Source organism: Streptococcus suis, from assembly GCF_029616525.1.
Lineage (GTDB): Bacteria > Bacillota > Bacilli > Lactobacillales > Streptococcaceae > Streptococcus > Streptococcus suis_AF.
The window spans coordinates 1-57,671 of the sequence record NZ_JANFME010000012.1 but is presented as its reverse complement, the minus strand read 5'-3'; the positions used below and the strand labels follow the sequence as shown (position 1 = coordinate 57,671).

Sequence of the window (57,671 nt, the reverse complement as noted above, 5' to 3'; positions counted from 1 at the left end):
ATTCAGATAATTGGCCTTCAGAACCAAGGCTACCTACACGGTCGTATGGTGCCATCATAACGTCTGGAGCTGAACCAGATTGGTTGTCCAATGACAAGTTATCCAAACCAGTCAAAGCATCACCAGTTTTAACTGTAACAGTCACACCATTTTCTTTTTCGAAGTCAGCTTTGACGTCGTTGATATAAGATTCATAACCTTGGTCAACGTAGATAGTCAATTCTTTGCTACCTTCAGCAGACTTAGATGCCTCTGTTGATGAACCTGAGTTTGAGCAAGCAGCTAAAACAGCAGTTGATGCAGCAAGAAGAGCAACGCTCTTAAGGAGATTGTGTTTCATTTTCTTCCCTCCGAAGATAAATAGTTTTGTGTGACGTCTGCATTGCGCAAACGTTTTCCTAAGGTGACTTCATTATACACCAGATTGAATCCGTTTGCAAGCGTTTTTATAAAAAAATTTAAAAATTTTTTTGAGTTTTAAAAAACATAAGAATTTTTTTGTATATATAATGAAGAGAAATATGGAATGGTATAGGAACAAACAGAATTAAAGGAAAATCCCTTGATTTGTTACCGTTTTCAGTATATAATGAAAAAGAGAAAACGTTTGCGTCGTGTAAGCGGATTAGATAGGAGAGCTTATGAAAGTAAGACAGAGTGGTGTGCTGATGCACATTTCATCATTACCAGGAAAATATGGAATTGGTTCCATGGGACAATCGGCCTATGAATTTGTTGATTTTTTGGTAAGAACTAAGCAACGCTATTGGCAAATCTTACCTTTGGGAACAACCAGTTATGGAGATTCTCCTTACCAGTCATTTTCAGCTTTTGCAGGGAATACTCATTTTATTGATTTCGATATATTGATTGATAAAGGCTGGCTGGCAGCAGAGGATTTACACGGTGTTGACTTTGGGCAGAATCCTACAGAGGTAGATTACGCAGCCATTTTTTATGCTCGCCGTCCATTACTGGAGAAGGTAGTTGCCAACATGAAGGCACAAGGCTTGCCAGAAGATTACTGGATGTTCTTAGGGGAGAATGACTTTTGGATTCATACCTTTGCGGAGTATATGGCTATAAAAGAGCATTTTGATCTCAAACCTTGGACAGAGTGGGAAGATCAAGGGGCGCGCTTACGTTACCACGATACCTTGGAATATTATCGTCACTTGTTGGCAGATCGAATTGATTATCACCGCATTACACAATATTTATTCTTTTCACAATGGAAGGCTTTAAAGGCTTATGCCAATGCCAAAGGTGTTGAGTTTGTTGGGGATATGCCGATTTATATCGCGGCTGATTCTGCCGATATGTGGGCTAATCCACATTTCTTTAAAACGGATGAAGAAGGCAAGCCGAGTGTGGTTGCAGGATGCCCACCAGATGCCTTTTCGGAAATTGGTCAGCTTTGGGGCAATCCGATTTATGATTGGGAAGCGATGAAGCATGACGGATTTACTTGGTGGGTTGCTCGTTTACGTGAATCCTTTAAGATATACGATATGGTACGTATCGACCACTTTATCGGCTTTGCTTCCTTCTGGGAAATTCCAGCGGGTGAAGAAACAGCTGTAAATGGCTATCGTGTCGAAGCACCAGGTTTTGAATTATTTGATACAATCAAACGTGAACTCGGAGACTTAAATATCATAGCTGAGGATTTGGGCTCTGTGACAGACAAGGTCATCCAATTACGTGATACAACAGGTTTTCCTGGTATGAAAGTCCTGCAATTTGCTTTTGATCCAGAAGGAGACAGCATTGAAATGCCGCATAACCATCCTAATAATGTGGTGGCATATACGGGAACCCATGACAATGATACGATTCTTGGCTGGTACGAAAATGAAACAACGAAAGAATCGCGTGCATTCTTAGATAAGTACAGCAATCGTCGTGAGGATGAAGGGGTTAGCCATGCCATGTTCCGTCTGCTTTTCGGTTCGCCAGCCTTTATGGCTGTGGCTACCATGCAGGACTTGCTTGGTCTGGATGGTTCAGCTCGTATGAACCTGCCAAATACCCTTGGTGGTAACTGGACTTGGAGAATGACTGCCGACCAGCTCACCCCTGCAATTGAGGCAGACTTGCTTGATTTGACAGTGACCTATCGCCGTGAGAATGCTGTCGTGAAAGCAAAAGAACAAGAAATGACAGAACCATCAGTCTAGGCTGGTGGTTTTTTGTAAAGGCTTGTAAGGTGTGGTATACTGTTTAGGTAAGGATAAATAGGTGCAGTGGGGGGACTGGTATGGATTTGGGACAAAAAATCGAACGCTTACGATTAGAAAAGGGACTGAGCCGTCCAGATTTTTGTGGAGATGAATCCGAGTTGACGGTACGCCAATTAGCTCGGATAGAAAGTGGTCAATCGCAACCTTCTATTCCAAAGCTAGAGTACATTGCCCAGCGTTTAGGCATTCCAGCCTATAGCCTAATGCCAGACTATAAGGAATTGCCACAGGGCTATCTGGAACTCAAGTACAAGTTGTTGCGGGAGCCGATATATAATAAGGTGGAGGTGTTGGATAAAAAGGAGCTACAGTTAGAAGACCTTTATAATCGTTATTACGAAGAGCTACCTTTAGATGAGCAGCGAGTGTATAGCGTTCTGCAAGCAACGATAGATACGACAAGTAGTAGAAATCCAGAATTTGCTAGTGCTATACTAGATGAGTATCTACCGAGCTTGGAAACTAAAACAGTCTATACTATTAATGAAATCTTGTTAATTCGTCTCTTTTTCTTTCAGTTGCTAGAAAGAAAGGACATCTATCAGTATGGACAAAAGATAGATTTATTTATGTTACGGCTTGTTGAGCAGTTTAAAATTACTCGTCAAGAAGATTATTTTATTGTGCGTGATGTACTCTTTTCAGGTCTATGCTGCCTTGAAATGATTGAGCACTATGATTATTTTGATACCTATCTGGAGTGTCTGCAGGATGTTATGGAAGCGACGGAGGATTATCAGAAAAAACCACTTGTATTGATGCTCATTTGGAAGCAACTATTGAGAAAGACACAAGATTTTTCAGCTGCTGAGCCGATGTTTCAATCAGCTAAAACTTTTGCCAAAATCATCGGAAATGACCATCTGGCACAGAAATTGACAGAAGAGTGGCAAGAAGATTTGAAAAAATATTTGTAACTATAATTTATCGGTGACATGAATGTCATCGCTGAAAGACCTAAGAGATATGATTGTTCGTCTTTTAGGTCTTTTTTGATCTCTTGAATGCCTTTTTACGATTTATAGACTATTTTCGATGACATTGTTGTCATTGGTGATTGTAAGAATATGGTTTATAATCTGTGATGTAAAAAGACACTTAAAAAATTTGCACTCATCGCGGGACTTGCAGCAACAATTGGCGGAACGGCAGTGGCTTCAGCGGCTGTACAGTATCCTGGTGGTGGAGTTTGGACATACGGAGCAGCAAATGGTGGTGCCTATTCAAACTATTATCACAGCGGTCGCTACCATAGTTCAACAGTGGTAAGTCGATGGACTGGAGCCTCAAGTAAAGGGTATGCCCAGGCAGGACAGACCTCTCGTGCATGGATTAGTACAAAACTTGGAGAGCAAGCAGCTTTCTATTATAACTATTAACACAGTACACTTTGCTTGGAACTACTCTTGTAGTTCCAAGCAATTCTTTGGAGGAGACGATGAAACGTTTATTTATTCTACTATCAACCTTATTGGTATCGATTTACTTGGGAATTTCCTTGGCAGGTCAGGTCAGTCTTGTGGAGTTTGGTTCCTACAAGGCAGTGGATGTTATCGGGAAAGATACCAATAGACAGACAGCCAATCGTGACCAGGTGACAGAGGTATTGACCGACTTGGCAGATGAACATAAGAGTGTGATTGCTAGACGGATTGTCGAGCCTAATGCTTCTGGGGAAACCAATTTTACCTACGCCATCTATGGTAGCGGACAGGTTCCAGAAGGTTTGACCGTTTCCTCCAAGGAAAGTGCTGAAACCAGCGACTTGGTTAGTTCTTATCTGATTGTTTCAGGAGATTTGGACAACCAAGTCTTGAAAGAAAGTTTGGAATCACTGGGTTACAGTGGCATGGTCCATCATGGCTATTCTCTTTTTAGCATCTTCCTATCCACAGTCGTTTCAGAAGTAGCCATGCTGAGTTTCTTTGTCTTTCTCTTGACCTTCATGGCTCTCACCTTAATCTATCGGATTAAGACCTTACGATTTGCAGGAATTCGTCTGATTTCAGGTGAAAGTTTCTTACAGGTGGTGGCTCGACCTTTATGGGAGGATATTCGTCAGATTGCGATGGCTACATCGGTGGGGGCTATAATCGGACTTCTTATTCTCTATCTTCAAGCTGGATTTTTACTATCCATCTTGCAGGTCTTTTTCCTGGGGCTTTTCCTCTATGCACTGGCTCTTACTAGCATTTCTGTCCTACTTAGCCTAGTGTATTTCCTGGGGTTGAGGCAAAATAGCTTGGTTGATTTGCTCAAGGGAAAACTGCCTCTCAAACGGATGTTGGCTATGATGATGGTTGGGCAACTTCTGGCTATTTTGGTAGTAGGTTTTAGCTCTAGCCGTCTATTGCAGGGCTATCAGGAAATCCGCTTGCTTGAACAGGCACAGGAAGAATGGGCATTGAGAGGTGACTATTACAAATCTGTTTTTAGTTACAGCTCTGCTATGATGTCTGAAGAGGAAGTCGCCCAGCAGAATAAAAAGTGGCGGGAGTTTGCCAAGGGACAGCTAGAAGCTGGGTCGGCTCTATTTGTCAAAAGCAATGTAGACCAGTATCTCTTTGGTAGCGAGGTGGACCCAGAGGGCAATCGCCTGACGGATTATAGTCCTCGTGGCAATGTCCTATATGTAACGCCAGCATATCTGACCGAGCAGAAGGTGGCAGTGGATACCGCATTCTTGGAGAAGATGAATCACTTGACTTTAGGGGAATATGGCTTGATTTTGCCAGAGCGCTTGCGACATCAAGCGAAGCAAGTAGAGGAGATGTTTCAGGCAGAATTAGAAGGATTTTCTCGTGAAAGCTTGGAAATAAGTAGCCAGCAGTTATTTGAAACCAAGGTCAGTCTGGCCTATACAGATAGCGGTCACCAGCGCTTCCTCTATAATGATGGTGAGCGTAGCCAGCTTCAGTATCTGACAGATCCGATTATAGTTGTCTTGACTCCCGAGTCCACAGGTGCAACACCGATTTCAGATATGTTCTGGGGAACCAGTGTTGATGTGGGGATGAAGTTTAAGGATTATCAGGCTACGATTGAAGCCATGAAGGAACAAGGTGTGTATAACTGGGTGTCATATCTGGTCAATCATCGCTTGACTTTTGTCGGTGTCTTGAACACCAAGCGGACAGAGTTTTATTCGCTACTCATTGGCACTGTCTTGACTTTAGCGACGGCTATTTTGCTCTTTGATGCCATGAACTTACTCTATTTTGAGCAATTCAGACGGGAAATCTTTATCAAGCGCTTGGCAGGAATGACCTTCCGTGAGCTTCATGGACAGTATCTCTTGGGACAACTAGGGGTATTCCTAGTAGGCTTGCTTGCATCAGTTTGGTTGATAAGCAATCTTGTTATGAGCAGTTTAGCAGTGGGCTTGCTTGCTGTCAATGCCACGGTGATATTGAAACTGCAAGATAAAAAAGAACAAACTGCCAATGTCGCAGTATTGAAAGGACAATAAGATGATTGAGATTCAGGGATTGAAAAAGAGTTTTGAACAACGGGTGATTTTTTCAGATTTGAATATGAAACTTGAAAAAGGGAAAATATATGCCTTGATTGGTAAAAGTGGTAGTGGCAAGACGACCTTGTTGAATATGCTAGCCAAGCTGGAAGCTACTGATGGTGGGCGGATTATGTATCAGGGACAGGATTTGTCCACCTTATCTTCGCAGGTTTTCTTTCGGCAGGAGATGGGCTATCTGTTTCAACATTTTGGCTTGTTGGAAAATCAGTCCATCAGAGAGAATTTGGACTTGGGATTTGTTGGGCAGAAGCTATCAAAAGCTGAGCGCCTGCAAAGGCAGTTGGTTGCTATGGAACAGGTCAATCTGGGCTATTTAGATATGAATAAACCTGTCTATACTCTATCAGGTGGAGAGGCGCAAAGGGTTGCCCTAGCCAAATTGATTTTAAAAAATCCTCCCTTGATTTTAGCGGATGAACCAACCGCTGCACTTGACCCCAAAAATTCTGAAGAGGTCATGCAGCTCTTGACAGAACTAAAAAATGACAAGCGTGTGATTGTCATTGCGACCCACAATCCTGCTATTTGGGAAAAAGCAGATGTGGTAATTGATATGAAGGAGATTGGACATGGATAAAAAATTTCATTACTATAGAGTTCCAGAATATACGATTGGACGTAGAAAGATGGATATGCTGGTCATTGAAAATTTGACGGATAACTTAATGTTGTATCAAGTTCGGGTAAATGGGTATTTGCTGGACTTTGTCAGTGCAGAGGGGCACGTAATCAGACGTTATAGACTGAAGGATTTGCCCTTGGATGTCGAATTAACCGTGGCAGATGTGGAAGACGATGTAGATTTGACCTTACCAGAAAATCTGACCTACCGCCAATTTGACTTTTTCCAAAATCTTGCCTCTAAATAAAAATTATCTCCTCTAGGTCTAACTTAGAGGAGATTGTTCTTATTTCTTCTGTTTACGGACATAGAGCCAGTAGCTAATCCAGTAGTAGATTGTGTAGGCTAGCATGGCGACTAAAGACCAGGAGCCGATAGTAATTATGATAGCCGCTAAACTAGGAAATAAGAGCTTTGCTAGTAAATAGAAGAGGAGATACAGGAAACAGTATTGCCAGTAGTATTTTTTGAAATGTTTCATCACTTTTCCTCCTTGCTACTTTTCTTTATTATAGCATTTTAATATACATTTATCAACTTGTTCACAAAATCACATTGACAAAGCATGGTTTTTGGAGTAGAATAAGACTAAAATTAGGAGGTATTTATATGAAAAGACCGATTCATTTGTATATTTTTGTTGTACTGTCATCTATTGCGAGCGTATTGCGTGGCTTTAATATATTTTTTGCGAAGTACGATGAGGCGGTTGTGCGTCAATTGTTGCAGAATTTTAATGTTGAGGGGATTGATGAGGCATATTTTACCTATATGAGAGAATCTATCAATTTCCAGACGAATCTTGTCAATAAGGCATTTGCAGTTGTGTTATTACTTGCTGTGATTGCGACGATTGTGTTGCTTTTCCTCAAGAAAAATGAGCAGGCTTCTTATACCTACCTGGGTTATCTTTTTGTAACTCTCCTATTTTCGACCTACGCTTTTATTAGTGAGAAAGGTTTGGGGCAAATTTATACGGATTCAGTTATGCGTCAGTCAGTAGAGGCGCAGGCAATGATGAATTATATTATTCGAGTTGTCCTATTTGCTATCTATTTTGGGGTAACTATTTTCTTCCATCTGCGTAAACCGAAAGAAAAACCGAGCACAGCTATTAATTCGACAGATATTTAATGAAAAAGCACAGTCTAAAAGATTGTGCTTTTAAATATTGTCTTTTTTGTGATTAGGAGATGGCGATGTAGCGTCGAGCACCTGAGTAACTGATATAGCTAATCCATGTGCGACCTTCGGCAGTAATAACTTTATCATAGCGAACGACTGAGCCAGCTCCGTAGAAGGTGATTTCAGGACTGGACAGACTTGGATTGTTGCGGACACTAGAGTAGGACTGGATGGTGTAGCTACCTGATGCTGGTAGGCTATTGTTTGTAGATTGAGTAATGGTAGGCTGGATGGCGATATAGCGCCGAGCTCCAGAATAGCTGATATAGCTAATCCAGCGTTGTCCGTCGGCTTCAAGAACCTTGTCGTAGCGGACGCTTTCGCCAGCATAATAGTAATCGAGGGTAGGGCTAGATAGACTAGCTTGAGATTTGATGGCCAGTTGGCTGTTAAAAGTATAGGTGCCGCTTGGGGCTAAGGCGGGTTGAGAGTTGGTTGTTCCCGCTCCGAGGTCTTTAAAATGAATGTAGCCGCTAACGGCATTTTTGGGGATAACTCGCCTTCCGTAGGTATAGCGAACACCGTAGTTGTATTCCTCAATCTCTACGGTATCTCCATTTACTGCAGAAACCCATGCGACATGCATGGGAGTTTCCCACCAGGCAACGGCTCCGACAGCAGGTGTCATATTAACTTGATAACCTTCTTGTTTGGCACGATGGCCCCAAACATTGGCATTACCATAGGCAGGTGGCAATGTAAAACCGTTAACTGCGCTAAGTCGAAAGGCTACAAAGGAGGTGCACTGGCGTGTGTAGAGTCTCCATGGATCGACTGCATCAACTGCTGTGTAGGGATAGTCATCTCCTCTTGCATTGGCTGAGGCTGAAGGTGGGGATTGTAAATTGATACCGACAATAAAAATGGCGGCTAGAAGCTGACAGGCGATTCCTTTTCTTCTCAAGAATGTTTTCATTATTTCTCCTTGTGTAGTAGATGTAGAGGTATCACGCGTACCTCCCATCTATATATTCGTAATTGAAATGAATCTTTTTGATTTTCATTTGGGATAAGGAGTTGTGGTGATAAGGAATCGGAAACGAGAGTAGGCAATGTGGTAGAAAAAAAGCTTCGGCTGATGGCCGAAGGCTTTGATTACATTTTTTCTGGTGCTTTTACGCCGAGAAGACGCAGAGCTTCTTTGAGGACAAGTCCTGTTGCGTAGGCAAGTGCTAGACGGCTGTCACGCTCTGGGCTTTCATCCAAGATACGAGTGTGTGCGTAGTACTTGTTGAAGGCTTGCGCCAGGTTGATAGCATATTTAGCAATGAGGGATGGGTCAAATTTGTCACCAGCACGTTCAACAACGTTTGAGAAGTTTTGGATGTGCTTGATGATGTCCCAGCTTTCTGCATCAGCCAGTTTGTAGTCATTTTCTGCGCTTGGTACAAAGTTGGCCTTGCGTAGGATAGACTGGATGCGGGCGTATGCGTATTGTACGTAAGGACCTGTTTCACCCTCGAAGGAAACCATAGCTTCCAAGTCGAAGTCGTAGCCGTTGTCACGGTCGGTCTTGAGGTCGTAGAACTTAACAGCACCTACACCAACTGCGTGTGCTACTTCTTCCTTGTTTTCAAGGTCAGGGTTTTTAGCTTCGATTTGAGTAAGGGCGCGTGAAATAGCTTCATCTAGGGTTGGCTCGAGTAGGATGATATTTCCTTTACGAGTGGATAGCTTTTTCTTGTCCTTGGTAACCAGACCGAAGGTGATATGGGTCATATCGTCGCTCCAGTCGAAATCCATTTCTTTCAAGACAGCCTTGAGTTGTTTGAAGTGGTTGATTTGCTCCTGACCAACGACATAGATGCTTTTCACAAAGTCGTAAGTGCGTTTGCGGTACATAGCTGTTGCCATGTCACGTGTGATGTAAAGTGTTGCACCGTCTGTTTTCATGATGAGGGCTGGTGGAAGATTGTAGCTTTCAAGGTCAACGATTCTCGCACCTTTAGATTCTTGAAGAAGTCCTTTTTCTTCTAAGATTTGGATGCCTTCGTCCATCTTATCGTTGTAGAAAGCTTCGCCATTATAGCTGTCGAAAGTTACATCGAGTTTGTCGTAAATGCGGTTGAATTCGACCAAGCTTTCATCACGGAACCATTGCCATAGCTCGTGTGCTTCTGGATCGCCATCTTCCAATTTTTTGAACCATTGACGTGCTTCGTCGTCCAACTCAGGCTTTTCTTCCGCTTCAGCGTTGATACGCACATAGAGTTTGAGGAGTTCTGAAATTGGGTCTGCTTCGACCGCAGCCTTGTCACCCCAAAGTTTGTAGGCAACAATCAACATACCAAATTGTTTACCCCAGTCACCCAAGTGGTTGATGCGGATTGGCTTGTAGCCAAGCTTTTCGTGGATGTTAGCAAGGGCATCACCGATAACGGTTGAGCGCAAATGTCCAACTGAGAATGGTTTAGCAATGTTTGGGCTAGACATGTCGATGGTTACATTGCGTCCTTGACCAATGTTGAGTTTACCGTATTGGTCTTTTTCAGTAATAACATCTGTCAAGACTTGGTGGGAGATAGCAGCCTTATCCAAGAAGAAGTTGACGTAAGGACCGGTAGCTACAACCTTTTCAAAGCCAGTTGTATCGAGTTTTTCAACGATGTCCGCTGCGATAGCCTGTGGAGCCTTGCGTTCCACTTTAGCAAGTGAGAAGGCTGGGAAGGCAATATCGCCCATTTCTGATGATTTTGGTTTTTCTAGCAGATTGTAGATAGCTTCCACTTCCAAACTCGGAAGGATGGCAGCCAATCTTTCTGCAATCACTTGTTTTTGATTCATATAGGATTTCCTCCAAAGTTATTGATTCTATTTTAACACATTTCTAGGCTAATAGCGGGGAAAAGTGTTATAATATTTCTATAAATATACATTTTGAGGTAAAATGATGAATAAAGCAGGACGACATGATTTAATAAAGGCCATGATTCGTCAAGAAAAAATAGGGCGACAAACGGATATTCAGCAAGGTTTAGAGGCTCGAGGGGTAGTGGTAACCCAGACAACCTTGTCTCGTGATTTACGTGAGTTGGGAGTGATAAAAATTCATGAAAATGGGCGTTCATTTTATTCCTTAGCTATTGAAGAAGAGCGCGTGAATTTTATCCAATTATTGGCACAATATGCGTATAAAGTAGATAGGGCTAGTTTTATTCTGGTCCTTCATTCAGAACTGGGAGAAGCGGCCTTGATGGCCAATATCATTGATGCAGAAAAGCCAGAGACTATTTTGGGAACGCTGGCGGGAGCTAATACACTTTTAGTTATTTGTCGAGATGATGTAGCGGCTCAGCAAGTTGAAGCGGAGATTAACTACTATTTGAATTAGAACAGGGAGAGATGATGGCAACAGAAAAAATTTCTCCGGGAATGCAGCAGTATCTGGATATAAAAGCACAGTATCCAGATGCTTTTTTGCTTTTCCGTATGGGAGACTTTTATGAATTATTTTATGAAGATGCGGTAGAAGCGGCGCAGATTTTGGAATTGTCCTTGACCAGTCGGAATAAGAATGCGGAGAATCCGATTCCTATGGCGGGGGTACCGTATCACGCGGCACAACAGTATATCGACACACTTGTTGAATTGGGGCACAAGGTCGCAATTGCCGAGCAGATGGAAGATCCTAAGCAGGCAGTCGGCGTGGTCAAGCGGGAAGTAGTACAGGTCATTACTCCTGGTACGGTAACAGACTCGTCCAAAATGGGAGCAGACAGTAACTATTTGGTTGCGATTGACCGTCAGGGAGTACAGTTCGCACTTTCTTATATGGATGTGTCAACAGGTCAGTTTTTTGTGACTAGTTTGGATGATTTTACTAGTCTTTGCGGTGAGATCCGCAATTTACGGGCACGTGAATTGGTCATCGGCTATGCTTTATCTGAGGAAGAAGAGCAGGTCTTTTCGAACCAGATGAACCTCCTACTCTCTTTTGAGGATGAGGTGACAGAGGATGTCCAATTGATTGATAACTCCTTGACAGACTTGGAAAAGGCTGCGGCAGGTAAACTCCTCAGCTACCTACATCGGACTCAGATGCGAGATCTGAGCCACTTGCAAAAGGTGGTTCACTATGAAATCAAGGACTATCTGCAAATGGACTATGCAACCAAGTCCAGTCTGGACCTGCTTGAAAACGGTCGGACAGGCAAGAAGCATGGTAGTTTGTACTGGTTGCTAGACGAAACCAAGACAGCCATGGGTATGCGACTATTGCGGACATGGATTGATCGTCCCTTGATTGATCTTAAGCGGATTGAGAATCGTCAGGCTGTCGTTCAGGTTTTTCTGGATTACTTCTTTGAACGGAGTGACTTGGTAGAAGCCTTGAAAGGTGTCTATGACATCGAACGCTTGGCCAGCCGGGTGTCTTTTGGAAAAACCATGCCCAAGGATCTCTTGCAGCTCTCCCAGACTTTGGGAAATATCCCAGCAATCAAGAATATCTTGCTACAAATCAATGAGCCTGCTCTAGGCAATCTGGTAGCTGGATTGGACCCAATCCCAGAACTGCACGCTCTCATCAGCTCTGCTATTGCCCCAGAAGCCCAAGGGACCATCACAGATGGAAACATCATTCGTACAGGCTTTGACGAAACGCTGGATCAGTATCGTCTGGTCATGCGTGAGGGAGCGGGTTGGATTGCGGAGATTGAGGCTAAGGAGCGTGAAGCGTCTGGTATCAACAATCTTAAGATTGATTACAATAAAAAAGATGGCTACTATTTCCATGTGACCAATTCCAATCTGGGCAATGTGCCGGACCATTTTTTCCGTAAGGCGACCTTGAAAAACTCGGAGCGCTATGGAACGGAAGAGTTGGCTAAGATTGAAGGGCAGATGTTGGAGGCGCGTGATAAGTCTGCTAATTTGGAGTACGAGATTTTCATGCGGATTCGCCAAGAGGTTGAGAAGTATATCGGTCGCTTGCAGAAGTTGGCTCGGACCATTGCAACCATCGATGTTTTGCAGGCCTTTGCAGTTGTGGCGGAGCAGCAACATTTGGTTTGTCCACGCTTTACAGATCAAAGAGAACTGACCATTGACCGTGGTCGTCATGCGGTGGTGGAGAAGGTCATGGGCAAGCAGACCTACATTCCCAACTCTATTCACTTGAATACCGATACACATATGCAACTAATTACTGGTCCAAACATGAGTGGTAAGTCTACCTATATGCGGCAGTTGGCGGTTATCGTCATCATGGCGCAGATGGGTTCCTATGTACCTGCGGATCAGGCTGAATTACCGATTTTCGATGCTATTTTCACCCGAATTGGGGCGGCAGACGACTTGGTTAGTGGTCAATCGACCTTCATGGTCGAGATGATGGAGGCCAATAAGGCAGTCCGTCTGGCGACAGATCGGTCGCTCATCCTCTTTGATGAGTTGGGACGGGGAACGGCCACCTATGACGGTATGGCTCTGGCTCAGTCTATCATCGAGTACATCCACGACAAGATTGGAGCCAAGACTCTCTTTGCTACCCACTACCATGAGTTGACAGACCTTAGCCAGACCTTGGAACACCTAGAGAATGTCCATGTATCGACCTTGGAGAAGGACGGCCAAGTCACCTTCCTCCACAAGATTGCACAAGGCCCAGCTGACAAGTCCTACGGGATTCATGTCGCTAAGATTGCGGGAATGCCAGAGGAACTATTGCAGCGGGCGGACAGTATTTTGCAGACACTTGAAAATCAAGCCCCTACTGCACCAGCTAACCCAGTTCCGTCAGTAGTGGAAGAGCCGTCTGGTCAAATCGACCTCTTCGCAGACGCGCCTTCTCACCCAGTCCTCGAAGAATTAGAAAAACTGGACATCTACAATATGACCCCTATGGAAGTCATGATGGCGGTGGCGGAGTTGAAGAAAAAATTATAAGAAAATGAAAGTCAGGACAATTGTTCTGGCTTTTTTTCAAATAATACTCATTTAAAATCAAAAATAGCCACCTACCACTCAAAGTGGATATGGAGCGTTTTGATTTTGTTATTTTTTGAGAAGAAAACAGCTACTTGAAATCCACAATCCTCAACTCAAACTTATAAATTAATGTTTCACATGTTATAAGTAGCTTAGACTTGCTATTTTTGATTATTATTGAGTATGAAAAAACTGCTTCCATGGAGAAAAGCAGGGGATATATTAGTCCAAATAGTTCTGTAAACTCTCGATGAGTTCCTGATTGTACTTGACGTACGATTGTTTTTTTTCTATAGTCAGGCCATCGAGTTGGCGAAAGCAGGAAAGTAACTTGTCTTCAAGAATGGCTTGGAGTTTTTGACCATCTTCGGTGAGCTGGACAAGGAGTTGTCGTTTGTCTCCCAGAGGAATGCTTCGCTGGATGTAGCCCTTTTCCTCAAGTCGCTTTAGGAGTGGCGTCAAGGTGTTGCTGGCCAAATCTAGCTTTCCACCGAGTTCCTTGAGTGTCAGTGGAGCTTTTTCCCAGAGGACAACAAGCACGAGGTATTGGGTATAGGTCAAGTCAAATTCTTTGAGATTTTTCATATAAAATTGATTGAAGAGTTTGTTGACTTGGTAGAAAGAATGGCAGAGCTGCTTTGAATAATGATAGTCGGACATGGTCTCTCGCTTTCTAATCGTGCACGATAAAAATATCTTATCAAAATTCTATTATCTTGACAAATCAAATGAATAGGGATAGACTAGACACATATCAAAAAACAATCGCGCGCGATTAAAAATAGGAGGTAGCATGAAGAAAGCACTGATTGTCCTAACCAATATAGAACAATATGGTGAGCATGAACGCCTGACAGGTTTATGGCTCAGCGAGCTGACTCACTTTTATGATGAGTTGGTCAAAGTTGGTTATGAAGCGGATTTTGTCAGCCCAAAAGGTGGCTATGTCCCCCTAGATCCGCATAGTTTGACCATGATGGATGACGTGGATCGCACCTACTACCAAAATGCTGATTTTCGCAATCGAGCTCTCGGTCAGACGCTACGACCAGAAGAGGTTAAGGCGACGGACTATGAGTTGATTTACTATACAGGTGGTCATGGGGTCATGTGGGATTTTCCAGAGTCTGTGGAAATAGCAGAGCTGGCAAGCCAGATTTACCAAAACGGAGGTCTCGTCACAGCAGTTTGTCACGGTGCAGCAGGACTCTTGCCAATCAAAGATGAGGCTGGTCAACCTTTGATTGCAGGAAAAGTTGTCACAGGCTTTACCAATCAAGAAGAGGAGTTAAACGGCACCACAGGCTTGGTACCATTTTTAACGGAGTCAGCCCTTCGTGAAAAAGGGGCTAAGGTTGAAATTGGAACGGCCTTTTCCCCCGTTGTTCGCCAGGATGATCGCATCTTGACAGGTCAAAATCCCAAATCTGCTCGTGCCCTAGGCCAAACTGTTGTTTCTATGTTGACAAATTAAGGAGGAAGAATAATGTATCAATACGATGTTACCTTTATCGGTTCAGGACATGCCAACTGGCATGCTGCAGTTGATTTGGCAAAAGCAGGTAAGAAAGTAGCTATTGTCGAAAAAGATGTCACAGCTGGTACCTGCACAAACTATGGTTGTAATGCCAAGTTTTTACTAGAGAGTCCCTTTGAGTTTATGGATGGTTTGGCACGGTACGAAAAAGCAGGGATTGCCAAAACAGGAGAAATTTCTTGGGAAAAATTGATGGCGTATAAAAAAGAGGAAATTCCAACTTATTCTCCCATGTTAGAAGGCATGTTTGCCAGCCTGTCAATTGACCTGTTAAAAGGACATGGTCAGTTAAAAGACCTTCACACAGTGATGGTTGATGATAAGGAAATTACCACAGACTTTATCGTGATTGGAACAGGTCAACGCCCTGCTCGACTAAATGTCCCTGGGAATGAATGGTTTCAAGACAGCCGTGCCTTTCTTGATATGGACCATATGCCAGAAAGAATTGTCTTTATCGGTGCTGGGATTATCTCGCTGGAGTTTGCGACAATGGCTTCGCTACTGGGTTCAGAAGTTCATATTATCGAATTTGCAGACCGCGCTTTAGCAGCCTATCCTGAACAATTGGTAGCTAGTGTCATTGATAAAATGACCGCCGATGGTGTTAGCTTCCATTTCAATCAAGCGGTTGTTTCAGCTGAAAAAACAGCAGGGGGTCTTCTTGTCAAAACGGCTCAGGGCTTAGAAATCGAGACAGACACCATTATTGACGCCACAGGCCGTGTCTCAAATGTAGAAGGTCTAGGCTTAGAAGAGGTTGGAGTGGATTTTGATCGCACTGGCATCAAGGTGAATGAATTCATGCAGACAAGCCAGCCTACTATCTACGCGTCTGGTGATGTGGTTTCTAAAACGATTCCTCGCTTGACGCCGACTGCTAGCTTTGAGTCTAGCTACATTGCGGAGCATATTTTGGGCAATCCAGCTCCGATTACCTATCCAGTTGTTCCAAATGTCGTTTTCACGCTGCCTCGTCTGGCTCAAGTTGGTGTTACGGTTGCAGAGGCCCAAGCAAATCCTGAACAGTACCAGATTGTAGAGATTCCCTTTGGACAACAATTAAAATTCCAAACTAAGTTGGAGACAGAAGCTCACTTTACACTGATTGTAGGAAGTGACAAGAACTTGAAGGGTGCGGCCTTAATCGGGCATGAAGCAGGAGAGATGATTAATTTGCTGACCTTGATTATCAATCAACAGTTGACAGCAACAGATCTAAATCGCATGATTTTTGCTTTTCCTGCAACAACCTATGCTCTACTTTCCCATGTAAAAACAGCGCTAATGTAAGGAAGATAATCGTGTATGATAACTAATGATTTTAATGAGATCATGTTTGGTCGCAAATCTATCAAAGTATATGATGAGACTGTGACGATTGACCACGAAGAAATGCTTGAAATGCTGAACAAAGCCATTACAGCTCCATCTTCTGTGAACTTGCAGCCTTGGCGTTTTGTGGTTGTGGAAAGCGCAACCGCTAAGACCAAGTTGCGTCCCATGGTACGCTTTAATACTAAGCAAGTCGACACTGCTTCAGCGGTGATTTTAATCTTTGCAGATATCAAGCCCCAGGACCGCACAGAAGTTATCTATGACCGAGCTGTAGCCGAAGGAAAGATGCCACCTGAAGTCCGAGACTATCAGGTTCCTGCGATTAAGAGTATGTATGATAACTTGTCGCCAGCTACGATGAGAGAGGTCGTCAAAATGGACGCTAGTCTAGCTGCTATGCAGTTGATGTTAGTAGCACGTTCTCACGGTTATGATACTAATCCTATGTCAGGTTTTGACCCTGAGGAGATGGCGGCGACTTTTGAATTGGATCCAAACCGTTATATTCCCGTTCTGATGGTTTCAATTGGAAAAGCCAAAGAACCAGGATTTGACTCTGTTCGTATTGAGGCAGAAAAAATTACAGATTTTAAATAAGTCTAGTGGCAAAATACCAAGAGAAAGTAATAAGGAAAGAAAAAGATGAGAGTACATAATCTACAAAAATGGGGAGCCATTGGCTTTATAATAAATGCCAGTATTTACCTAGGAACCGAATTAATCGCTGCCATTGGAACGGGCTATCCACGTAGCTATGTCTATGGTCGGCAGTTTATTTCAGCTCTTGGGGTATACAATGGTCAGCAGGTAGCTGGTGTGCCAGAAAACTTTTCAAATTGGGCGATTGTCATGAATAGTGGCTTTATTCTAACTGCGATTGGCTTTGTCTTTTCTTATGCTCTGCTTATTTTCTCTAAGATAAGGCGAAGACATCCAATTTTGGCAATCCTTATCCTGCTTATAGTCACCCTCTTTGGTCTAGGGAGTCTCTTGGTTGGTTTCTTCCAAGGTGGTGTACCGGGTCAGGACGGTTTGCATGGATTTGGGGCACGTCTGTCCTTTATGATGGGCAATAGCACCTTGCTTTTGACAGGTCTTTTCCTGCCCGATCAAAAAATGGTTTATCGCTCCAGTAGTATTTTTCTCGGATTGTGTGGTTTTGTCGCTGCAGGATTGTTGCAGACTGCTATCTTGGAAAATCAAGTGGCGGTAATGGCCATTTATGAACGCTTAACCGTCTATTCTATCACAGCTTGGCAGATAGTGACGGGGCTAACATTTCTAAAGAATGACTAAGTCAGGACAGCTGTTCTGGCTTTTTTTGCCGTTTAGTGCTGGAAAACGACCACATAGTCAAAAGCCCTTGAAACCAGTAAAGAAATGGTGTTTAATAGGGTCAGAAAGAGAAAGGAGAGAAGATGAAAGTAAAACTAGCTATTTCACCAGAAATTTTGGAAGATTTGGTGACCATTGAGGCTCAAACCATGTCAGAGCAGGTTAGTCATCTGGTATCCTATATTCAAAACTTGGATAAGCAGAGATCCAGTCTAACTGTCAAAAAAGGAGAGCAAGTCTATCTTTTGGAGCATGATGAGATTGTCAGGCTCTACTTGGAAGACAAGGTTTTACAGGTGGAAACGGTGGGAGATTCCTTTACTTCCAACTTACGCTTGTATCAGGTTAAGGAGGAACTGCCTGCTAACTTTTTGCAGATTTCCCAATCAGAAATCATTCACATCAAGCAACTGGACCACCTCAAACTGACTGCCAACGGCCTGGTCAAGCTGGTCATGAAGAATGGGTCGGTCACCTACTCCTCCCGTCGCTATCTAAAAGTTATCAAAGAAAGGTTAGGACTATGAAAAAATACATCTTATCAGCCAGTTTAGGCATTGCCATCGGAACTATTATCTCCATTATCGCATCAGCTGTTTTCGGGCAAGGAATCTATCTCCCTCTCAATCCCTTTTCACCCATGGGTGCTTACTATGTAGAGCATTTTAATCAGCCTGCAGTCATGTTGATTTGTGTAGCCATTTGGGCGGCAATCGGCATCTTATTTCAGCTGGCAGACAAGATTTTTGAACAGGATTGGAGCCTTCTACGAATGATAGCAACGCATTTTTGCATCACAGCTTTAGGCTTCACACCGCTGGGCATTTTGGCTGGCTGGTTTCCCGTGAAACTAGGTGCTCTGCTTCTCTTCTGGCTGATCTTTGTCTTGATATACACTTCTCTCTTTTTCCTAAATTATCGGAAAATGGAGCGGCAAATCAAGGACATCAACGGTCGTTTGTAGTATAATAGCACTATCATTTTGTTGGAGTGTTTTATGAAAATTATTTTGACGATTGTCTATAGCTTGGGAGTGGTGTGGAATATCCTCTTTCTTGCTGTGAATGTTGGCAGAATTCCTGTCATCAACTTGCTTTGGCCTGCTGTGATTTTAGTGGCCTGTGCTATTAACCTGTACTTTTTATGGACTAGAAAACAAGAGTCAGAATAGGCTCTTGTTTTCATTTGTTTTTCAGAAACAAAAACTATATCTAGTGTAAATTTTGAGTTTTTATATTTTTTTACACAAGATATTGATTTTTGTTTTGTGAAGTGCTACACTAATAGAAGTGAAGAATTTTGGAGGTTTGTCAGATGAATGTGCAAGAAAATGTCTTACCGAGTATAGAATTATTAGTTTTGAAACGTGATGGACGGACAGTATCCTTTGACCAGGATAAGATTTTTTCTGCTCTTCGGCGGGCAAACCAAGAATTAGAACATCCTGTTTCAGAAGCAGGTTTGAAAATAGTATTAGAAGCTGTTTTGGCTGAAATTGGTCGCCGATTTGAAAAAGATGTTCAAATTTACGAAATTCAAACGGTCGTTGAACAGGAATTGTTAAAGGCTCATTTATATGATTTGGCGGAGCTTTATATTCAATACCGAACACGCCGTGATTTTCGCCGTCATCAGGCTACCGATATTAATTTTGAGATTCATAAGCTGTTGAGCAAGGACCAGTCTGTGGTCAATGAAAATGCCAATAAGGACGCGGATGTGTTCAATACTCAACGGGACCTGACAGCAGGTATTGTCGGCAAGTCTATCGGTCTCAAATTATTACCAGCTCATGTAGCCAATGCCCATCAAAAGGGAGACATCCATTATCACGACTTGGATTACAGCCCTTATACACCAATGACCAACTGTTGTTTGATTGATTTTAAAGGGATGTTGGCACAGGGCTTCAAGATAGGAAATGCCGATGTAGAAAGTCCAAAATCAATTCAAACAGCTACGGCTCAGATTTCACAAATCATTGCCAATGTGGCCTCTAGTCAATATGGTGGCTGCTCAGCTGACCGTATCGATGAAGTTTTGGCGCCCTATGCGGAACTTAACTACCAAAAGCATTTGAAAGACGCCGAGGATTGGGTGTTAGCAGACAAGCAAGAAGAATATGCGCGTGCTAAAACGCAAAAGGATATTTATGATGCTATGCAGTCTTTGGAATATGAAATCAATACTCTTTTTACTTCCAATGGACAAACACCCTTTACATCACTCGGTTTTGGGCTAGGGACATCGTGGTTTGAACGGGAAATTCAAAAAGCGATTTTGAACATTCGTATCAAGGGTCTGGGTCGGGAAGGTCGCACAGCTATTTTTCCAAAGCTGATTTTTACAGTTAAGCGGGGCTTGAACTTGGAGCCAGATTCTCCAAACTATGACATCAAGCAATTGGCGATTGAATGTGCAACAAAGCGTATGTATCCAGATATGCTTTCTTATGACAAGATTGTTGAGTTGACAGGTTCCTTCAAGGTGCCAATGGGCTGCCGCTCATTCCTTCAAGGTTGGAAGGATGAAAATGGCCAGGATGTGACATCTGGTCGTATGAACCTAGGTGTCGTAACCGTCAATTTGCCACGGATTGCCATGGAGTCTGCAGGAGATATGGATAAGTTCTGGGAAATATTTGCAGAACGCATGGCCATTGCCAAGGATGCCCTGGTCTACCGAGTGGAACGAGTGAAGGAGGCAACCCCGGCCAATGCTCCAATCCTCTATCAATATGGGGCATTCGGCAAACGCTTGGCTAAGACAGACGCAGTAGATGAAGTCTTTAAAAATCGTCGAGCAACCGTATCTTTGGGGTATATTGGTTTGTATGAAGTCGCAACAGTATTTTACGGTGGCGAATGGGAGACCAAGCCAGAGGCAAAAGATTTCACGGTGGATATTATCAAGAAAATGAAAAACTTGGTTGAAGATTGGTCGGATGAATATGGTTATCATTTCTCAGTTTATTCGACACCATCTGAAAGCCTGACAGACCGCTTCTGCCGTATGGATACAGAGAAATTTGGCATTGTTAAGGACATTACGGATAAAGAGTATTACACTAATAGTTTCCACTATGATGTACGCAAAAATCCAACACCGTTTGAAAAACTGGACTTTGAGAAAATTTATCCTGCTGTAGGTGCTAGTGGTGGATTTATCCATTACTGTGAATACCCTGTGCTGCAACAAAATCCAAAGGCCTTGGAAGCTGTTTGGGACTATGCTTATGACCGTGTTGGTTATTTGGGAACCAATACTCCGATTGACCATTGTTACGCTTGTGATTTTGAGGGCGATTTTGAGCCGACGGAGCGTGGCTTCAAGTGTCCAAATTGCGGGAATAGCGATCCTAAGTCGGTGGATGTTGTTAAACGAACTTGCGGTTATCTAGGCAATCCACAGGCCCGTCCGATGGTAAAAGGCCGTCACAAGGAAATTTCGGCGCGTGTGAAACACATGAATGGGTCGAGCTTATAAGTAATAAACAGACTATGTAGAGCTTCCACAGTTCCAGTTAGCTGTGGAAGTTTATTATAAACAAATAAGAGATAAAAAAAGAGGAGAAAACAATGGGAAAATATCAATTAGACGATAAGGGGAAGGCCCTGGTGACACGCTATCATGAGAAGAATTCTAATGTGAAGCAGGATAAAAAAGCGCGTGTGCAGGAATTGCTCAAACAAGCAAAAAATAAGAAAAAATAGTATGGACTATACAGATATTAGTATTCTCCATACCAATGATATGCATTCCTACATGGAGAATTTTCCAAAGAAGGCGCAACTGATTGCGAACATTCGGGAGGGTAATGAGAAAAAGGGGATTCCGACCTTTGTTTTTGATAGTGGGGATTTGTTTTCAGGAAATATTTTCTTCAATATGTACCGAGGAGTCAAGGAAATCGAGCTAATGAATCAAATTGGTTGTCAGGCTATGACCTTGGGCAATCATGAGTTTGACCACGGAGATGAGTTGCTCAGTCGCTTGGATGACTATGCTCAGTTTCCAATTGTGTCCTCCAATCTCAGCTATCAGGATGTGGAGGCGGCTGATGAATTGGTGCCGCTTGAGGATGTCCTTGAATTTGATATGAACGGGAACCCCCTCTATGTCCTCGGTTTGACTACCTTGGAAACCCAGGAGGTTGCGTCACCGTCGGAGAATGTGATTTTTGAAGACCATAAACAAGCTCTGCGGCGATTGGTAGATCAGGTTCTTGCCAAGGATCCACAGGCTCATCTGCTCTTGCTCAGTCATCTGGGATACGATGAGGATGTGCATTTGGCCAAGGATTTCCCTGAGCTTAACGTGATTTTGGGTGGACATACCCATACCATTCTAAAGCAACCTAGTCAGATTGGTGGAGTTAGTATCTGCCAAGCTGGTCAGTATGGTCGCTTTGTCGGTCATCTATCCCTGCGGTGTTTTGCAGATGGACGGCACGAGGTCCTGGCTTATGACTTGATTGAGGTGGAGAAACTGACCCAAGAAGACAGGGCGGTCAAGGCTATTATCGACCAGATGAAATCGGAACGGGACGCAGCTTTTTCCAAACCGATAGCGATTTTACCTCAGGCACTAGACGGAGAGCGAGACGGTATTCGTCAAGGGTTATCAACTCTGGCCCCTGTTATTTGTCAGGCTTTATTTGAACAGGCGAGTCAACTAGGTTTGCAGGCAGATGGAGCGGTCATCAACGGCTTCGGCATTCGGGCTTCCTTGTCGGCGGGACCAATCTTTTATTCGGACTTGGTCAAGGTCTTGCCCTTTTCCAAGCGAGTACTCTTAGTTCGTATCAAGGGCAGCGATTTGGTGGCTAGCCTCAAGACAGGCCTCCACCCTCAGATGTGGGGCATTGTCCCGGGCGGTGAGGGTTTTGTGGTCAATGGCAGAGCAGTCGAGTCAGATAAGGACTATCAGATTGTGACCAATTCTTTTGTTTGGAGCGGTAAGGACAACTATGACGATTTCCACAAGGCAGAAATTGTGCAGGACTTGGGACTGGATATAGACATCATCAGTGAATTTTTCAAGAGACAATATGGAGACTAAAATGGAATTAAGAAGACCGACTATAGCGGATAAGGAAACGATTTTGGAGATGCTGGCAGAATTTGAAAAAGCAGGCTCAGCTATGGACGGAGGCTTTATCTCCAAAGATGTGGACTTTGAAGAATGGATTTTTAGAAACAAAGACTATGAGGCAGGTCTCAATCTGCCAGACGGTTTTGTTCCTTCCATTCAATATGTGTCATTTGACCAGACTGGTCGAGCCCTTGGTTTTCTCAGTCTACGCCTACGGCTCAACGATTTCCTGCTCAATAAAGGCGGTCATATCGGATATTCCATTCGCCCAACCGAGCGAGGAAAGGGCTATGCCAAGGACCAGCTGCGACTAGGTTTGCAGGAAGCCGCAACCAAAAATATTTCCAAAGTCCTCGTGACCTGCTCGACAGACAATGAGGGTAGTCGCAAAACGATTGTGGCATGTGGTGGCGTTTTGGAAGATGTTCGAGACGGGGTAGAAAGATACTGGATTGAGGATTAATGGGAGTGACAAACTACTGAATCAAAACAGGAAAGGAATTGAGATTGGTTCCGCACTAAGCTTGCTGGGATCAATCCGAGCTAAAGCATTGGAAGTACCATTTATGGATAAAAACAGTCTGTGTACTGGTAAAACGGAATTCATCCAAACGATCAGATTTCATTTGCTTATGCTCAGGTATTTGAAATGAATAATCCTAAACCACAAGAATGGAAGAGCGAGGAACTTAGCCAAGGGCGAATAATGGACTACAAAGCCTTTAACTTTGTGGATGGAGAAGGAGTCCGTTGCTCTCTATATGTTAGTGGCTGTCTGTTTCACTGTGAGGGCTGCTACAATGTTGCAACCTGGTCTTTTAAAGCAGGGATTCCCTATACCAAGGAGCTTGAAGACCGCATTTTAGCAGACTTGGGCCAGCCCTATGTGCAGGGCTTAACTCTCTTGGGTGGCGAGCCTTTTCTGAACACAGGCACGGTCCTCCCACTCGTAAAGCGAATTCGGAAAGAACTGCCAGAAAAGGACATTTGGTCTTGGACAGGCTACACATGGGAAGAAATGATGTTAGAAACTCCGGATAAGTTAGAGTTACTATCCTATTTAGATATTCTAGTTGACGGCCGTTATGACCGTACCAAGCGCAATCTTATGCTGCAATTTCGAGGCTCATCGAATCAACGCATCATCGATGTACAGAAATCATTGCAGGAAAAACGAGTTGTCCTGTGGGATAAGTTAAAAAAATAGCCCTTCACAATGTGAAAGGGTTCTTTTTGACCAAATTTTGACCAAATTCTCTCTAAAAACAAGAAAAAGCCTTGATAAATCAAGACTTTCCTCATATCAACCAATCCTCCCTGTAGGGATCGAACCTACGACCCACGGATTAAGAGTCCGCTGCTCTGCCAGCTGAGCTAAGGAAGGTAAAAAATAAAAATGCTGTATTGGTACCGGTTATCCATGGATTGTATTGATCCCGCACGCTAAAAGCAGGTGGGTGACGCGTTTCTAACTTAGTTGCTTCTGGGTGTGCCAGCTTGCATACTGTCAGAAGATCTTTGTCTCCCTAGTAATACAAAAATAGTCGGTCAACACATAGGTATGAATTCGTATACCACAGCAGTTCTTATTTATGATTTAATAATACCACTTTTTTTTGAAAAATCAAGAGAAAAATGGCAAAAATGTAAGCGGTGTCAAAATGTATGTGCCAAAAAACCAGTTCTATCAAGGATTTTGGCGTCTATTTTTTTTCAAATTTTTTATCTTTTCTTGTGTCATGCCCAAGGCACGCTCATATTTGCCGGTGTCATTGGCAGTGAAGTAGTCCGCATGAAGTAACTTATCAGGCAGGTATTGTTGGTCCACCCATTTTTCAGGATAGGCATGCGGATACTGGTAACCAATGGCATTTCCCAGCTCCTTACTACCAGCATAATGACCGTCTCGCAGATGATTTGGAATAGGTAGATGACCGTTTTTCCGCAAATCAGCCAGAGCTGCATCCATAGCCTGATAGGCAGAATTGGACTTGGGAGAAAGAGCCAAATCGACTACCACATTGGCAATCAAAATCCGTGCTTCTGGAAAACCAATTTTCTGAGCCGCTTCAAGGGCCGTCACCGCATGAATCTGAGCCTCTGGATTGGCCAAGCCGATGTCTTCATAGGCAATAACGGTTAAGCGACGAGCCAGACTAGGCAGGTCTTCCGCTTCAATCAAACGAGCGGCGTAGTGGAGGCTGGCATTGACATCGCTACCTCGAATGGATTTTTGCAGGGCGGAGAGGATATCGTAGTGGGCATCGCCGTTCTTGTCCATGCTGATGTAGGATTTCTGTAAGCTATTTTCCACAGCGTCCAGATCAATGTGGCGGCTACCGTCGTCACTTTCCTTGGTCGAAAGTACAGCTAGTTCCAGCGAATTGTAGGCGGCCCGAAGGTCACCATTGGTGGCATTGGCCAGAAAATCCAGAGCCTCAGGCTCAATGGTAATAGGGAAGTCAAAACCACGTTCGCTGTCTGTCAGAGCTAGTTCCAAGGCCTGTCGGATATGGCTGGTTTCCAAGGGTTGCAACTCAAAAATCTGCACTCGGCTACGAATGGCGGGTAAAATAGAGAAAAATGGATTTTCTGTCGTTGCCCCAATCATGATGATATTACCATTTTCCAAAAGAGGGAGCAGGAAGTCCTGCTTGGTCTTGTTAAGGCGGTGGATTTCATCGAGCAGGAGAACCAGACCGCCAGAAAACTTAGCCTCTTCAGCGATTTCCTGCAGGCGTTTTTGGTTGTCCGTCGTGGCATTAAAGGTCCGAAAGGCATACTTGGTCGTGCCAGCAATGGCGGATGCAATCGAGGTCTTGCCAATCCCCGGCGGACCGTAGAGAATCATGGACGACAGCATATCGGCATCAATCATGCGACGGATAATCTTTCCAGGACCGACCAGGTGTTCCTGACCGATCACTTCATCAATGGATTTGGGCCGCATACGAAGGGCGAGATTGGCTGGCATAGGCTTCCTTTCAGTACATTTATGGTATAATCATTATACTACAATTTTAGGATTTGGAGAGAAACGAAGATGGCGGAGTTGACGGTGAGTGTTTTGGAAGAATACTTGCGTGACCACTATGGGACGACAGTCCCAGAGCAAAGTCTCTTTATGAAATTAGTGGAAGAAATTGGTGAAGTGGCAGAGCTGCTGAACAAGCGTGCAGGCCGCAAGATGATGGATGGCGAAGACGACAGCTCTGCTCGTTTAGCAGAAGAATTAGCTGACGTTATTCACTATGCTGTAGCCATAGCAGCAGTAAATCAACTAGATTTAACCAAGTCCATTTTGGAGAAAGACAAGCGGGCTTCCGTCAAATACGGTCGAGAAATAAATTTATTGGAATTTATAGAAAAGAGGAAATAGAATGGCAAAACATGGCTTTTTAGATGTGCTGGAAGCAGCACTGGACAAACATTTTACTTACGATTATGAGCTTAACTGGGACAAGAAAAACCACGCAGTTGAGTTGGCCTTCATCTTGGAAGCACAAAATGCGGCTGGGATTGAAACGGTAGATGACGAAGGCAATGCGTCTTCTGAGGATATTTTCTTGGAGGAGTATGTTCTTTTCTACAACCAGGACAAGTCTCGCTTTGACGAGGAAGACTACCTGGTCGCTTTGCCATTTGACGCCAAGAAGGGCTTTTCAGCGGAGTTTCTGACCTACTTCGCAGGCTTTCTTAAAGATATCGCCGACCAAGGTTTAGATGACCTCATGGACTTTTTGGTGGACCCAGAAGCCCAAGAATTTGCGATTGCTTGGGATAGCGAGGCTTTTGAAAAAGGCAGAGCAGACTTGGTGGAAGGGGAATTTTACCCATATCCGAGGTATTGAGATGGTTCATGAAATGTTACTGGCTCCAAAATCTTTTGCAATGATGAAGTCTGGTCAGAAGACTATTGAGCTACGACTTTATGACGAGAAGCGCAAGCATATACAAATTGGAGATCGCATCCGTTTTTATTGTACAGAAAATCAGATGCAAACGATCGAGGTGCAAGTATTAGATCTTCACATATTTGATAATTTTGCTCAGTTATACAAAGAACTAGATTTATTGTCTTGTGGGTATACGCAAAGCAGTATCAGAGAGGCGAAACCAGAAGATATGGAAGTTTACTATTCGCGAGAACAATTAGAACAATATGGTGCAGTGGGTATAGAATTGAGGGTAATAGATTCTATTTGACATTCCGTTTTCTCTCTTGCTTGACTGCAGGCGAAACTTTTGCTATTATAAAAATAGAAAAGGCGTTGAGTTCCAGCTCAACGCCCTGACAGGACCATAGCGATGGTTCAGCTTTTGGACAAAATAGACCGCCAGCTTGAAATCTTGGGCGGTCTATTTTTTATCTAGCATGGTTACGATGATTGTAATGATCAAATCAAGCATACTTACAAGTAAGCTTGCAAAAGCTATGATGACCATTAGTTCATCTGCTGACAAATCAGGTTCTCCTTTCCGTTGGATTTTGTGTCTATTTGCATAGGCACCACCACCTTTCAGAAATCAGAACCACCGCTCAGATTTTCCTGTCATTTCATTTATTCGAAAATTATTTTGATTTTACTTACCTTATAACATTAACTTGTAAAATGGGCTAGAAATCGGTACAATAATACAGTGATTGACGCATAGAAAAGAAAAGGAACAACAAACATGAACTCATGGCAAGAATTAACGATTCACGTGCATCGTGATGTAGAAGAAGCAGTTTCAAATCTGATGATTGAAACGGGCAGTCAGGGAGTGGCCATTAGCGACTCGGCTGACTATGTGGGGCAGGAGGACCGTTTCGGCGAACTCTATCCCGAGGTGGAGCAGTCGGATATGATTGCGATTACGGCTTACTATCCTGATACTGTAGATATTGAGGAAGTTAAGGCAGACTTGGCGACTCGCTTGGCGGATTTGACAGGCTTTGGCTTGGAAACGGGTCAGGTCAGCTTAGAAAGTCAGGAACTGGCAGAGGAAGATTGGGCAGACAACTGGAAGAAATACTATGAGCCAGCCCGCATTACCCACGATTTGACCATTGTGCCGTCTTGGACGGACTACGAGGCGACAGCAGGTGAGAAAATTATCCGCTTGGACCCAGGCATGGCTTTCGGTACGGGTACCCACCCGACCACCAAGATGAGCCTCTTTGCTCTTTCTCAGGTCCTTCGTGGTGGCGAAACGGTGATTGACGTCGGCACAGGTTCAGGCGTCCTTTCCATTGCTAGCTCCCTCCTAGGTGCCAAGGAGATTTATGCCTATGACTTGGATGAAGTGGCGGTGCGTGTGGCCCAGGAAAACATTGACCTCAACGCCAATACTAGCAACATCCATGTCGCGGCAGGCGACCTGCTTCGTGGCATTGACATGGAGGCGGAAGTCATCGTTGCCAACATCTTGGCGGACATTCTCATCCATCTGACCGAGGATGCCTACCGTCTGGTCAAGGACGAGGGTTACCTGATTATGAGCGGGATTATCGCGGACAAGTGGGACATGGTGCGAGCATCTGCGGAGGCGGCTGGCTTCTTCCTTGAGACCCATATGATTCAGGGCGAGTGGAATTGCTGCGTCTTTAAGAAGACGACTGACCGCTCAGGTGTGATTGGAGGCTAGGATGCAGCAGTATTTTGTCAATGGCAGAGCACCGCAGGGCGTTTTCCAGATTAGCGATAAGGACACTGCCAAGCATATGTTTTCTGTCATGCGTTTGCAGGCAGATGATCAGATTGTTCTGGTCTTTGACGATGGTATCAAACGCTTGGCGCGCGTGGTAGATAGCCAGAACCAATCTGTTGAAATCATCGAAGAACTGACAGATAATGTCGAATTACCTGTCTCCGTTACTATTGCCATGGGCTTTCCTAAGGGAGATAAGCTCGAATTTGTCGCCCAAAAGGCAACGGAATTAGGCATGGCAGCCCTCTGGGCCTTTCCAGCTGACTGGTCCGTGGTCAAATGGGACGGTAAAAAACTGGCAAAAAAAGCAGAAAAGTTAGAAAAAATTGCCCAAGGCGCAGCCGAGCAGAGCAAACGTAATCGCATTCCAGCTGTTCGCTTGTTTGAGAAAAAAGTGGATTTCCTAGCTCAACTAGCAGGTTTTGACCAGATTATCTTAGCCTACGAAGAGGCCGCAAAAGAAGGCGAACAAGCCAACCTGGTGAAAATCTTGTCTGGCTTAGAAGCTGGCCAATCAGTCCTTGTTATTGTCGGTCCAGAAGGTGGCGTGTCGCCTGAGGAAGTAGCCACATTTGAAGGAGCAGGAGCGGTCAAGACAGGTCTTGGTCCTCGTATCTTACGAGCGGAGACGGCTCCACTCTATGCTCTTTCTGCCATTAGCTACGCGACGGAATTGTTGAGGTAGTTCATGTTTGCCTTAGGAACGATTATCAATACCTTGGCTATTGCCCTAGCAGGTTTGCTAGGGTCTTGGTTTGGGCATTTACTAAAAGAACGCCATCAGTCGGGGTTGACGATGGCGAGCGGGCTAGCTGTTTTATTTCTAGGAATTTCAGGTAGTTTGGAAGGCCTGCTAACAGTTGTTGACGGTCAACTCAAAAGTCAAAATAGCATGCTTTGGGTTCTTAGTCTGTCCTTGGGGACCTTGATTGGGGAGGTACTGCATATCGAAGGTTGGTTTGAGCGCTTGGGTATCTGGCTCCGAGAAAAGTCAGGAAACAGTCAAGATGGTCAATTCTTAGATGCTTTCCTGACAGCTTCTTTGACCGTCTGTATCGGTGCCATGGCCATACTGGGAGCCATCCAAGATGGATTGACGGGTGATTATCGCTTGTTGGCTGTAAAGAGTATTTTGGACTTTGTTATCATTTTGATTATGACCTCGAGTTTGGGCAAGGGAGCAGGCTTTTCAGCAGTACCAGTCTTTCTCTTTCAAGGGTTTATTACTCTCTTGGCACGTTTGATTGAGCCACTGATGACGGCTCAGGCACTTGCCAATCTCTCTTTTATCGGCTCTGCCCTCATCTTCTGTGTCGGTGTCAATATCATCTGGGACAAAAAGATTCGCGTGGCCAATATGCTGCCAGCCATTCTTATAGCGGTTGTTTGGTCATTTTTTTATAGATAAAAAAAGCTCGGTTGCTTATCCGAGCTCTTTTCTTTTTATCTTAATTTTCTTTTTTCTTGCGAAAAGCACCGACAAAACTAATCAAAGTGAGACCGAGCAGACTAAGCATAGAAGTAGCTTCTCCTGTTGCAGGGAGTGTCTTGGTGCTCGCTTGTGAATGTGGACTAGCCAATTTATGTTGTGGAGCAGGAGCAGGTGGATTTACCGCTGGAAGAGTAATTCGTTGACCAGATTCGAGTACAATATCTTGACCTGTGTTACCTTGATCTGACTGCTGTTCATCTGGAGTCGCTACTTTTGGCTCAGTGTAGACAAATTTGAATTCGCCAAATCCTTCGTTTTCAGCTGAGGCTTGGAGGTAAACCAGCCCTTCTTGATTAGCTACCAATTCTTTCGCACGATCTGCTGTCAAGAAGCGGAGGTCGAGTCCCTTGATGCTATCTGTAAAGGTCCAGTTATTGTCTGCTGTAGGGTTGATAACTTTCTCAGCGATTATATAATTGATGATGGCTTGGCGGTTTTCCAGGTTGAGCAAGTAATTGACAGAAGCTTCGCGGACCCCAGGGAAAGTACCGTTTGCACGGTAGTTGTTGGTCACCACGATGAATTCTTGATCAGCTGTCACATCTTCCCCATTGTATTGCAGATTCCGAACTCTGCTGGCAGTTTCGTTGACTACCTTACCGTTACGATCGTATTTATTTGGTTGCGTAATATCGTACTGATAAGTTACTCCGTCAATAACGTCAAAGTTGTAAGTGCGGAAATCTGTGTTGACTAGGTTTTGTGGCTCTGTTGAGCTTGGGTCAACTTGGTTGAATTGCCCTGCGGACATTTCCAACCATTCTTTGAGTTGGGCACCGTTGACTTTTAAGATGGCTACAACGTTGTCGTAGAGGTAAAGGTCTGCTACGTTCTTGATGGCGATTGGGCCAGCAGGAATGTCTGTATAGGCTGAAGCATCGCCTCGAGTACCAGCCTTAAATGGTGCAGCCGCAGATAGGATTGGTAGATTAGCTTCTGAAGTACCCGCCAACTGTTGTTTTGCATACCAAATCTGTGCATTGTTAACAATCTGTACAGAAGGATCATCTTGAACAAGGGCAAAGAAGCTGTTGATTGGAGCAGTTGTTTCACCGACTTGTTGGCGCACATAGTTGATGGTTTCGTTATGGGCTTCTTTAGCAAGGTCGATGATGCGACCATCTGCTACAGATGATTTTGTATCGATTTTACGAATAGCCGCTTTACTAGAAGTAGTTGTCCATTTGCCATCTTTAAAGACCAGATTGAGGTCGATGACGCCGAGGTGATCACCGTATTTACCAGCCATGGTGACAGGAGTGCCGTTGATTTTACCATTTGTATCATCCACGCCAGAGTATTTAGCATAGAAGCTTGGTTTTTCGGCAGTTCCTGGGAATTCTGCGTGGGAGTGACCTGTGATAACCGCATCGACTCCTGGCAGGCTGGCGATTTGGTAACCGACATTTTCCTCGCCGACTTCATATTGGTCATCGCCAATACCTGAGTGGGAAAGGACCAGAACGATGTCTGCGCCATTTTCTCGCATGGTTGGGATAATATCGCGAACGGCTTCAACTGCATCACGAACAATCACTTTTCCTTCTAGATAAGCTTTGTCCCAGTTGAGAATTTGAGGGGGAACAATACCTGTGATCCCGACTTTCAGGCTGACAGCCTTGCCAGTCGTATCTGTAAAGGACTTGTCAATGATCGTATAAGGCTGGTAGAGGAAGTCTTTGGTTGTAGGATGTAAAACGTTGGCATTAAGAAGAGGCATGCCAGCAGTTGAAATCACCTTGCGGAGGTAGTCTAGACCGTAGTTGAATTCGTGGTTTCCAAGTGTACCAGCATCGAAGCCCAGCGTATCCAAGGCAGCGTACATAGGATGTTGCTCACCTTCTTCAATCGGATCAATGAGAGACTTGTAATTTCCAAGAGGAGTACCTTGAATGGTATCACCATTATCTACCAATACGACATTTGGATTTTCTTTTTTTGCTTCTTCGATAAGAACAGCTGTTTTTGCTAGACCCAGTGTCTCTACAGGTTTATCCTGGTAATAGTCATAGTTGACCAAGTTCGTATGGAGGTCAGTTGTTGCGAGAATGCGAACATCAACAGTTTGTCCTTCAACAGGCTGACTAGTTTCAGTTGCAGCAGGAGTGACCGTGCGTGCTTCTGAAGCAGTTGTGTCAGTTGTCTCGCTCGTAGGATCACTAGTTTCAGCTGTCTCGGAAGAGCTTGGATTTTCAGCTTCGGTAGTGGCTGGAACAGGAGATTCTGTATTATCAGCTTCCTCTGTGGTGTCAGATTCAACTGGTACAGCCTGACTTGCTTCTGTTGAAGAAGCTGGAGTTGTGTTGAGAATCTCTTCGGCTTGAGCTAATTTTGGATTGCTTGCAGCTAAGAGAGCTAGTGTGAGCGCTACGGCACACTTACTGAAACGAAAATTCATAAGAATCCTCCATTTTCTTTTTGTAATAATCTTCTACAATCATTATACAGCTAAGAACTGCAAAATTCAAGACTAATTCTGAACGTTCGTTTGAAAAATGAGTGAAAACAACAAGAAAACGAAAGAAAACAAGAACGTTCGCTGAATCTGAACTTGGTTTGGATTGTTTGTAATTAGTAGTCTTATGTTAGATTCCTTTTTCTTTTCCAGTGAAAATGGTACAATAAAAGGAAACAGTTTCTGATGAGGGAAGAAGATGAAAGAAGTTAATTTTACAGGAGAAGAGGTCGTAGGGCTGACAGCTACCTACCTTCCGGCCGAAGATGTTGCTTTTGTTCAGAAGGCCTTGGATTTTGCGACGGAAGCTCATAAGACACAATTTCGAAAATCAGGTGAACCCTATATTGTCCACCCTATTCAAGTAGCAGGGATTTTGGCAGGGCTCAAGCTAGATGCGGTAACCGTAGCTTGTGGTTTCTTACATGATGTGGTTGAAGATACGGATGTAACATTGGATGAGATGGAGGCTGAATTTGGTCCAGAGGTTCGGCATATTGTCGGTGGTGTGACCAAGTTAGGAAAGGTCGAGTACAAATCTCATGCGGAGCAGTTGGCTGAAAACCACCGCAACATGCTGATTGCCATGTCCCAAGACATGCGGGTCATTCTGGTTAAACTGGCAGACCGCCTTCACAACATGCGGACCCTCAAGCACTTGCGCAAGGACAAGCAGGAACGGATTTCACGTGAAACAATGGAAATCTATGCACCCCTTGCCCACCGTCTAGGTATTTCTTCTATCAAGTGGGAATTGGAAGACATGTCTTTCCGTTACCTCAATGAAGTTGAGTTCTACAAGATTACCCACATGATGAGGGAGAAACGACGCGAACGGGAAGAGTTAGTCAATGAAGTCGTCGACAAGTTGAGAGAATACACAGAGGAGCGCCATCTTCACGGTCAAATCTATGGTCGTCCCAAGCATATCTACTCCATCTATCGGAAGATGCATGACAAGAAAAAGCGTTTTGACGAACTATATGATTTGACTGCTATCCGTTGTTTGATGGACACTCCAAGCGATGTCTATGCCATGCTGGGCTACATCCATGAACTCTGGAAACCTATGCCCGGTCGCTTCAAGGACTACATTGCCAGTCCAAAAGCCAATGGCTACCAGTCCATCCATACGACAGTTTACGGACCAAAGGGACCGATTGAGTTTCAAATTCGGACGGTGGAAATGCACCAGGTTGCAGAATACGGGGTTGCGGCTCACTGGGCCTACAAGCGTGGTGGCAAGGCAACTGCTTCTGAAAAAGAGCTGCGTTGGATCAACAATCTGATTGAACTTCAAGAAGGGGCAGGAGATGCCCAATCCTTCGTTGATTCGGTCAAAGAGGACATCTTCACCGAGCGGATTTACGTCTTTACGCCAGATGGTGCTGTGCGTGAGTTGCCAAAGGACTCCGTACCAATTGACTTCGCCTATGAGATTCATACCAAGGTCGGTGAGCGAGCGACAGGAGCCAAGGTCAACGGCCGTATGGTGCCTCTGACGACCAAGCTCAAGACAGGCGATCAGGTGGAAATCATCACCTCTGCCAACTCTTTCGGTCCCAGTCGTGACTGGGTCAATCTTGTAAAGACCCACAAGGCCCGCAACAAAATCAAGCAGTTTTTCAAGAACCAGGACAAAGAACTATCCGTTTCCAAAGGACGTGAGATGCTCCAGAACCTACTCCAAGAAAACGGCTACGTTCCCAACCAATACCTGGATCGTCGCCATATGGACGAGGTCCTGCAAAAGACCAGCTATAAGACCGACGAATCCCTTTTTGCGGCAGTTGGTTTTGGAGAAGTTTCTGCCATATCAATCTTTAACCGTCTGACAGAAAAAGAGCGTCGCGAAGCTGAGCGGGCTAAGGCAAAAGCTGTCGCGGATGAATTGGTCAACGGTGGTGAAGTTAAACACGACAACAAAGATAGTTTGAAAATCCGTCACGAAGGTGGCGTGGTCATTGAAGGGGCGTCAGGCTTGCTGATTCGGATTGCCAAATGTTGTAATCCAGTACCTGGCGATGAGATTGTCGGCTACATCACCAAGGGTCGCGGGGTTGCGGTTCACCGTGTGGACTGTATGAACCTCAAGAGCCAGGAAAACTACGATGTCCGCCTGATTGATGTCGGTTGGGAGGATGAAAATTCGACCAAGGAATACATGGCAAACATTGACATTTACGGTCTCAACCGCTCAGGTCTGCTCAACGATGTCCTTAAGGTCTTGACCAATGCCAGCAAGAACATTTCTTCGGTCAATGCCCAGCCAACCAAGGATATGAAGTTTGCGACCATCCACGTTTCCTTTGGTATTTCCAACCTGGCAACCTTGACCAGTCTGGTGGATAAGATCAAGTCGGTGCCAGAAGTTTACTCAGTGAAAAGGACCAACGGATAAGATGAAAATTGTAATACAACGTGTATCACAGGCCAATGTGACCATCGAAGGAAGTATCCATGGGCAAATTGAACAAGGGCTTCTGCTCCTAGTCGGTGTGGGGCCAGATGACAGCCAGGAAGACCTGGACTATGCTGTTCGGAAAATTGTCAATATGCGGATTTTTTCAGATGAGGCAGGCAAGATGAACAAGTCTGTTCAAGATATAGGGGGCAAGATTTTATCCATTTCCCAATTTACCCTTTTTGCGGACACCAAAAAAGGCAATCGCCCTGCCTTTACAGGAGCGGCAGCTCCTGCTATGGCTAGTCAACTCTATGATGCTTTTAACAAAGCCCTGTCAGCCTTTGTGCCGGTTGAAGTGGGCGTTTTTGGGGCGGACATGGCGGTCAGCCTGGTCAATGATGGTCCGGTGACCATTGTGTTAGATACCAAAAATCGCTAGACCTCTATACTTTTTGTGTCTATTTTGATATACTAAAAATGAATTAGACGTGGAGGTGTGCCATGAAAAACTTACTGACCAATCATTTTTTCTACCTAACGGTGGCTTTCACCTTGATTTTGGTGATTTACTTTAGTGGAATTGACAAACGCTGGATTATTCTGGCAAGTTTTCTCTATTTCATTCCTTCGCAGATTTTATACCGTCGTCGCCTTAAAGAGCGACTCCAAGAAAACCAGCCCAAGTAGGCTGGTTTTTTCGACAGTATTGGTTATTTGAAAACAATGTGCTATAATAATATTGTCACAAAGTGGTAGTTTATGCTTTGAAGTTAGGATGAGGTGAGCAAGAATATGAGAAAATTTTTTCAAGACCTTAATCAAGAGTATCTGGAAACCAGAAGTTCAGTTGGAGAAGATTGGCTGGAGTGGATTATCCAGAGAAAGATGACCTGGGGCATGCGGTGGGGCTTGGTAGGGATTCTCATGTTTGTCTTGCAGCCTTTAACCTATAACCCTCACTTTCTATTGGGCTGTTTTTATATAGGTTTCCTACTTGGGTTAGTGTATGTATGTGGGCAACTATTTTTTGCAGCCAGATCTATTTTCCGTAATGTGAGAAAAAAATAATCGCTCAGCTTGTTTAGGCTGGGCGATTGCTTTTTTCGATGAATAATTGTTGAGCGATGGCTGTTGGGACGGCGAGCTCTTTGTCCTTGTACTGGATGGTGATGGTTTGGGCAAAGTGGTCGAAGTCTGTGACGGTTAGTAAATCGCCGACAGCTAATTCATGTTGTTCCAAGTACTGAAGGAGTTGATAGAAGTCATGGATACGGACAAGCTGGTAGTTCCCTGTCTCAGTTAGCTGTGACAGCCGTGTCTGGTAGCGTTCGATGAGAGGTTGTCCTGCTTGAGGAATGCTTCCCCCGTGAGGACAAGTTTGAGGCTGTTCCAGTAGCAGGTCTAGGCGATTGATAAAGTGATCTGAAACGGTGTGTTCTAAAATCTCAGCCTCTTCATGTACTTCTTCTGGAGAGTAGCCAAGTTGCTCAACTAAGAATACCTCAATCAAGCGGTGTTTGCGATAGAGGCTGGCTACCATTTCAAGGGCAGTTTGGCTGAGGAGATAACCTGCCTTGGCATCCTTAGAAATGAGCTCTTCGGCTACCATTTTTTTGAGCATTTCGGAAACGGCTGGTGCGGAGAAGGCCATCTTTTCTGCGATGAGTTTATTGGTAATTTTTTGGTCTAATTGACCCAGTTCATAAATACATTTTAGGTAATCTTCTTTGTTTGGTGTCATGAGAACTCGCTTTCTACTGAAACTATTATATCAAAAAATTTAAAAATCAGTTGACAAAATGAATTTTTTAACTTAATCTAATTATATAGTTAGGTGTGCTTAATAAAATTAAAAGGAGAACCTATATGAAGAAAATATTGTTCAGTTTTGCTCTGCTATTGTCCCTAATAGGGCTAGGAGCTTGTCGTCCATCGCAAACCACAGGAAGCTCTAGCAAGCCAAGAGTGGCTGTGACTACTTCCTTCCTCAATGACATGGTCTATCAGTTGGCGGGTAATGAGGTGGAACGTGATTTGCTGATTCCAGCAGGAGAAGACCCTCATTTGTACGTAGCCAAATCTAGTGATTTATCAAAATTACAAAAGGCTGACCTCGTTCTCTACCACGGTTTGCACTTTGAAGGTAAAATGGTTGAAGCTTTGGAGAAGACCGGAGTAGCTGTTTCTAAAAACTTTAATGCAAAAGACTTGAATACGATGGATGAGGATGGAGAAGAGATTGTCGATCCGCACTTCTGGTTTTCAATTCCCTTGTACAAGTCAGCTGTAGCTGTAGCTTCAGAGGAACTACAAAAACTCTTACCTGCTAAAGCTGAGATGATTCAGAAAAATGCAGAAAAATACCAAGCGCAGCTAGATGATTTGCATGCCTGGGTAGAAAAAGAATTAAGTGTGATTCCAAAAGAAAGTCGCTATTTGGTAACACCACATGATGCCTTTAATTACTTTGCTGCTAGTTATGACTTCACTCTCTATGCTCCTCAGGGCGTGAGCACCGACTCAGAAGTGGCTAATAGTGACATGATTGAGACAGTTAACCTAATCATTGACCATAATATCAAGGCTATCTTTACAGAGTCTACAACTAATCCAGAACGCATGGAGAAATTGCAAGAGGCAGTAAAAGCCAAAGGCGGTCAGGTTGAAGTTGTTACTGGCGAAGGTAAGGAGTTATTCTCAGATTCTTTGGCACCAGAAGGTGAGGAAGGGGATACCTTTATCGACATGTACAAACATAATGTTACATTGATGGTTAAATATCTGAAATAGTACAGGTCGAACGGGCTTGCTATTCAATGAAGACTAGAGATATTACCGAAGATAGAGTTGATAGGTACCAATATGAGGGATAATCAAGTGTTTTGAGCACAAGCAGTATAGGACTCTTTCTATTGGAGGTGGCAACGCTTGGGGGAGGATAGGTGTTAGTAGCAAATCACACCAGTTATTGAGGTCCTTGACTAGAAATACTGTTTGTAGACCTCGATAATCTTGGCTCACAGCATCAGTAGTCTGTGCGTGAATAGGGATTTCAAATGAGTAGTAAAAAGGACTCGGTCTAGGTCGAGTTCTTTCCGTTTTTGGACCGTTTTTAACAGATTTATAAACATACGATTGAAGGAAGCATTGGTGCTCTACGAAAATCAAATTCATGTACTGATGTGTTGAAATAAGCGATGTATAGGGTTTGCCAGCAATTTGTTGGTACGGTATCTTAATCTTATCGACTTTCTCAGCTTGGTAGGTTGGTCCGATTTTGATTTTCATTGAGTATGAATGAGGTATATCATTTTAAAAAATAGGAGGAAATATGTCAGCAATCATTGAATTAAAAGATGTCAATTTAGCATATACAGCCAGTCAGACCATGGCTTTAGAAGATGTCAATTTGGTGATTCCCAGAGGGAGTCGGACAGCTATTGTTGGACCAAATGGTGCTGGGAAGTCCAGTCTATTCAAGGTCATTTTGGGGTTGGAAAAACCTGACACAGGGCAGGTTCACTTGCTTGGTCAGGAGGCAGGTCTAGAGAGATTGATTGCTCAAAAAGTAGCCTATATTCCCCAGTCCAGTCAAGTAAACTGGCAATTTCCTGCAACAGTTTTTGAAATTGTCCTGATGGGACGCTTCGCTCATAGTAAGGGGATGTTTAGAAGACCAACTAAGGCTGATAGACAGATTGTTGAGCAGGCTCTAGAACGGTTAAAAATTGCAGATTTACGCCATCGTCAGATTGATCAGCTTTCAGGTGGGCAGCGTCAGCGGGTATTTTTAGCGAGAGCCCTGGCGCAGGAAGCAGAATTGTATCTTATGGATGAGCCTCTAGCAGGGATTGATCAGGCAACAGAAATCATGATCATGGATATGCTCAAGGAGTTCCAATGTGAAGGGAAAACTTCCATTGTCATTCATCATGACTTAACGACGCTGGATGCCTACTTTGATCACCTTGTCTGGCTTCATAAGCATGTGATTGACTCTGGTCCGATGGATGAGACTTTGACAAGCGAGAATTATCAGGCGACCTACGGCATAGGAAATGGGCTGTTTTTAGGAAATGCCAAAGGAGGCAGTCATGTTTGAGGTTTTCAAAGAGTATTCTTTCTGGACAGTTGCTTTAGGGACCGTCAGCCTAGCTGTAGCAGCCAGCACTATCGGAAGTATATCTGTTCTTACTAAACAGAGTTTGCTTGGGGATGCTCTTGGGCATGCTTCTTATCCTGGAGTGATTGTCTCTTTCATGATTTTTCAGTCGCGACATCCTCTCTACTTGCTGTTAGGAGCAGTGTTGTCAGGCTACCTTTCTTATGCACTTGTCCATTGGCTGCGTCGAAAAGGTGGTCACAGCCTAGTCAATGCCCTTTCATTGGTGTCTGCGTCTTTCTTTGGTTTGGGAATGGTCTTGAAAAATGCTATTCAGGGAAATGAAGCCTTTGCAGGGGCTTCCCAGGCTGGATTGCAAACCTATCTATTTGGACAGGCAGCCTTTATTCAGCTGGATGATGTGATACTCATCGGAATTATTTCTCTATTGGCTTTGGTATTGTTTGCTTTCTTTTATCAAGACTATAAGCTATACCTGTTTGATCAAACTTTTGCAAGGGTTATTGGTGTTCGTGTAAGGTACTTGCAGCAGTTGACGATGTTTTTGATGATTTGCCTAATTGCAGTAGGATTAAAGTTAGTCGGAGCTATTTTGATGAGTAGTTTTTTGATTGCACCAGCTGTCTTTGGCTTGATGCTGGGAAAATCGTATCACAAGAGTCTGTTACTGGCAGGAATCGTTGCAATTGGGTCGGCTTTCGTAGGGACCTGGATTAGCTCCAGTGTATCTGGTTTGTCGACTGGACCGACTATTATCGTCTGTCTGACAGGTCTGACCCTGTCTGCATTTGTGTATGTTACCTATGTCAGAAAGGAGAATGGTCGTGTTTGAAGTATTACTCATTTTGATGGTTATTGCTAGTTCTTGTGGCTTGCTCGGCTCGATACTGGTTGTAAAAAATCAATCGATGTTGGCAGATGCGCTATCGCATTCTGTCTTGCTTGGGATTGTTCTGGGATTTTTTATTAGTCATAGTTTGGATTCGCCATTGATAATAGTTGGTGCCAGTCTGTTTGGGTTATTATCGGTTCTTGCCATTGACCGTCTGCATAGTCGAAAGATAGCGCATGATGCCGCAACAGGTCTAGTTTTTTCTTTCTTTTTTGCAGTGGCGGTTTTGCTTATTTCTCTTTTTGCTCGCAATGTTCATTTGGATGTGGAGCTGGTTTTGCAGGGGGAAGTACTTTTTGCTCCGCTCCATCGTATGGATGTTCTAGCCTGGTCACTCCCTGTTAGTCTGGTTAAGTCGAGTTTGGCTTGGTTGGTTATTGTTCTATTTTTTGCGTGGGCTTACCATCGTTTACAAGTGTACCTATTTGACAGCAACCATGCTCGTTTGTCTGGCTTACGAACAAGGATTTTAGAAATGGTTATTTTGATTCTAGTTTCCTTAACTACTGTTCTGGCCTTTGAAGCGATTGGTTCGATGACTGTTATTGTTTTCTTGGTAGCACCAAGTATGGCTGCCCTACGTTGGGTCAAATCCTTTTGGCAATTGCTGCTTTTAGGGCAAGGTATCGCTATTCTAACGGTTGCGCTAGGTTTTTTAGTGGCCAATCAACTGGATTCAACTATGTCAGGGACCTGTGCCGTTGTCAGCCTTCTTGTGGTTTGTTCAAGTATTATTCTAAAAAATACTTGGTCACGGTCATCTGATAAGTGAAATTGTCAGAATTTTTTGTTATTATAGTCATTAAGAAAGACAAAGGAGAAAATCAATGACACGTTTACAAGATGATTTTTACGAATACGTCAATGGTGAATGGGCAAAAACAGCCGTGATTCCAGACGATAAGCCAAGAACAGGTGGTTTCACGGACTTGGCGGATGAGATTGAAAAGCTCATGATTGACACGACAAACGCTTGGTTGGCGGGAGAAGATGTCCCAGAAGATAGCGTTTTGCAAAACTTTGTGGCTTTTCACAAACAAGTAGCCGACTATGAAACCCGTGACCGTTTGGGGGCAGAACCTGCTCAGGCCTTGATTGCAGAGTACAAGGCTCTCAACTCTTTCGAAGAATTTACCAGCAAGTTGGCAGAATATGAGTTGGCAGGCAAGCCAAACCTCATGCCTTTCGGTGTGGCACCTGACTTTATGGACGCGACCACCAATGTCCTCTGGGCAGATTCTCTAGGTATTATCTTGCCAGATACGACCTACTATGAGGAAGGGCATGAAAAAGGAGCAGAGTTGCTCAGAACGTGGAGAGAGAGCCAAGAAGCCCTCCTGCCTAAGTTCGGTTTCAGTGATGAGGAAATCAAGGACCTCTTGGACAAGCGTTTGGAACTAGATGCCACGATTGCCAAGTATGTTCTGTCAAATGAAGAAGGTTCTGAGTACGCCAAACTTTACCACCCGTACGAGTGGGCAGATTTTACTGCCTTGACACCAGAGTTGCCTTTGGATGATTTCTTCACAGCGATTTTAGGTCAAACGCCAGACAAGATTATCGTGCCTGAGGAACGTTTCTGGCAGGCTGCCAAGGACATTTACAGTGCGGATAATTGGGAGCTTTTGAAGGCGACCTTGATTTTGAAAGCGGCAGGAGCTTATACAGCCTTCCTGTCGGATGAAATCCGTATTCTAGCAGGAGCCTACAGCCGTGCTCTTTCTGGTACACCGCAGGCTCAAAATCAAGAAAAAGCAGCCTATAACTTGGCACAAGGCTACTTTAACCAGGCCCTCGGTCTTTGGTATGCTGGGGAGAAATTTTCACCAGAAGCAAAAGCTGATGTGGAAGCAAAAGTTGCCAAGATGATTGAGGTCTACAAGTCTCGTTTGGAAATGGCAGACTGGTTGGCTCAGGAAACGCGTGATAAGGCTATTGTCAAACTCAATGTGATTAAGCCTTATATCGGCTATCCAGAAACCTTGCCAGAGCGTTATTATAAGAAGATTGTTGACCCAGGCAAGTCCTTGGTGGAAAATGCCATCGAACTAAACAAGATTGACATTGCTCATGGTTGGAGCAAGTGGAACAAGCCTGTGGACATTAAGGAATGGGGCATGCCAGCTCACATGGTCAATGCCTACTACAATCCACAGAAGAATTTGATTGTCTTCCCAGCAGCCATTTTGCAGGCGCCATTCTACTCTCTGGAGCAATCTTCATCAGCTAACTACGGTGGTATCGGTGCCGTTATTGCCCACGAGATTTCCCATGCCTTTGACTCAAACGGTGCCTCCTTTGATGAGCACGGTAGCCTTAATAACTGGTGGACAGAGGAAGATTATGCAGCCTTTGAGGCCCGTACCCAGCAGGTCATCGACCAGTTTGAGGGTCAGGATTCTTACGGTGCCAAAATCAATGGTAAGTTGACCGTGTCAGAAAACATTGCTGACCTTGGTGGGATTGCAGCGGCCTTGGAAGCAGCCAAGTCGGAGGACGACTTCTCCGCAGAGGAATTCTTCACTAACTTTGCCCGTATCTGGCGAATGAAGGCTCGTCCTGAGTTCATGCAGATGTTAGCTAGTGTCGATGTCCATGCACCAGGTCACCTACGCACCAACATCCAGTTGCCAAACTTCGATGAATTCCATGAAACATTTGGCGTTCAAGAAGGCGACGGCATGTGGCGTGCAAAAGAAGACCGCGTGATTATTTGGTAATATTGTAACACTCAACATCGAACCTTGGTAATTCGATTTGCTAAGTAAAAGGGTCTAGTGGTTCTTTTCAGCTAATTCCCTTGAAATAGAAAAAAGAACAGATCCTAAGCTGTGCCTGCATTACCCAGTCGGATGTTAAGTTTCATTGAATATCATATAGCAAAAATCTCGTTTCGACGGGATTTTTTGCTACAATAGAAGGTAATTTTAGGAGGTGCTACAGATGAAAGTTGGTCTAGTTTTAGAAGGTGGGGGTATGCGAGGCCTTTATACTGCGGGTGTTCTAGATGCTTTTTTAGATGCTGATATTCATGTTGATGGGGTCGTTTCAGTTTCCGCAGGAGCACTTTTTGGCGTTAATTTCCTTTCCAAACAAAGAGGCAGAGCGATTCGCTATAATAAGCGTTTTATTAAAGATAAGCATTATATGGGATTGAGATCCTGGTTGACAACAGGAAATATGGTCAACAAAGACTTTACTTATTACAAGGTACCAATGGAGTTAGATAGGTTTGATCAAGATGCTTTTGCGCAGTCAGGAGTTCCGTTCTATGTGACGGTGACAAATATTGAAACCGGTCAGCCAGAATATTACAAAATTGATCATGTCTTTGAGCAAATGGAATTGTTGCGCGCCAGTTCAGCATTGCCTCTTGTTTCAAAAATTGTCGAAGTTGATGGTAAAAAATACTTAGATGGTGGTTTATCAGATTCTATTCCTGTTGAATTTGCCAAAAGTCTTGGCTTTGACAAACTCATTGTTATCTTGACGCAACCAATTACTTATCGTAAAAAGGCTTCAAGCGGACGGATTTACCGCATGTTTTATAGAAAGTATCCTAAATTTGTATCTGTCGCATCAAAACGGTATCAACATTATAATCAAACTGTCGAAAAAATCATCCAGCTAGAAAATGAAGGCCAGATTTATGTTATCCGGCCTCATCAAGCTTTACAAATTGGCCGTTTAGAGAAGAATCCAGAAAAATTTGAAGAAATTTACCAGGCTGGATTACAAGATGGGATGGGAGCGATTGAGGATTTAAAGGGATACTTGGAGAAATGATGATCGATTGATGTAAAAAACAATATTATTTTTGTTTTTTCTCTGGATACCCAGCAGTTTGCGTTTATTTCTACCTTTTTTCTTTCCTTATTTCGTGATATAATAGTAAAGATAATTTATTGACATGGAGAAATGATATGAGCTTCTACAATCACAAGGAAATCGAGCCCAAATGGCAGGAATTTTGGGCAAAAAATCATACTTTTAAGACGGGAACAGATGCGGCTAAGCCAAACTTTTATGCCCTAGATATGTTCCCATATCCGTCTGGTGCGGGCTTGCACGTTGGTCACCCTGAGGGCTATACGGCGACGGACATTCTCAGCCGTTACAAGCGTGCCCAAGGTTACAACGTTCTTCACCCAATGGGTTGGGATGCCTTTGGTCTGCCAGCAGAGCAATACGCTATGGACACGGGCAATGACCCAGCTGACTTTACAGCAGAAAACATTGCCAACTTCAAGCGTCAGATTAATGCCCTTGGCTTTTCTTACGACTGGGATCGTGAGGTTAATACGACCGACCCCAACTACTACAAGTGGACTCAATGGATTTTCACTAAGTTGTATGAAAAAGGCCTAGCCTACGAGGCAGAAGTGCCTGTTAACTGGGTAGAGGAATTGGGAACAGCTATCGCCAACGAAGAAGTCCTTCCTGACGGAACATCTGAGCGTGGTGGCTACCCTGTTGTCCGCAAGCCAATGCGTCAATGGATGTTGAAAATCACTGCCTATGCGGAGCGTTTGCTCAATGATTTGGAAGAAGTTGATTGGCCAGAGTCTATCAAAGATATGCAGCGCAATTGGATTGGCAAGTCAACTGGTGCCAATGTGACCTTCAAAATCAAGGACACAGACAAGGACTTCACTGTCTTTACCACTCGTCCAGATACTCTTTTCGGTGCCACCTACGCAGTTCTTGCCCCTGAGCATGACTTGGTAGATAGTATCACATCAGCTGAACAAGCAGAAGCTGTGGCAGAATACAAACGCCAAGCCTCTCTCAAATCAGACCTGGCTCGTACTGACCTGGCTAAAGACAAGACCGGTGTCTGGACAGGTGCTTATGCCATCAACCCTGTCAACGGTAAAGAAATTCCAATCTGGATTGCCGACTATGTGCTGGCAAGCTACGGAACAGGTGCTATCATGGCTGTTCCTGCCCACGATGAGCGTGACTGGGAATTTGCCAAACAGTTTGGTTTGGACATTATTCCAGTTCTGGAAGGTGGCAATGTAGAAGAAGCACCTTATACAGAAGACGGTGCCCATATCAATTCTGACTTCCTAAATGGTCTTAACAAGGAAGAAGCTATTGCCAAAATGGTGGCTTGGTTGGAAGAAAATGGTGTCGGTCAGGAGAAAATTTCTTACCGCCTCCGCGACTGGCTCTTCAGCCGCCAGCGTTACTGGGGTGAGCCAATTCCAATCATCCACTGGGAAGACGGCACTTCCACAGCAGTCCCAGAAAATGAGTTACCTCTGGTATTGCCAAAAACCTCAGACATCAAGCCTTCAGGTACAGGCGAATCACCGCTTGCTAACCTGACAGACTGGTTGGAAGTGGTGCGTGAAGATGGTGTCAAAGGTCGCCGTGAGACCAACACTATGCCACAATGGGCGGGTTCTAGCTGGTACTACCTCCGCTACATCGACCCACACAACGATGAGAAATTGGCAGACGAGGAGCTTCTCAAAGCTTGGTTGCCAGTGGACATCTACATCGGTGGTGCCGAGCACGCAGTCCTTCACCTGCTCTACGCTCGCTTCTGGCACAAGTTCCTTTACGACCTCGGCGTTGTGCCGACCAAAGAGCCATTCCAAAAACTCTTTAACCAGGGCATGATTTTGGGAACTAGCTACCGCGACAGCCGTGGGGCGCTTGTGGCGACCGACAAGGTGGAGAAACGTGATGGTTCTTTCTTCAACATCGAAACTGGTGAGGAGTTGGAGCAGGCACCTGCTAAGATGTCCAAGTCCCTTAAAAACGTGGTTAACCCTGATGATGTGGTCGAGCAATTCGGTGCGGACACCCTCCGCGTTTATGAAATGTTCATGGGTCCACTTGACGCCTCTATCGCCTGGTCAGAAGAAGGTCTCGAGGGCAGCCGTAAGTTCCTTGACCGTGTTTACCGCCTGATTGCAACGAAGGAAATTTCTTCGGACAATAGCGGAGCGCTTGATAAAGTTTACAATGAAACTGTGAAGACGGTGACTGAGCATATTGAAGACTTGAAATTCAACACGGCTATCGCCCAGCTCATGATTTTTGTCAACGCAGCCAACAAAGAAGACAAGCTCTATGTCGAATACGCCAAAGGCTTTGTCCAATTGATCGCCCCATTTGCACCACACTTGGCAGAAGAACTCTGGCAGGGCCTTGCAAATACAGGCCAGTCAATTAGCTATGTCGCATGGCCAACATATGACGAAAGCAAGCTGGTAGAAAGCGAAGTGGAAATCGTTGTCCAAATCAAGGGCAAGGTAAAAGCCCGCTTGACCGTAGCCAAAGACCTGTCACCAGCAGAGCTTGAAAAAGTAGCTCTGGCAGACGAAAAAGTCCAAGCTGAAATCGCTGGGCAAACAGTGGTGAAGGTGATTAGTGTTCCAAATAAGTTGGTTAACATTGTTGTGAAATAAATGTAAATAATAAGAAAACGACTTCCGTCTTGGAGGTCGTTTTTTGACAAAAAGTCCGAACACTGTGATTGTTAAGAGAATGCAAGTTATCTGTAATATTTGTTACATTTCTTTAAGCTCTCTGCAAGGATTATCCCTTAGGATAGATAGGGCCGAAAAAACACGAAGGAATCAAATATTATGAGTTATCAAATGATAAAAAAACAATTCAAATTGGGACTGTTTACAGCCCTCATAGGAAATCTTTTATGGTTGGGAATGGTGAATGTCAGTGCAGATGACACAGTTATAAGCGATAGTCCGACAGTATCAGCGTTAACAAAAAAGGTTGAGGCTGCAAAAATAGCAGCCAAAGCTGCTGCAGAAAAAATTGTGGCTGAGAAAGCTGCTGCCGCTGCAAAGGCTGCTTTGGCTACCAATATGGTGTCAGAGGTTGCTGTGGAATATACGGCTAATACCTATCCAGCTGGTCAGTGTACTTGGGGTGCCAAAGAAATGGCTTCTTGGGTTGGAAACTATTGGGGTAATGGTGGAGATTGGGCAGCTAGTGCGGCAGCCCTTGGTTATGAAGTGGGAACTACTCCAAAAGTTGGTGCTATTGCTGTATGGACAGATGGAGGCTACGGTCATGTTGCCTATGTAACAGATGTGGCAGCTTACGGTCACATTCAAGTTAAGGAATCAAACTATGGTGGAGTATACTACCCAAGTAATGTCCGAGGTTTCTTTGATCCAACAACGACTAGCGAAGGAACAGTCAGCTATATTTACCCACCAGCTGGAGTATAATTAATATGAGATATAAAGACCAAGTAGGTCTCAGATTGAAGAAAAAGTCTATTTTGGACAATTTTCTTCAATCTTTTTTCTTTATGTTGAAAATAAAAAAACTCTCAGAAATACCAAAATATCAATGTTTGTAAGAGTTTAATGACTTGCTATCTTTCGCAAACTTCTTCAATTTTTTATATTGTTAGGAGTTTGTCTACGTTCTGAGACCGAGATTATCTATTTTGATGAACCAACCTCGGCCTTGGATCCTGAGTTAATCGGTGAGGTCTTGGCTGTCATGATGCAGTTGGCAAAAGAAGGTATGACCATGGTGGTTGTGACGCACGAGATGGGCTTTGCGCGTGCGGTAGCTGATCGAGTCATATTTATGGATGGTGGTCGGATTATCGAAGAAGGTCGACCAGAAGACATTTTTGACCGTCCACAAGAAGAACGTACTAAGCAATTCTTAGCTCGCATTCAAAAGGTAGATGTTGAGTAAGCTAAGCAAATTAATTTATCTTATTCATTTCCATAATCGTACAGAAAATGGACAGAATTTGACAAAGATACTTCAATTGTTAGACATTGATTGGTCTAGCGGTTGGAGTATTTTTTGTTTAGAGGGAATGGGCATTCTTATATAGTACTTTTAGCACGAGGCGATGAGCCGCAGGCATAGATGAAGTTAGGCAAGGGAGCTAAGGAAGTAATAGGAGGAAAACTAAATGACGATAAATGTATTCGAAAGGTCTTTACTTTTTAGTAATAAATAGTATATAATAACCTAAAGAAAACGTTTGCACAATTTTGGCTGTTTGCTTGCTAAAAGATAAGCAACAGAAATAGAATTAGGGAGGAGTTCTATGACGACATTAGCCGATGTGGCTAGGTTAGCCAATGTATCAAAGATGACTGTTTCGCGTGTCATCAACCATCCAGAACAAGTTACACAAGAGCTGCGGACACTCGTAACAGCTGCGATGGAAGAATTAAACTATAAGCCAAATGTGGCGGCCAAGGCCTTGGCCCAGCAACGGACACTGATTGTTCAGGCTGTCATTCTCGAAAAGATGGATGTGGTAGAGCCGTACTATATCGACCTTCTTGCAGGAATCGCTGATGAGCTCAATCATCGAAATTATACCTTGCAGTTGGTGACCAATCCAAGTCAGATTACTGATCAATGTGATGGTTACATTGTGACTGGTGCTCGCAAGGATGACTACCCTTGGTTGAAAGGTCTGCGGAAGCCGTTGATTTTATTTGGAGAGAATCAAGAAGGGCTTCCTTTTGTAGATTCAGATAATCGTTTGGCGACTAGGTCCGCAACCCAGTTTGCTTTATCAAAAGGTTATGAGAGGATTGTTTTTGTAGGGATTGACTTGCCAGAAGCCTTTGAAAAAGGGAGAGAAGAAGGCTACAAAGATGCGATGCAGGGCCGAGAAACTCATCTCTATCGATTGGAAAATCGTTCTCGTGTTGCGGAAGAATTTGTGAAAAATCTTGATTATTTACCAGAAAACACCTGCTTTATCTGCGCATCGGATCGTCTAGCTCTTGGGGTTACAAGAGGTTTACAAGCTCTAGGAAAGTCTATTCCGAATGACGTTGGGGTGATTGGTTTTGACGGCTTCTTTTTAGATAGGATGTCCAGACCAGCCTTGACGACGATGAAGCAGCCGATTCGTCAAATGGGGGCTCTTAGCGTCAAACATTTAATGACGATATTGGATGGCAAGCCTCTGGCTAGACAGGGGCATTACTGCCAGGCAACCTTAGTTGAAAGGGAGACTACACCTCAGTAGTCTCTTTTTTTTGGTCAGTGGGCGGTCTAGAAGCAAAAGAAGGGGGAGCTATTTATTCTATTTTTTGTTAGATAGTAGCCCAAAACTTGTTACCGCTAACATTTAAGAAAACGTTTGCAAAAACTCCTTGGAATTGTATATACTGGTAGTGTACAATTTAAACTTATTTATATGGAGGAGTCTATGAAAAAGAAATCCGTTCAGAATATGAAACGAATAGGGATGCTAGAGAAGAAACAGATTTTTGGCATTCGTAAACTAAATGTAGGTGTAGCCTCTGTTGGGATTGCGGCTGCTCTGTTTTTAAGTGGAGCTGGTCAACTAGTGCAGGCAGAGGAAGTTGTCCTCCCTGCGTCAACTAGTTCAACGACTCTTTCGGAACAGGATGGCGGCGCGGTAGAAGCGACCACAACTGCGATAGAAGCTACAGATTCTATGGTAGCTGAAGCGACAGCGGTAACAGAAACAGCCGATGCAACTGCTTCAGAGGAAGCTCCTATCGAAGAAGGCAGCATTCGTCTGCACTTTGAAAATGTAGATGAAACAGCACCAGAAAGTCAAGGTTTGTGGACTTGGGGAGGAGTGGCAGAGCCGTCCGATGGTAATCAATGGCCAACGGATACAGCGAATTTTTCAAGCAGTCAGGTAGATGACTATGGCCATTACGTTGATATTAAAAAATCTGAGACACCAGGAACGATTGGTTATCTGGTTCTCAAGAATGGGGAAAAAATAACAGAATCGGACCAGAAAGTGGAGCTACTAGTCCCTGAGCAGAATGAAGCCTGGATCTCTAGTGATTATAGCGTGTCTAGCTATGAGCCGCTCAAAGATGAAAATGTTCTCCGAATCAATTACACACGTGAAGACAATAATTATGAAGGTTGGGGCGTTTGGACTTGGGGCGATACAACAGAAGCAAGTGACGGTTGGCCAACAGGTGCTGTTGATTTTCAAATTGGGAAATATGGTGCTTATGTTGACATTCCTCTTTCAAATGGTTTAGATTCTAAACTTGGTTTTCTGCTGATCAACCAGAATAATCCAGATCTTGCTGGCAATAAATCGATTGATTTAGCTTTTGCAGATCGTAAACGGCATAGCCAAATTTTCCTTCGAAACGGTGACGACAAAGTTTACACAAATCCATACTTTATCGAAGAGAAAGTAGAATTAGATACAAGTAAAGCTACTCCGGGTACAAAAAATGTAACCATTGAAGCAAGTATAAAAGCGCCTTTCAACTACAACGAAAGTGGTCTTGTTTCTGTAGCTATAACCAATCCTGAAAGTGCTGAAATTGTCAGAATGGAAGTCGACACTACTACACTGGGTGGTGGTATCGTACCAATTTCAACAGAGCTCAATCGTGTGACCATTAAAGCGACGTCTAGCACAGCGCCAGGTACATATAGTCTTCCTGTAAAGGTCTATGACAAGGACAACGGTTACTACGAAACAAAATTGGATGTGACCATTACAGAGCGTATCAAGGCAGATGGTGAAAAAGACTGGGACGAGCAAGTTATCTACTTTATGATGACGGACCGTTTCTATAATGGAGACACCAGCAATGACAAGCTAGTGGAAGGAACGGTCACCAACCCACGCGGTCTTTACCAGGGCGGTGACTTCAAAGGAGTGACAGCCAAGCTGGACTACTTGAAAGAATTGGGTGTGGACTCTATCTGGTTGACTCCGATTGTGGAAAATATTCCACAGAATGTCGGTAGCGTAAAAGATGGAGAGTACTATGCTTACCATGGTTATTGGGCATCCAATTTTGAGAAACTCAATCCGCATTTGGGAAGTTTAGCTGACTTTCACGAATTGATTGATGCTGCGGCGGAAAAAGGTATAAACATTGTTGTTGACGTGGTGCTGAACCATGCTGGCTATGGTACAGAAGAAACCTTTGCAGGTATGGTACGGACTAAGGAAGAAGACAAGCAGGGAGATGACCAATTAGGCTCATTATCTGGATTACCGGACTTCAAGACAGAAGAAGCAGCTGTTCGCAATCAGTTGGTTGCTTGGCAGGCATCTTGGTTGGAACGTTCAACAACTGCCAAGGGCAACTCTATCTATGCTTTCCGTGTCGATACAGTCAAACACGTTGATGATACCACATGGCAACATTTCAAAAATGAATTGGTGGATAGAGACCCTGACTTCCACTTGATTGGGGAAACTTGGGGAGCGAATTATAAGGATACCAAGGGTGACTTGGGAGTCGGTACTATGGACAGTCTGTTGGACTTTGGCTTCAAGGATATTGCCAAATATCTGGTCAATGGTCAACTAAAAGCAGCTGGAAAAGAGCTGGAAGAACGTAGCAAGGTTCTGACTAGTGCAGCTTCTCTGGGTCAATTCTTGGGTAGTCACGACGAAGATGGTTTCCTCTACAGTCTCGGTGGCGCAGAAAAAGAAGGAAATCTGGACAAACTGAAATTGGCTGCTAGTCTTTTGATTACTGCTAAAGGTCAGCCAGTCATTTACTACGGTGAAGAAGTGGGGCAATCTGGGCAAAACAACTGGCCAGTTTATGACAACCGGTACGATTTCGATTGGAGCAAGGTAGAGACTAGCGACATCACAGATCACTATCAGAAATTATTGGCTTTCCGCAATGCCAATTCAACATTGCTCTCACGTGGTGATACAAGCACCCTTGCTGGAAATGATAGCCAAGGTTGGCTTATTAGCAAACGCAGTTACCAAGATCAAGCTGCCTATCTTGTCTTCTCAACCAATACCGAGAGCAAGGAAATGGCGATTGAAGTATCTGGTAAGGATGTAGTGGTCAAAGATGCCTACACAGGAAAATCTTATCAAGCTATCGAGAAAGATGGTAAATGGGTTGTTCAAGTAGAACTTCCAACAATCGGTCAAGGTGGCACCATGCTCCTTCAGACAGAAGCAGGTGACATCGTCAATGCAAGTGTGCAAGGAGCGACTGAAGAGCCAATTGAAGCTGGCTACTTCCGTGTTCACTTTAAAACTCTACCATCTGAAAATTTATCTAGCCTAGGTTTATGGACATGGGATGATGTCGAAAAACCATCGTCAGATGTTGGTGCTTGGCCAACAGGTGCAACCAATTTCAGTACTGCTAAGCAGGATGACTATGGCTATTATCTGGACATCAAGATGAAAGATGAAACAGCTAGCAAGATTAGTCTGTTGATTAATAACACTTCTGGTGATAACATCACAGGTGATAAGACCATTGAACGGATTAGCACCAAGATGAATGAAGCTTGGTTTGATGAAAACTATCAACTCAGCCTCTATCAACCGCTTAAAGAAGGCTACATCCGTATCAATTACTTCCGTACCGATGGCAATTATGATCAAAAAGGTCTCTGGATCTGGGGTGATGTGACTGACCTTACCTTGGGAGACTGGCCAAATGGTATTGATTTTGAAAACCAAGGCAAGTACGGTGCCTATATTGATGTTAAATTAACAGATTTACCAAGTTCCATTGGCTTCTTGCTATTGGATGAAAGTAAGTCAGGAGACGATGTGAAGATTCAGCAGAAAGATTATAGCTTTAAAGATTTGAAAAATCAGACACAAATCTTCCTCAAGGATGAAGATGCGACTATTTACACCAACCCTTATTTTGTCAATAATGTCCGTGTGACAGGCGCTTCTCACGTTAGCCTAACAGCCTTAGAAGCAGCCTTTACAACGCTGGAGGGTGCGGATAAGGATAGCATCTTGGAGAAATTGTCTGTAACAGATAAGAATGGTCAGACAGTTGCTGTGACGGACCTTGTCTTGGATGCTACCAGCAACAAGGTGCGAGTCCTCGGGGATTTCAACCAAGAAAATGCTGGCTATACCCTCAAATATGGCAATGATCGCTTCACAACAACTATGAGCTGGCAATTGAAGGATGAGCTCTATGCTTATGATGGAGAGCTTGGTGCGCGTGTGCGTCAGGCTGGTAGTGTCGTTGATATGACTCTCTGGTCTCCAAGTGCAGACAGTGTAGCAGTCGTTCTGTATGATAAGGATGACCAGTCTAAAGTGGTCGGTAAATTAGCCATGACCAAGGGCGATAAGGGACAATGGGACCTCGAATTGAACAGTCAATCAGGTCTTGGTATCACAGATTATCGTGGTTACTATTACCATTATGAAATCACTCGTGGGGATCAATCTGTTCTTGTTTTAGACCCATATGCTAAATCCTTAGCTGAGTGGAATAGTGATTTGGCAGATACAGATCCATCTTATCGGATTGCAAAAGCTGCGATTGTGGATCCATCAGAAGTTGGTCCAAGTGATTTGAACTATGCCACAATTCCTAACTTCAATCAGCGTGAAGATGCTATTATCTATGAGGCTCATGTCCGTGACTTCACATCCGATCCTGCTATTTCTGATGAATTGACAGCTCAGTTCGGTACCTTTGCGGCCTTTGCAGAGCGTCTCAGCTACCTCAAAGACCTGGGTGTGACCCATATTCAGTTGCTCCCAGTTATGAGCTACTATTTTGTCAATGAATTGAAAAATGCAGAGCGGATGAGTGAGTACGCGTCAAGCAACAGTAACTACAACTGGGGTTATGATCCACAGAGCTACTTTGCCTTTACAGGTATGTATTCTACAGATCCGACGGATCCAATGAAACGCATCGAAGAGTTCAAAAACCTGGTCAATGAAATTCACAAACATGGCATGGGTGTGATTTTGGATGTGGTCTATAACCACACTTCTAAGACTTTCTTGTTTGAAGATTTAGAGCCAAACTATTATCACTTTATGGAGGCAGATGGTACGGCTAAATCAAGCTTTGGTGGTGGTCGTCTCGGAACAACTCATTATATGAGTCGCCGTGTCCTCGTTGATTCTATCAAGTATCTTGTGGACGAATTTAAGGTAGATGGTTTCCGTTTCGATATGATGGGGGACCATGATGCCGAAGCGATTGAGCTGGCCTTTACCGAGGCACAAAAACTCAATCCAAACATCATTATGCTTGGTGAAGGTTGGAGAACCTTTACAGGCGATGCCAATCAGCCTGTTCAGCCAGCGGACCAAGACTGGATGAGTTCAACAGATACGGTTGCGGTATTCTCAGATGAAATTCGCAATACACTTAAATCTGGTTATCCAAACGAAGGTCAGCCAGCCTTTATCACAGGCGGTGCTAAGAGTGTAGAATCTGTCTTCAATAACATCAAGGCACAACCAGGCAACTTCTTGGCTGATGATCCAGGTGATGTGATCCAATATATTGCTGCGCATGATAACTTGACCCTCTTTGATATCATCGCTCAGTCCATCAAGAAGGATCCATCAATCGCTGAAAATTACACTGAAATTCATCAACGTCAACGCTTGGGTAATTTGCTTGTCTTGACTGCTCAAGGGACTCCGTTTATCCATTCTGGTCAGGAATATGGACGGACCAAACAGTTCCTTCACCCTGATTATCAGTCCCCTGTAGCAGAAGATCAAGTGCCGAACAAAGCTCATTTGTTGACAAATGCTGATGGTACACCATTTGATTACCCATACTACATTCATGATTCTTATGATTCATCTGATGCGGTCAACAAGTTTGACTGGACCAAAGCGACAGATGAGACCCTCTATCCAGAGAATACCCGTACTCAGGCCTTTACAAAAGGATTGATTGCCTTGCGCAAATCTACAGATGCCTTCCGTTTGGGAACAAAAGACCAAGTCGATCAAATGGTTAGCTTGATTTCAATTCCAGGTCAAAATGGTATTGCTACAAACGATGTGGTTATTGCCTATCAAACCATTGCAAGCAACGGTGATCGCTATGCTGTCTTTGTCAATGCTGACAGTAAGGAACGTAGTTTTGTTCTTTCAGATATTTACAAAGATTTACTGCAGGGTCAAGTATTGGTTGATGGTGAACGTGCAGGTGTAGAAGCATTGTCTGATTTAGTGGGTGTCGAATTGACTGATAGCACAGTTGTTCTTGCACCTTTGACTGCAACAGTGATTCGTTTGCCATATATCATTACAGAAGTTCCAGATACAGCCCCTACTGCTGAAGAAAAACCAAGCCTAGAATTTACTACGAAAGAACGTACAGAAGAAACAGTCCTTCCGGTTGCAGAGGAAGTTCGCTATGATGAAACTCTCGCAAAAGGTCAATCTTATGTGCTTCAAGTAGGTAAGGCAGGTAAGAGAGTCTTGGTTTATCAAGATGTCTTGGTTGACGGCAAGGTAGTAGCAACAAATCTGTTATCTGAAACAGTAGTAGATGGTGAGGCGCGGATTGTTGTTCAAGGAAGCAAGGAAGTGATAAATGAAGTAGCGAAATCAGACGCAGTTGAGAAGCAAGAAGTATTGAAACCAAGTCTTTCTACTCCAACAGCTCAAGTGTCTGAACAAACCACACGTGCATCAAACAAAGAAAGCCTACCAGCTACAGGTGACCGTCAAAACGATTTGGCACTTCTAGGTCTCGGACTTGCTGGACTTGGTTTGACAGTTTCTGCACAAGGAAGAAATAAAAAATCAGAAGAATAGTATGCTTTCCTCCAAACAACCATAGCTGATTGCTGTGGTTGTTTTCTATGGAGAACTTAGATAAGATAAAACTTCAAACAGACATAGAAAACGCTTTATGGTATAATGAAACCATGACTTTATTAAAGGAGAATAAGATGTCACAACTTTCAGTAAACGCAATTCGTTTCCTTGGTATTGACGCCATTGAAAAATCAAAATCAGGTCACCCAGGTATTGTTATGGGTGCAGCTCCAATGGCTTACAGCCTCTTTACTAAAGAGCTCCGTATCAACCCAGCTCAACCAAACTGGATCAACCGCGACCGCTTTATCTTATCAGCTGGTCATGGCTCAATGTTGCTTTACGGACTTCTTCACCTTTCAGGATTTGAAGATGTCAGCATGGACGAAATCAAAAACTTCCGTCAGTGGGGTTCAAAAACACCAGGTCACCCAGAATTTGGTCACACAGCTGGTGTTGATGCGACAACAGGTCCTCTTGGTCAAGGTATCTCAACTGCGACAGGTTTTGCTCAAGCTGAGCGTTTTCTTGCAGCTAAGTACAACCGCGATGGTTTTCCGATCTTCGACCACTATACATATGTAATCTGTGGCGATGGCGACTTGATGGAGGGTGTTTCTGCAGAAGCAGCTTCTTATGCAGGTCTTCAAAAATTAGAAAAACTCATCGTTCTTTATGATTCAAATGACATCAACTTGGATGGCGAAACAAAAGACTCCTTCACAGAAGATGTACGCGCTCGCTACAATGCTTATGGCTGGCACACAGATATCGTAACAGACGGAACAGATGTGGATGCAATCTTTGCTGCTATTGAAAAAGCTAAGGCAGCGGGTAAGCCATCTCTTATCGAAATCAAGACTGTCATCGGTCACGGTTCACCAAACAAAAAAGGTACAAACGCAGTCCATGGTGCGCCGCTTGGACCAGAGGAAGCGGAAGCAACTCGTAAGGCACTTGACTGGAACTACGCTCCATTTGAAATCCCAGCAGAAGTTTATGCGGACTTCAAGGCAAACGTAGCAGATCGTGGTGCAGCAGCCTACGATGCTTGGATGAAATTGGTAGAAGACTACAAGCAAGCTCATCCAGAATTAGCTGCAGAAGTAACAGCTATCTTGGAAGGTCGTGATGTAGTTGAAATCAAGCCAGAGGACTTCCCAGTTTACGAAAATGGCTTCTCACAAGCAACTCGTAACTCATCACAAGACGCCCTCAACGCAGCGGCTAAGGTCTTGCCAACTTTCTTAGGTGGTTCAGCTGACTTGGCTCACTCAAACATGACCTATATCAAGGAAGATGGTTTGCAAGATTCAGTAAATCCACTCAACCGCAACATCCAATTCGGTGTGCGTGAATTTGCCATGGGAACTATCTTGAATGGTATGGCAGCCCACGGCGGACTTCGTGTTTACGGTGGTACCTTCTTCGTCTTTTCAGACTATGTAAAAGCAGCAGTTCGTTTGTCAGCCCTTCAAGGACTTCCTGTGACTTACGTCTTCACACACGACTCTATTGCAGTTGGTGAAGATGGACCTACTCACGAGCCAATCGAGCACTTGGCAGGACTTCGTGCTATGCCAAACCTCAACGTTTTCCGTCCAGCAGATGCGCGTGAAACACAGGCAGCTTGGTACCTGTCATTGACTAGCAAGTCTACTCCATCAGCCCTTGTCCTCACCCGTCAAAACTTGACAGTTGAAGAAGGAACAGACTTTGACAAGGTTGCAAAAGGTGCCTATGTGGTTTACGAAGCAGCAGGCTTTGATACAATCCTTCTTGCATCTGGTTCAGAAGTGAACTTGGCTGTTAAAGCTGCCAAAGAACTAGAAGCAGCAGGCACTAAGGTTCGTGTGGTTTCTGTGCCATCAACTGAGCTCTTCGATGCCCAAGACGCAGTTTATAAGGAAGAAATCCTTCCAAATGCTATCCGTCGTCGCTTGGCAATTGAAATGGGTGCGACTCAAGGTTGGTACAAGTATGTCGGCCTTGACGGTAAAGTTCTCGGTATCGACACATTCGGTGCATCAGCTCCAGCCCAAACTGTTATTGACAACTACGGCTTCACAGTAGAAAATGTTGTGAAATTGGTTGGCGAATTGTAATAATCAGTGTAGAGACAGCCTTTCGGGGCTGTTTTTGACATTTTTTTTAGGCTCTTTGTCAACTGTAGTGGGTAGATGAAAAGCTAACACCTAGAGATGACGAACTTCGTTCTCTCTTTCTTTATGTTCAAAGCAATCAAAATCCGTTTTTTAA

50 protein-coding genes, 1 tRNA gene, 1 other RNA gene and 2 pseudogenes (1 of these 54 running past the window's edge) are annotated in these 57,671 nt (G+C 44.0%); 43 read left to right on the top strand and 11 right to left on the bottom strand.

What is annotated here, in order from left to right:
* Positions 1–340 carry the 5' portion of an extracellular solute-binding protein gene (locus NOL38_RS06280; protein ID WP_277941713.1) on the bottom strand. The gene continues 920 nt to the left of window position 1, outside the view, so only the first 340 of its 1,260 coding nucleotides appear in the window; it begins with the start codon at positions 338–340; the stop codon falls past the left edge of the window.
* A 301-nt stretch (positions 341–641) separates the two neighbouring features.
* Here NOL38_RS06280 and malQ point away from each other — a divergent pair, with 301 nt between their 5' ends.
* The 6 genes and pseudogenes from malQ (at position 642) to NOL38_RS06250 (ending at position 6,647) form a co-directional block, all read left to right on the top strand.
* On the top strand, positions 642–2,180 hold the full coding sequence (gene malQ / locus NOL38_RS06275; RefSeq protein WP_277941712.1) for a 4-alpha-glucanotransferase: 1,539 nt from the start codon (positions 642–644) through the stop codon (positions 2,178–2,180).
* An 80-nt stretch (positions 2,181–2,260) separates the two neighbouring features.
* Positions 2,261–3,160 (top strand): helix-turn-helix domain-containing protein, encoded by a 900-nt coding sequence (locus tag NOL38_RS06270; RefSeq protein ID WP_277941711.1) that lies wholly within the window; start codon positions 2,261–2,263, stop codon positions 3,158–3,160.
* A gap of 171 nt (positions 3,161–3,331) precedes the next feature.
* Positions 3,332–3,622, top strand: a pseudogene (locus NOL38_RS06265) (lactococcin 972 family bacteriocin); the annotation flags it as partial.
* A 59-nt stretch (positions 3,623–3,681) separates the two neighbouring features.
* Positions 3,682–5,712, top strand: coding sequence for a bacteriocin-associated integral membrane family protein (locus NOL38_RS06260; protein ID WP_277941710.1), 2,031 nt, complete (start codon positions 3,682–3,684; stop codon positions 5,710–5,712).
* 1 nt (position 5,713) lies between these two features.
* Positions 5,714–6,355, top strand: coding sequence for an ABC transporter ATP-binding protein (locus tag NOL38_RS06255; protein WP_024376021.1), 642 nt, complete (start codon positions 5,714–5,716; stop codon positions 6,353–6,355).
* Entirely contained in the window at positions 6,348–6,647 is a 300-nt protein-coding gene (locus NOL38_RS06250; protein WP_172095131.1) for a hypothetical protein, read from the top strand. The genes NOL38_RS06255 and NOL38_RS06250 overlap by 8 nt, the downstream gene beginning before the upstream one ends.
* A gap of 39 nt (positions 6,648–6,686) precedes the next feature.
* On the opposite strand, the gene NOL38_RS06245 is transcribed toward NOL38_RS06250, so the two are convergent.
* The gene (locus NOL38_RS06245; RefSeq protein ID WP_029179700.1) at positions 6,687–6,881 is read right to left on the bottom strand and encodes a hypothetical protein; all 195 of its coding nucleotides are present in this window, start codon (positions 6,879–6,881) and stop codon (positions 6,687–6,689) included.
* 128 nt (positions 6,882–7,009) lie between these two features.
* Between NOL38_RS06245 and NOL38_RS06240 the strand changes: the two genes are divergently transcribed.
* The gene (locus NOL38_RS06240; RefSeq protein ID WP_277941709.1) at positions 7,010–7,534 is read left to right on the top strand and encodes an ABC transporter permease; all 525 of its coding nucleotides are present in this window, start codon (positions 7,010–7,012) and stop codon (positions 7,532–7,534) included.
* Between the two features lie 52 nt (positions 7,535–7,586).
* Here NOL38_RS06240 and NOL38_RS06235 read toward each other — a convergent pair whose 3' ends face one another.
* Positions 7,587–8,501, bottom strand: a complete 915-nt coding sequence (locus NOL38_RS06235) for an SH3 domain-containing protein (RefSeq protein ID WP_277941708.1) — start codon at positions 8,499–8,501, stop codon at positions 7,587–7,589.
* 179 nt (positions 8,502–8,680) lie between these two features.
* Positions 8,681–10,369, bottom strand: a complete 1,689-nt coding sequence (gene argS / locus NOL38_RS06230; protein ID WP_015647550.1) for an arginine--tRNA ligase — start codon at positions 10,367–10,369, stop codon at positions 8,681–8,683.
* 106 nt (positions 10,370–10,475) lie between these two features.
* On the opposite strand from argS, the gene argR reads away from it, so the two are divergent.
* Complete coding sequence (argR, locus tag NOL38_RS06225) at positions 10,476–10,916, top strand: arginine repressor (protein WP_002937036.1); 441 nt, start codon at positions 10,476–10,478, stop codon at positions 10,914–10,916.
* 14 nt (positions 10,917–10,930) lie between these two features.
* Complete coding sequence (gene mutS, locus NOL38_RS06220; RefSeq protein WP_277941707.1) at positions 10,931–13,471, top strand: DNA mismatch repair protein MutS; 2,541 nt, start codon at positions 10,931–10,933, stop codon at positions 13,469–13,471.
* Between the two features lie 264 nt (positions 13,472–13,735).
* Here mutS and NOL38_RS06215 read toward each other — a convergent pair whose 3' ends face one another.
* Entirely contained in the window at positions 13,736–14,173 is a 438-nt protein-coding gene (locus tag NOL38_RS06215) for a MarR family winged helix-turn-helix transcriptional regulator (RefSeq protein WP_277941706.1), read from the bottom strand.
* Positions 14,174–14,306: 133 nt separating this feature from the next.
* Between NOL38_RS06215 and NOL38_RS06210 the strand changes: the two genes are divergently transcribed.
* From NOL38_RS06210 to nrdG, 12 genes are all read left to right on the top strand, one after another.
* The gene (locus NOL38_RS06210) at positions 14,307–14,987 is read left to right on the top strand and encodes a type 1 glutamine amidotransferase domain-containing protein (protein WP_277941705.1); all 681 of its coding nucleotides are present in this window, start codon (positions 14,307–14,309) and stop codon (positions 14,985–14,987) included.
* A gap of 12 nt (positions 14,988–14,999) precedes the next feature.
* A complete protein-coding gene (locus NOL38_RS06205) occupies positions 15,000–16,343 on the top strand; it encodes a dihydrolipoyl dehydrogenase family protein (protein WP_277941704.1) in 1,344 nt (447 codons plus the stop codon).
* A 15-nt stretch (positions 16,344–16,358) separates the two neighbouring features.
* On the top strand, positions 16,359–16,985 hold the full coding sequence (locus NOL38_RS06200) for a nitroreductase family protein (protein ID WP_277941703.1): 627 nt from the start codon (positions 16,359–16,361) through the stop codon (positions 16,983–16,985).
* A 45-nt stretch (positions 16,986–17,030) separates the two neighbouring features.
* A complete protein-coding gene (locus NOL38_RS06195) occupies positions 17,031–17,684 on the top strand; it encodes a DUF998 domain-containing protein (protein ID WP_277941702.1) in 654 nt (217 codons plus the stop codon).
* A 122-nt stretch (positions 17,685–17,806) separates the two neighbouring features.
* A complete protein-coding gene (locus NOL38_RS06190) occupies positions 17,807–18,250 on the top strand; it encodes a LytTR family DNA-binding domain-containing protein (RefSeq protein ID WP_277941701.1) in 444 nt (147 codons plus the stop codon).
* On the top strand, positions 18,247–18,687 hold the full coding sequence (locus tag NOL38_RS06185; protein ID WP_277941700.1) for a DUF3021 domain-containing protein: 441 nt from the start codon (positions 18,247–18,249) through the stop codon (positions 18,685–18,687). Before NOL38_RS06190 ends, NOL38_RS06185 begins: the two co-directional genes overlap by 4 nt.
* A 33-nt stretch (positions 18,688–18,720) precedes the next feature.
* Positions 18,721–18,894: a hypothetical protein gene (locus NOL38_RS06180; RefSeq protein WP_009910995.1), complete on the top strand. Its 174-nt coding sequence runs from the start codon at positions 18,721–18,723 to the stop codon at positions 18,892–18,894.
* A 143-nt stretch (positions 18,895–19,037) separates the two neighbouring features.
* Entirely contained in the window at positions 19,038–21,209 is a 2,172-nt protein-coding gene (nrdD, locus tag NOL38_RS06175; RefSeq protein ID WP_277941699.1) for an anaerobic ribonucleoside-triphosphate reductase, read from the top strand.
* 92 nt (positions 21,210–21,301) lie between these two features.
* Positions 21,302–21,436, top strand: a complete 135-nt coding sequence (locus tag NOL38_RS06170; RefSeq protein ID WP_002939130.1) for a hypothetical protein — start codon at positions 21,302–21,304, stop codon at positions 21,434–21,436.
* 1 nt (position 21,437) lies between these two features.
* The gene (locus tag NOL38_RS06165; protein ID WP_277941698.1) at positions 21,438–22,784 is read left to right on the top strand and encodes a bifunctional metallophosphatase/5'-nucleotidase; all 1,347 of its coding nucleotides are present in this window, start codon (positions 21,438–21,440) and stop codon (positions 22,782–22,784) included.
* Between the two features lies 1 nt (position 22,785).
* A complete protein-coding gene (locus NOL38_RS06160; protein WP_277941697.1) occupies positions 22,786–23,280 on the top strand; it encodes a GNAT family N-acetyltransferase in 495 nt (164 codons plus the stop codon).
* Between the two features lie 186 nt (positions 23,281–23,466).
* Positions 23,467–24,024 carry an anaerobic ribonucleoside-triphosphate reductase activating protein gene (gene nrdG, locus NOL38_RS06155; protein WP_002939123.1) on the top strand — a complete coding sequence of 186 codons (558 nt, stop codon included), beginning with the start codon at positions 23,467–23,469 and terminating at the stop codon, positions 24,022–24,024.
* Positions 24,025–24,128: 104 nt separating this feature from the next.
* Here the strand turns inward: nrdG and NOL38_RS06150 are convergent.
* From NOL38_RS06150 to NOL38_RS06140, 3 genes are all read right to left on the bottom strand, one after another.
* Positions 24,129–24,201, bottom strand: a tRNA-Lys gene (locus tag NOL38_RS06150).
* Between the two features lie 8 nt (positions 24,202–24,209).
* Positions 24,210–24,403: non-coding RNA, 6S RNA (ssrS, locus tag NOL38_RS06145), on the bottom strand.
* A gap of 101 nt (positions 24,404–24,504) precedes the next feature.
* Complete coding sequence (locus NOL38_RS06140) at positions 24,505–25,791, bottom strand: replication-associated recombination protein A (protein ID WP_277941696.1); 1,287 nt, start codon at positions 25,789–25,791, stop codon at positions 24,505–24,507.
* A 69-nt stretch (positions 25,792–25,860) separates the two neighbouring features.
* Between NOL38_RS06140 and NOL38_RS06135 the strand changes: the two genes are divergently transcribed.
* The 6 genes from NOL38_RS06135 to NOL38_RS06110 all read left to right on the top strand — a co-directional run bounded on the left by NOL38_RS06135 (position 25,861) and on the right by NOL38_RS06110 (position 29,919).
* Positions 25,861–26,196 carry a MazG nucleotide pyrophosphohydrolase domain-containing protein gene (locus tag NOL38_RS06135; RefSeq protein WP_277941695.1) on the top strand — a complete coding sequence of 112 codons (336 nt, stop codon included), beginning with the start codon at positions 25,861–25,863 and terminating at the stop codon, positions 26,194–26,196.
* A gap of 1 nt (position 26,197) precedes the next feature.
* Positions 26,198–26,668 carry a DUF3013 family protein gene (locus tag NOL38_RS06130; RefSeq protein ID WP_277941694.1) on the top strand — a complete coding sequence of 157 codons (471 nt, stop codon included), beginning with the start codon at positions 26,198–26,200 and terminating at the stop codon, positions 26,666–26,668.
* Between the two features lies 1 nt (position 26,669).
* Positions 26,670–27,023 (top strand): ASCH domain-containing protein, encoded by a 354-nt coding sequence (locus NOL38_RS06125; RefSeq protein ID WP_277941693.1) that lies wholly within the window; start codon positions 26,670–26,672, stop codon positions 27,021–27,023.
* A gap of 471 nt (positions 27,024–27,494) precedes the next feature.
* Positions 27,495–28,448, top strand: a complete 954-nt coding sequence (gene prmA / locus NOL38_RS06120) for a 50S ribosomal protein L11 methyltransferase (RefSeq protein ID WP_277941692.1) — start codon at positions 27,495–27,497, stop codon at positions 28,446–28,448.
* A 1-nt stretch (position 28,449) separates the two neighbouring features.
* Positions 28,450–29,196: a 16S rRNA (uracil(1498)-N(3))-methyltransferase gene (locus tag NOL38_RS06115; protein ID WP_277941691.1), complete on the top strand. Its 747-nt coding sequence runs from the start codon at positions 28,450–28,452 to the stop codon at positions 29,194–29,196.
* Between the two features lie 3 nt (positions 29,197–29,199).
* Complete coding sequence (locus NOL38_RS06110; RefSeq protein WP_277941690.1) at positions 29,200–29,919, top strand: DUF554 domain-containing protein; 720 nt, start codon at positions 29,200–29,202, stop codon at positions 29,917–29,919.
* 40 nt (positions 29,920–29,959) lie between these two features.
* On the opposite strand, the gene sntA is transcribed toward NOL38_RS06110, so the two are convergent.
* Complete coding sequence (gene sntA / locus NOL38_RS06105) at positions 29,960–32,401, bottom strand: heme-binding protein SntA (RefSeq protein ID WP_277941689.1); 2,442 nt, start codon at positions 32,399–32,401, stop codon at positions 29,960–29,962.
* A 256-nt stretch (positions 32,402–32,657) separates the two neighbouring features.
* Here sntA and NOL38_RS06100 point away from each other — a divergent pair, with 256 nt between their 5' ends.
* From NOL38_RS06100 to NOL38_RS06085, 4 genes are all read left to right on the top strand, one after another.
* Positions 32,658–34,859, top strand: a complete 2,202-nt coding sequence (locus NOL38_RS06100) for a RelA/SpoT family protein (RefSeq protein ID WP_277941688.1) — start codon at positions 32,658–32,660, stop codon at positions 34,857–34,859.
* A gap of 1 nt (position 34,860) precedes the next feature.
* Positions 34,861–35,304, top strand: coding sequence for a D-aminoacyl-tRNA deacylase (gene dtd, locus NOL38_RS06095; RefSeq protein ID WP_277941687.1), 444 nt, complete (start codon positions 34,861–34,863; stop codon positions 35,302–35,304).
* A gap of 62 nt (positions 35,305–35,366) precedes the next feature.
* Positions 35,367–35,552, top strand: a complete 186-nt coding sequence (locus NOL38_RS06090) for a hypothetical protein (protein ID WP_277941686.1) — start codon at positions 35,367–35,369, stop codon at positions 35,550–35,552.
* Positions 35,553–35,657: 105 nt separating this feature from the next.
* Positions 35,658–35,933, top strand: coding sequence for a hypothetical protein (locus NOL38_RS06085; protein ID WP_257047655.1), 276 nt, complete (start codon positions 35,658–35,660; stop codon positions 35,931–35,933).
* Positions 35,934–35,946: 13 nt separating this feature from the next.
* Here the strand turns inward: NOL38_RS06085 and troR are convergent, their stop codons facing one another.
* Positions 35,947–36,606, bottom strand: coding sequence for an Mn uptake transcriptional regulator TroR (gene troR / locus NOL38_RS06080; RefSeq protein WP_002942034.1), 660 nt, complete (start codon positions 36,604–36,606; stop codon positions 35,947–35,949).
* 125 nt (positions 36,607–36,731) lie between these two features.
* Between troR and troA the strand changes: the two genes are divergently transcribed.
* Positions 36,732–37,655, top strand: a complete 924-nt coding sequence (troA, locus tag NOL38_RS06075; RefSeq protein ID WP_277941685.1) for an Mn uptake ABC transporter substrate-binding protein TroA — start codon at positions 36,732–36,734, stop codon at positions 37,653–37,655.
* A gap of 42 nt (positions 37,656–37,697) precedes the next feature.
* On the opposite strand, the gene NOL38_RS06070 is transcribed toward troA, so the two are convergent.
* Positions 37,698–38,153: a hypothetical protein gene (locus NOL38_RS06070; protein WP_277941684.1), complete on the bottom strand. Its 456-nt coding sequence runs from the start codon at positions 38,151–38,153 to the stop codon at positions 37,698–37,700.
* A 43-nt stretch (positions 38,154–38,196) separates the two neighbouring features.
* On the opposite strand from NOL38_RS06070, the gene troB reads away from it, so the two are divergent.
* The 11 genes and pseudogenes from troB (at position 38,197) to tkt (ending at position 57,517) form a co-directional block, all read left to right on the top strand.
* Positions 38,197–38,967 carry an Mn uptake ABC transporter ATP-binding protein TroB gene (gene troB, locus NOL38_RS06065; protein ID WP_277941683.1) on the top strand — a complete coding sequence of 257 codons (771 nt, stop codon included), beginning with the start codon at positions 38,197–38,199 and terminating at the stop codon, positions 38,965–38,967.
* Positions 38,960–39,820, top strand: coding sequence for an Mn uptake ABC transporter permease TroC (gene troC / locus NOL38_RS06060; RefSeq protein ID WP_024379352.1), 861 nt, complete (start codon positions 38,960–38,962; stop codon positions 39,818–39,820). The genes troB and troC overlap by 8 nt, the downstream gene beginning before the upstream one ends.
* Positions 39,813–40,652 (top strand): Mn uptake ABC transporter permease TroD, encoded by an 840-nt coding sequence (gene troD / locus NOL38_RS06055; protein ID WP_277941682.1) that lies wholly within the window; start codon positions 39,813–39,815, stop codon positions 40,650–40,652. The genes troC and troD overlap by 8 nt, the downstream gene beginning before the upstream one ends.
* Positions 40,653–40,707: 55 nt before the next feature.
* Positions 40,708–42,600 carry a M13 family metallopeptidase gene (locus tag NOL38_RS06050; RefSeq protein WP_277941681.1) on the top strand — a complete coding sequence of 631 codons (1,893 nt, stop codon included), beginning with the start codon at positions 40,708–40,710 and terminating at the stop codon, positions 42,598–42,600.
* A gap of 223 nt (positions 42,601–42,823) precedes the next feature.
* A complete protein-coding gene (locus tag NOL38_RS06045; protein ID WP_015647525.1) occupies positions 42,824–43,666 on the top strand; it encodes a patatin-like phospholipase family protein in 843 nt (280 codons plus the stop codon).
* A gap of 137 nt (positions 43,667–43,803) precedes the next feature.
* Positions 43,804–46,305: a leucine--tRNA ligase gene (gene leuS, locus NOL38_RS06040; RefSeq protein ID WP_277941680.1), complete on the top strand. Its 2,502-nt coding sequence runs from the start codon at positions 43,804–43,806 to the stop codon at positions 46,303–46,305.
* A gap of 180 nt (positions 46,306–46,485) precedes the next feature.
* The gene (locus tag NOL38_RS06035) at positions 46,486–47,094 is read left to right on the top strand and encodes a CHAP domain-containing protein (RefSeq protein ID WP_277941679.1); all 609 of its coding nucleotides are present in this window, start codon (positions 46,486–46,488) and stop codon (positions 47,092–47,094) included.
* A 220-nt stretch (positions 47,095–47,314) separates the two neighbouring features.
* A pseudogene (locus NOL38_RS06030) lies at positions 47,315–47,578 on the top strand (amino acid ABC transporter ATP-binding protein); the annotation flags it as partial.
* A 364-nt stretch (positions 47,579–47,942) separates the two neighbouring features.
* Entirely contained in the window at positions 47,943–48,884 is a 942-nt protein-coding gene (locus tag NOL38_RS06025; protein ID WP_024416982.1) for a LacI family DNA-binding transcriptional regulator, read from the top strand.
* A gap of 183 nt (positions 48,885–49,067) precedes the next feature.
* Positions 49,068–55,409 (top strand): pullulanase, encoded by a 6,342-nt coding sequence (locus tag NOL38_RS06020; protein WP_277941678.1) that lies wholly within the window; start codon positions 49,068–49,070, stop codon positions 55,407–55,409.
* Between the two features lie 137 nt (positions 55,410–55,546).
* Positions 55,547–57,517: a transketolase gene (gene tkt, locus NOL38_RS06015; protein WP_277941677.1), complete on the top strand. Its 1,971-nt coding sequence runs from the start codon at positions 55,547–55,549 to the stop codon at positions 57,515–57,517.
* Positions 57,518–57,671: the final 154 nt, after the last annotated feature.

Excerpts from the sequence above, each read along its gene's own strand:
- malQ (WP_277941712.1), top strand. The coding sequence starts at position 642 with ATGAAAGTAAGACAGAGTGGTGTGCTGATGCACATTTCATCATTACCA.
- NOL38_RS06270 (WP_277941711.1), top strand. The coding sequence starts at position 2,261 with ATGGATTTGGGACAAAAAATCGAACGCTTACGATTAGAAAAGGGACTG.
- NOL38_RS06260 (WP_277941710.1), top strand. The coding sequence starts at position 3,682 with ATGAAACGTTTATTTATTCTACTATCAACCTTATTGGTATCGATTTAC.
- NOL38_RS06255 (WP_024376021.1), top strand. The coding sequence starts at position 5,714 with ATGATTGAGATTCAGGGATTGAAAAAGAGTTTTGAACAACGGGTGATT.
- NOL38_RS06250 (WP_172095131.1), top strand. The coding sequence starts at position 6,348 with ATGGATAAAAAATTTCATTACTATAGAGTTCCAGAATATACGATTGGA.
- NOL38_RS06245 (WP_029179700.1), bottom strand. The coding sequence starts at position 6,881 with ATGAAACATTTCAAAAAATACTACTGGCAATACTGTTTCCTGTATCTC.
- NOL38_RS06240 (WP_277941709.1), top strand. The coding sequence starts at position 7,010 with ATGAAAAGACCGATTCATTTGTATATTTTTGTTGTACTGTCATCTATT.
- NOL38_RS06235 (WP_277941708.1), bottom strand. The coding sequence starts at position 8,501 with ATGAAAACATTCTTGAGAAGAAAAGGAATCGCCTGTCAGCTTCTAGCC.
- argS (WP_015647550.1), bottom strand. The coding sequence starts at position 10,369 with ATGAATCAAAAACAAGTGATTGCAGAAAGATTGGCTGCCATCCTTCCG.
- argR (WP_002937036.1), top strand. The coding sequence starts at position 10,476 with ATGAATAAAGCAGGACGACATGATTTAATAAAGGCCATGATTCGTCAA.
- mutS (WP_277941707.1), top strand. The coding sequence starts at position 10,931 with ATGGCAACAGAAAAAATTTCTCCGGGAATGCAGCAGTATCTGGATATA.
- NOL38_RS06215 (WP_277941706.1), bottom strand. The coding sequence starts at position 14,173 with ATGTCCGACTATCATTATTCAAAGCAGCTCTGCCATTCTTTCTACCAA.
- NOL38_RS06210 (WP_277941705.1), top strand. The coding sequence starts at position 14,307 with ATGAAGAAAGCACTGATTGTCCTAACCAATATAGAACAATATGGTGAG.
- NOL38_RS06205 (WP_277941704.1), top strand. The coding sequence starts at position 15,000 with ATGTATCAATACGATGTTACCTTTATCGGTTCAGGACATGCCAACTGG.
- NOL38_RS06200 (WP_277941703.1), top strand. The coding sequence starts at position 16,359 with ATGATAACTAATGATTTTAATGAGATCATGTTTGGTCGCAAATCTATC.
- NOL38_RS06195 (WP_277941702.1), top strand. The coding sequence starts at position 17,031 with ATGAGAGTACATAATCTACAAAAATGGGGAGCCATTGGCTTTATAATA.
- NOL38_RS06190 (WP_277941701.1), top strand. The coding sequence starts at position 17,807 with ATGAAAGTAAAACTAGCTATTTCACCAGAAATTTTGGAAGATTTGGTG.
- NOL38_RS06185 (WP_277941700.1), top strand. The coding sequence starts at position 18,247 with ATGAAAAAATACATCTTATCAGCCAGTTTAGGCATTGCCATCGGAACT.
- NOL38_RS06180 (WP_009910995.1), top strand. The coding sequence starts at position 18,721 with ATGAAAATTATTTTGACGATTGTCTATAGCTTGGGAGTGGTGTGGAAT.
- nrdD (WP_277941699.1), top strand. The coding sequence starts at position 19,038 with ATGAATGTGCAAGAAAATGTCTTACCGAGTATAGAATTATTAGTTTTG.
- NOL38_RS06170 (WP_002939130.1), top strand. The coding sequence starts at position 21,302 with ATGGGAAAATATCAATTAGACGATAAGGGGAAGGCCCTGGTGACACGC.
- NOL38_RS06165 (WP_277941698.1), top strand. The coding sequence starts at position 21,438 with ATGGACTATACAGATATTAGTATTCTCCATACCAATGATATGCATTCC.
- NOL38_RS06160 (WP_277941697.1), top strand. The coding sequence starts at position 22,786 with ATGGAATTAAGAAGACCGACTATAGCGGATAAGGAAACGATTTTGGAG.
- nrdG (WP_002939123.1), top strand. The coding sequence starts at position 23,467 with ATGAATAATCCTAAACCACAAGAATGGAAGAGCGAGGAACTTAGCCAA.
- NOL38_RS06140 (WP_277941696.1), bottom strand. The coding sequence starts at position 25,791 with ATGCCAGCCAATCTCGCCCTTCGTATGCGGCCCAAATCCATTGATGAA.
- NOL38_RS06135 (WP_277941695.1), top strand. The coding sequence starts at position 25,861 with ATGGCGGAGTTGACGGTGAGTGTTTTGGAAGAATACTTGCGTGACCAC.
- NOL38_RS06130 (WP_277941694.1), top strand. The coding sequence starts at position 26,198 with ATGGCAAAACATGGCTTTTTAGATGTGCTGGAAGCAGCACTGGACAAA.
- NOL38_RS06125 (WP_277941693.1), top strand. The coding sequence starts at position 26,670 with ATGGTTCATGAAATGTTACTGGCTCCAAAATCTTTTGCAATGATGAAG.
- prmA (WP_277941692.1), top strand. The coding sequence starts at position 27,495 with ATGAACTCATGGCAAGAATTAACGATTCACGTGCATCGTGATGTAGAA.
- NOL38_RS06115 (WP_277941691.1), top strand. The coding sequence starts at position 28,450 with ATGCAGCAGTATTTTGTCAATGGCAGAGCACCGCAGGGCGTTTTCCAG.
- NOL38_RS06110 (WP_277941690.1), top strand. The coding sequence starts at position 29,200 with ATGTTTGCCTTAGGAACGATTATCAATACCTTGGCTATTGCCCTAGCA.
- sntA (WP_277941689.1), bottom strand. The coding sequence starts at position 32,401 with ATGAATTTTCGTTTCAGTAAGTGTGCCGTAGCGCTCACACTAGCTCTC.
- NOL38_RS06100 (WP_277941688.1), top strand. The coding sequence starts at position 32,658 with ATGAAAGAAGTTAATTTTACAGGAGAAGAGGTCGTAGGGCTGACAGCT.
- dtd (WP_277941687.1), top strand. The coding sequence starts at position 34,861 with ATGAAAATTGTAATACAACGTGTATCACAGGCCAATGTGACCATCGAA.
- NOL38_RS06090 (WP_277941686.1), top strand. The coding sequence starts at position 35,367 with ATGAAAAACTTACTGACCAATCATTTTTTCTACCTAACGGTGGCTTTC.
- NOL38_RS06085 (WP_257047655.1), top strand. The coding sequence starts at position 35,658 with ATGAGAAAATTTTTTCAAGACCTTAATCAAGAGTATCTGGAAACCAGA.
- troR (WP_002942034.1), bottom strand. The coding sequence starts at position 36,606 with ATGACACCAAACAAAGAAGATTACCTAAAATGTATTTATGAACTGGGT.
- troA (WP_277941685.1), top strand. The coding sequence starts at position 36,732 with ATGAAGAAAATATTGTTCAGTTTTGCTCTGCTATTGTCCCTAATAGGG.
- NOL38_RS06070 (WP_277941684.1), bottom strand. The coding sequence starts at position 38,153 with ATGAAAATCAAAATCGGACCAACCTACCAAGCTGAGAAAGTCGATAAG.
- troB (WP_277941683.1), top strand. The coding sequence starts at position 38,197 with ATGTCAGCAATCATTGAATTAAAAGATGTCAATTTAGCATATACAGCC.
- troC (WP_024379352.1), top strand. The coding sequence starts at position 38,960 with ATGTTTGAGGTTTTCAAAGAGTATTCTTTCTGGACAGTTGCTTTAGGG.
- NOL38_RS06050 (WP_277941681.1), top strand. The coding sequence starts at position 40,708 with ATGACACGTTTACAAGATGATTTTTACGAATACGTCAATGGTGAATGG.
- NOL38_RS06045 (WP_015647525.1), top strand. The coding sequence starts at position 42,824 with ATGAAAGTTGGTCTAGTTTTAGAAGGTGGGGGTATGCGAGGCCTTTAT.
- leuS (WP_277941680.1), top strand. The coding sequence starts at position 43,804 with ATGAGCTTCTACAATCACAAGGAAATCGAGCCCAAATGGCAGGAATTT.
- NOL38_RS06035 (WP_277941679.1), top strand. The coding sequence starts at position 46,486 with ATGAGTTATCAAATGATAAAAAAACAATTCAAATTGGGACTGTTTACA.
- NOL38_RS06025 (WP_024416982.1), top strand. The coding sequence starts at position 47,943 with ATGACGACATTAGCCGATGTGGCTAGGTTAGCCAATGTATCAAAGATG.
- NOL38_RS06020 (WP_277941678.1), top strand. The coding sequence starts at position 49,068 with ATGAAAAAGAAATCCGTTCAGAATATGAAACGAATAGGGATGCTAGAG.
- tkt (WP_277941677.1), top strand. The coding sequence starts at position 55,547 with ATGTCACAACTTTCAGTAAACGCAATTCGTTTCCTTGGTATTGACGCC.